This window comes from Pseudoalteromonas prydzensis, assembly GCF_001661495.1.
In the GTDB taxonomy this organism is placed as follows: Bacteria; Pseudomonadota; Gammaproteobacteria; order Enterobacterales; family Alteromonadaceae; genus Pseudoalteromonas; species Pseudoalteromonas prydzensis.
Map to the genome: position 1 here is coordinate 287,767 of NZ_BDDT01000004.1, position 54,062 is coordinate 341,828.

General features: G+C 40.4%; 58 protein-coding genes and 1 tRNA gene (1 of these 59 running past the window's edge). 33 read left to right on the top strand and 26 right to left on the bottom strand.

The window, feature by feature from the left end; translation table 11 throughout:
- Positions 1–1,138, top strand: the 3' portion of a protein-coding gene (putP, locus tag A7968_RS10750) for a sodium/proline symporter PutP (protein ID WP_064666571.1). 377 nt of this gene lie to the left of the window's left edge; the window shows 1,138 of its 1,515 coding nt (coding positions 378–1,515); its start codon lies beyond the left edge, outside the window; its stop codon occupies positions 1,136–1,138.
- A 57-nt stretch (positions 1,139–1,195) separates the two neighbouring features.
- On the opposite strand, the gene A7968_RS10755 is transcribed toward putP, so the two are convergent.
- Entirely contained in the window at positions 1,196–1,519 is a 324-nt protein-coding gene (locus A7968_RS10755; protein WP_064666572.1) for a YebG family protein, read from the bottom strand.
- A gap of 263 nt (positions 1,520–1,782) precedes the next feature.
- Here A7968_RS10755 and A7968_RS10760 point away from each other — a divergent pair, with 263 nt between their 5' ends.
- Positions 1,783–2,082, top strand: a complete 300-nt coding sequence (locus A7968_RS10760) for a ComEA family DNA-binding protein (protein WP_064666573.1) — start codon at positions 1,783–1,785, stop codon at positions 2,080–2,082.
- 28 nt (positions 2,083–2,110) lie between these two features.
- On the opposite strand, the gene A7968_RS10765 is transcribed toward A7968_RS10760, so the two are convergent.
- Together A7968_RS10765 and dsbB are read right to left on the bottom strand one after the other, a co-directional pair.
- Complete coding sequence (locus tag A7968_RS10765; protein WP_064666574.1) at positions 2,111–2,413, bottom strand: DUF6170 family protein; 303 nt, start codon at positions 2,411–2,413, stop codon at positions 2,111–2,113.
- Complete coding sequence (dsbB, locus tag A7968_RS10770; RefSeq protein ID WP_064666575.1) at positions 2,413–2,925, bottom strand: disulfide bond formation protein DsbB; 513 nt, start codon at positions 2,923–2,925, stop codon at positions 2,413–2,415. The genes A7968_RS10765 and dsbB overlap by 1 nt, the downstream gene beginning before the upstream one ends.
- Before the next feature lie 223 nt (positions 2,926–3,148).
- On the opposite strand from dsbB, the gene fadR reads away from it, so the two are divergent.
- Positions 3,149–3,862, top strand: a complete 714-nt coding sequence (gene fadR / locus A7968_RS10775) for a fatty acid metabolism transcriptional regulator FadR (RefSeq protein ID WP_064666576.1) — start codon at positions 3,149–3,151, stop codon at positions 3,860–3,862.
- A gap of 233 nt (positions 3,863–4,095) precedes the next feature.
- Complete coding sequence (locus A7968_RS10780; RefSeq protein ID WP_064666577.1) at positions 4,096–4,701, top strand: peroxiredoxin; 606 nt, start codon at positions 4,096–4,098, stop codon at positions 4,699–4,701.
- A 63-nt stretch (positions 4,702–4,764) separates the two neighbouring features.
- Here A7968_RS10780 and A7968_RS10785 read toward each other — a convergent pair whose 3' ends face one another.
- Positions 4,765–7,362, bottom strand: a complete 2,598-nt coding sequence (locus tag A7968_RS10785; RefSeq protein ID WP_064666578.1) for a TonB-dependent receptor — start codon at positions 7,360–7,362, stop codon at positions 4,765–4,767.
- A gap of 188 nt (positions 7,363–7,550) precedes the next feature.
- Positions 7,551–8,030, bottom strand: coding sequence for an SsrA-binding protein SmpB (smpB, locus tag A7968_RS10790; RefSeq protein ID WP_064666579.1), 480 nt, complete (start codon positions 8,028–8,030; stop codon positions 7,551–7,553).
- Between the two features lie 145 nt (positions 8,031–8,175).
- On the opposite strand from smpB, the gene A7968_RS10795 reads away from it, so the two are divergent.
- Complete coding sequence (locus A7968_RS10795) at positions 8,176–8,616, top strand: type II toxin-antitoxin system RatA family toxin (protein ID WP_064666580.1); 441 nt, start codon at positions 8,176–8,178, stop codon at positions 8,614–8,616.
- The gene (locus tag A7968_RS10800; protein ID WP_064666581.1) at positions 8,613–8,942 is read left to right on the top strand and encodes an RnfH family protein; all 330 of its coding nucleotides are present in this window, start codon (positions 8,613–8,615) and stop codon (positions 8,940–8,942) included. The genes A7968_RS10795 and A7968_RS10800 overlap by 4 nt, the downstream gene beginning before the upstream one ends.
- A 65-nt stretch (positions 8,943–9,007) precedes the next feature.
- Here the strand turns inward: A7968_RS10800 and A7968_RS10805 are convergent, their stop codons facing one another.
- Positions 9,008–9,367, bottom strand: a complete 360-nt coding sequence (locus A7968_RS10805; protein ID WP_064666582.1) for an outer membrane protein assembly factor BamE — start codon at positions 9,365–9,367, stop codon at positions 9,008–9,010.
- A gap of 119 nt (positions 9,368–9,486) precedes the next feature.
- On the opposite strand from A7968_RS10805, the gene A7968_RS10810 reads away from it, so the two are divergent.
- A complete protein-coding gene (locus tag A7968_RS10810; RefSeq protein ID WP_064666583.1) occupies positions 9,487–9,807 on the top strand; it encodes a GIY-YIG nuclease family protein in 321 nt (106 codons plus the stop codon).
- Here the strand turns inward: A7968_RS10810 and A7968_RS10815 are convergent.
- The 4 genes from A7968_RS10815 to ilvC all read right to left on the bottom strand — a co-directional run bounded on the left by A7968_RS10815 (position 9,797) and on the right by ilvC (position 15,550).
- Entirely contained in the window at positions 9,797–10,525 is a 729-nt protein-coding gene (locus A7968_RS10815) for a M28 family peptidase (RefSeq protein ID WP_084448142.1), read from the bottom strand. The two genes, A7968_RS10810 and A7968_RS10815, sit on opposite strands and share 11 nt — an antisense overlap.
- Positions 10,526–10,691: 166 nt before the next feature.
- Positions 10,692–11,891 carry a tetratricopeptide repeat protein gene (locus A7968_RS10820; protein WP_064666584.1) on the bottom strand — a complete coding sequence of 400 codons (1,200 nt, stop codon included), beginning with the start codon at positions 11,889–11,891 and terminating at the stop codon, positions 10,692–10,694.
- A gap of 81 nt (positions 11,892–11,972) precedes the next feature.
- Positions 11,973–13,886 (bottom strand): methyl-accepting chemotaxis protein, encoded by a 1,914-nt coding sequence (locus A7968_RS10825; protein ID WP_064666585.1) that lies wholly within the window; start codon positions 13,884–13,886, stop codon positions 11,973–11,975.
- A gap of 191 nt (positions 13,887–14,077) precedes the next feature.
- Entirely contained in the window at positions 14,078–15,550 is a 1,473-nt protein-coding gene (gene ilvC / locus A7968_RS10830) for a ketol-acid reductoisomerase (RefSeq protein ID WP_064666586.1), read from the bottom strand.
- Positions 15,551–15,713: 163 nt separating this feature from the next.
- On the opposite strand from ilvC, the gene ilvY reads away from it, so the two are divergent.
- The 5 genes from ilvY (at position 15,714) to A7968_RS10855 (ending at position 19,982) form a co-directional block, all read left to right on the top strand.
- The gene (gene ilvY, locus A7968_RS10835) at positions 15,714–16,628 is read left to right on the top strand and encodes an HTH-type transcriptional activator IlvY (protein WP_064666587.1); all 915 of its coding nucleotides are present in this window, start codon (positions 15,714–15,716) and stop codon (positions 16,626–16,628) included.
- 159 nt (positions 16,629–16,787) lie between these two features.
- The gene (locus A7968_RS10840; protein WP_084448144.1) at positions 16,788–17,645 is read left to right on the top strand and encodes a MipA/OmpV family protein; all 858 of its coding nucleotides are present in this window, start codon (positions 16,788–16,790) and stop codon (positions 17,643–17,645) included.
- A gap of 1 nt (position 17,646) precedes the next feature.
- Positions 17,647–18,033, top strand: coding sequence for a DUF3019 domain-containing protein (locus A7968_RS10845; protein WP_064666588.1), 387 nt, complete (start codon positions 17,647–17,649; stop codon positions 18,031–18,033).
- A gap of 14 nt (positions 18,034–18,047) precedes the next feature.
- A complete protein-coding gene (locus A7968_RS10850) occupies positions 18,048–18,740 on the top strand; it encodes a response regulator (protein ID WP_064666589.1) in 693 nt (230 codons plus the stop codon).
- A 6-nt stretch (positions 18,741–18,746) separates the two neighbouring features.
- Positions 18,747–19,982, top strand: a complete 1,236-nt coding sequence (locus A7968_RS10855) for an ATP-binding protein (protein ID WP_064666590.1) — start codon at positions 18,747–18,749, stop codon at positions 19,980–19,982.
- A 125-nt stretch (positions 19,983–20,107) separates the two neighbouring features.
- Here A7968_RS10855 and A7968_RS10860 read toward each other — a convergent pair whose 3' ends face one another.
- The 3 genes from A7968_RS10860 to A7968_RS10870 all read right to left on the bottom strand — a co-directional run bounded on the left by A7968_RS10860 (position 20,108) and on the right by A7968_RS10870 (position 22,592).
- Positions 20,108–20,332: a DUF3820 family protein gene (locus tag A7968_RS10860; protein ID WP_064666591.1), complete on the bottom strand. Its 225-nt coding sequence runs from the start codon at positions 20,330–20,332 to the stop codon at positions 20,108–20,110.
- A 117-nt stretch (positions 20,333–20,449) separates the two neighbouring features.
- Positions 20,450–20,731 carry a hypothetical protein gene (locus A7968_RS10865; RefSeq protein WP_064666592.1) on the bottom strand — a complete coding sequence of 94 codons (282 nt, stop codon included), beginning with the start codon at positions 20,729–20,731 and terminating at the stop codon, positions 20,450–20,452.
- A gap of 289 nt (positions 20,732–21,020) precedes the next feature.
- Positions 21,021–22,592, bottom strand: coding sequence for a cation:proton antiporter domain-containing protein (locus A7968_RS10870; RefSeq protein ID WP_064666641.1), 1,572 nt, complete (start codon positions 22,590–22,592; stop codon positions 21,021–21,023).
- Positions 22,593–22,857: 265 nt separating this feature from the next.
- Here A7968_RS10870 and A7968_RS10875 point away from each other — a divergent pair, with 265 nt between their 5' ends.
- Positions 22,858–23,601: a sporulation protein gene (locus A7968_RS10875; RefSeq protein ID WP_064666593.1), complete on the top strand. Its 744-nt coding sequence runs from the start codon at positions 22,858–22,860 to the stop codon at positions 23,599–23,601.
- 78 nt (positions 23,602–23,679) lie between these two features.
- The gene (locus A7968_RS10880) at positions 23,680–24,132 is read left to right on the top strand and encodes a GNAT family N-acetyltransferase (RefSeq protein WP_064666594.1); all 453 of its coding nucleotides are present in this window, start codon (positions 23,680–23,682) and stop codon (positions 24,130–24,132) included.
- A 29-nt stretch (positions 24,133–24,161) separates the two neighbouring features.
- Here A7968_RS10880 and A7968_RS10885 read toward each other — a convergent pair whose 3' ends face one another.
- The 6 genes from A7968_RS10885 to A7968_RS10910 form a co-directional block, all read right to left on the bottom strand.
- Positions 24,162–25,514, bottom strand: a complete 1,353-nt coding sequence (locus A7968_RS10885) for a sodium-dependent transporter (RefSeq protein ID WP_064666595.1) — start codon at positions 25,512–25,514, stop codon at positions 24,162–24,164.
- A 214-nt stretch (positions 25,515–25,728) separates the two neighbouring features.
- A complete protein-coding gene (locus A7968_RS10890; protein ID WP_064666596.1) occupies positions 25,729–27,021 on the bottom strand; it encodes a sensor histidine kinase in 1,293 nt (430 codons plus the stop codon).
- 31 nt (positions 27,022–27,052) lie between these two features.
- Positions 27,053–27,757: a response regulator gene (locus tag A7968_RS10895; RefSeq protein WP_064666597.1), complete on the bottom strand. Its 705-nt coding sequence runs from the start codon at positions 27,755–27,757 to the stop codon at positions 27,053–27,055.
- Positions 27,758–27,769: 12 nt separating this feature from the next.
- Complete coding sequence (locus A7968_RS10900; RefSeq protein ID WP_084448146.1) at positions 27,770–28,162, bottom strand: DUF3019 domain-containing protein; 393 nt, start codon at positions 28,160–28,162, stop codon at positions 27,770–27,772.
- A complete protein-coding gene (locus tag A7968_RS10905; RefSeq protein ID WP_064666598.1) occupies positions 28,152–29,009 on the bottom strand; it encodes a MipA/OmpV family protein in 858 nt (285 codons plus the stop codon). Before A7968_RS10905 ends, A7968_RS10900 begins: the two co-directional genes overlap by 11 nt.
- A gap of 107 nt (positions 29,010–29,116) precedes the next feature.
- Entirely contained in the window at positions 29,117–29,920 is an 804-nt protein-coding gene (locus A7968_RS10910; protein ID WP_064666643.1) for a hypothetical protein, read from the bottom strand.
- Positions 29,921–30,037: 117 nt separating this feature from the next.
- On the opposite strand from A7968_RS10910, the gene A7968_RS10915 reads away from it, so the two are divergent.
- Together A7968_RS10915 and A7968_RS10920 are read left to right on the top strand one after the other, a co-directional pair.
- Entirely contained in the window at positions 30,038–31,216 is a 1,179-nt protein-coding gene (locus A7968_RS10915; protein ID WP_064666599.1) for a serine hydrolase domain-containing protein, read from the top strand.
- 159 nt (positions 31,217–31,375) lie between these two features.
- Positions 31,376–31,852, top strand: coding sequence for a SixA phosphatase family protein (locus tag A7968_RS10920; RefSeq protein ID WP_064666600.1), 477 nt, complete (start codon positions 31,376–31,378; stop codon positions 31,850–31,852).
- Positions 31,853–31,948: 96 nt separating this feature from the next.
- Here A7968_RS10920 and yhbY read toward each other — a convergent pair whose 3' ends face one another.
- Positions 31,949–32,245, bottom strand: coding sequence for a ribosome assembly RNA-binding protein YhbY (gene yhbY, locus A7968_RS10925; protein ID WP_064666601.1), 297 nt, complete (start codon positions 32,243–32,245; stop codon positions 31,949–31,951).
- Positions 32,246–32,333: 88 nt separating this feature from the next.
- Between yhbY and rlmE the strand changes: the two genes are divergently transcribed.
- The 13 genes from rlmE to A7968_RS10990 all read left to right on the top strand — a co-directional run bounded on the left by rlmE (position 32,334) and on the right by A7968_RS10990 (position 44,716).
- Positions 32,334–32,963, top strand: coding sequence for a 23S rRNA (uridine(2552)-2'-O)-methyltransferase RlmE (gene rlmE / locus A7968_RS10930; protein WP_064666602.1), 630 nt, complete (start codon positions 32,334–32,336; stop codon positions 32,961–32,963).
- A gap of 57 nt (positions 32,964–33,020) precedes the next feature.
- On the top strand, positions 33,021–34,970 hold the full coding sequence (gene ftsH / locus A7968_RS10935; protein ID WP_192543098.1) for an ATP-dependent zinc metalloprotease FtsH: 1,950 nt from the start codon (positions 33,021–33,023) through the stop codon (positions 34,968–34,970).
- Positions 34,971–35,071: 101 nt separating this feature from the next.
- Positions 35,072–35,932, top strand: coding sequence for a dihydropteroate synthase (folP, locus tag A7968_RS10940; RefSeq protein ID WP_064666604.1), 861 nt, complete (start codon positions 35,072–35,074; stop codon positions 35,930–35,932).
- A complete protein-coding gene (gene glmM / locus A7968_RS10945; protein ID WP_064666605.1) occupies positions 35,929–37,278 on the top strand; it encodes a phosphoglucosamine mutase in 1,350 nt (449 codons plus the stop codon). Before folP ends, glmM begins: the two co-directional genes overlap by 4 nt.
- Before the next feature lie 72 nt (positions 37,279–37,350).
- Positions 37,351–38,100: a triose-phosphate isomerase gene (tpiA, locus tag A7968_RS10950; RefSeq protein ID WP_064666606.1), complete on the top strand. Its 750-nt coding sequence runs from the start codon at positions 37,351–37,353 to the stop codon at positions 38,098–38,100.
- A gap of 1 nt (position 38,101) precedes the next feature.
- Positions 38,102–38,452, top strand: coding sequence for a preprotein translocase subunit SecG (gene secG, locus A7968_RS10955; protein WP_064666607.1), 351 nt, complete (start codon positions 38,102–38,104; stop codon positions 38,450–38,452).
- A gap of 83 nt (positions 38,453–38,535) precedes the next feature.
- Positions 38,536–38,620, top strand: a tRNA-Leu gene (locus A7968_RS10960).
- A 382-nt stretch (positions 38,621–39,002) separates the two neighbouring features.
- Complete coding sequence (locus A7968_RS10965) at positions 39,003–39,470, top strand: hypothetical protein (protein WP_064666608.1); 468 nt, start codon at positions 39,003–39,005, stop codon at positions 39,468–39,470.
- Positions 39,471–39,514: 44 nt separating this feature from the next.
- Positions 39,515–39,997, top strand: coding sequence for a hypothetical protein (locus tag A7968_RS10970; protein ID WP_064666609.1), 483 nt, complete (start codon positions 39,515–39,517; stop codon positions 39,995–39,997).
- Positions 39,998–40,053: 56 nt separating this feature from the next.
- Entirely contained in the window at positions 40,054–40,767 is a 714-nt protein-coding gene (locus A7968_RS10975; protein ID WP_064666610.1) for a fimbrial biogenesis chaperone, read from the top strand.
- Complete coding sequence (locus A7968_RS10980) at positions 40,751–41,485, top strand: fimbrial biogenesis chaperone (RefSeq protein ID WP_084448149.1); 735 nt, start codon at positions 40,751–40,753, stop codon at positions 41,483–41,485. Before A7968_RS10975 ends, A7968_RS10980 begins: the two co-directional genes overlap by 17 nt.
- Entirely contained in the window at positions 41,485–43,890 is a 2,406-nt protein-coding gene (locus A7968_RS10985; protein WP_064666611.1) for a fimbria/pilus outer membrane usher protein, read from the top strand. Before A7968_RS10980 ends, A7968_RS10985 begins: the two co-directional genes overlap by 1 nt.
- Complete coding sequence (locus A7968_RS10990; RefSeq protein ID WP_064666612.1) at positions 43,880–44,716, top strand: hypothetical protein; 837 nt, start codon at positions 43,880–43,882, stop codon at positions 44,714–44,716. Before A7968_RS10985 ends, A7968_RS10990 begins: the two co-directional genes overlap by 11 nt.
- Here A7968_RS10990 and A7968_RS10995 read toward each other — a convergent pair.
- The 4 genes from A7968_RS10995 to A7968_RS11005 all read right to left on the bottom strand — a co-directional run bounded on the left by A7968_RS10995 (position 44,697) and on the right by A7968_RS11005 (position 47,108).
- Entirely contained in the window at positions 44,697–45,305 is a 609-nt protein-coding gene (locus tag A7968_RS10995; RefSeq protein WP_064666613.1) for a response regulator transcription factor, read from the bottom strand. The genes A7968_RS10990 and A7968_RS10995 overlap by 20 nt on opposite strands.
- 103 nt (positions 45,306–45,408) lie before the next feature.
- Entirely contained in the window at positions 45,409–45,561 is a 153-nt protein-coding gene (locus A7968_RS23345) for a hypothetical protein (protein WP_167542973.1), read from the bottom strand.
- The gene (locus tag A7968_RS11000; protein WP_064666614.1) at positions 45,558–46,403 is read right to left on the bottom strand and encodes a VOC family protein; all 846 of its coding nucleotides are present in this window, start codon (positions 46,401–46,403) and stop codon (positions 45,558–45,560) included. Before A7968_RS11000 ends, A7968_RS23345 begins: the two co-directional genes overlap by 4 nt.
- A gap of 336 nt (positions 46,404–46,739) precedes the next feature.
- A complete protein-coding gene (locus A7968_RS11005) occupies positions 46,740–47,108 on the bottom strand; it encodes a hypothetical protein (RefSeq protein ID WP_064666615.1) in 369 nt (122 codons plus the stop codon).
- 95 nt (positions 47,109–47,203) lie between these two features.
- On the opposite strand from A7968_RS11005, the gene A7968_RS11010 reads away from it, so the two are divergent.
- Both A7968_RS11010 and ggt read left to right on the top strand, forming a co-directional pair.
- Positions 47,204–47,740: a GNAT family N-acetyltransferase gene (locus A7968_RS11010; protein ID WP_064666616.1), complete on the top strand. Its 537-nt coding sequence runs from the start codon at positions 47,204–47,206 to the stop codon at positions 47,738–47,740.
- A gap of 92 nt (positions 47,741–47,832) precedes the next feature.
- Positions 47,833–49,503: a gamma-glutamyltransferase gene (ggt, locus tag A7968_RS11015; RefSeq protein WP_064666617.1), complete on the top strand. Its 1,671-nt coding sequence runs from the start codon at positions 47,833–47,835 to the stop codon at positions 49,501–49,503.
- Positions 49,504–49,797: 294 nt separating this feature from the next.
- Here ggt and A7968_RS11020 read toward each other — a convergent pair whose 3' ends face one another.
- Positions 49,798–50,586 carry an RES family NAD+ phosphorylase gene (locus A7968_RS11020; RefSeq protein WP_064666618.1) on the bottom strand — a complete coding sequence of 263 codons (789 nt, stop codon included), beginning with the start codon at positions 50,584–50,586 and terminating at the stop codon, positions 49,798–49,800.
- Between the two features lie 309 nt (positions 50,587–50,895).
- Here A7968_RS11020 and A7968_RS11025 point away from each other — a divergent pair, with 309 nt between their 5' ends.
- Both A7968_RS11025 and A7968_RS11030 read left to right on the top strand, forming a co-directional pair.
- Complete coding sequence (locus A7968_RS11025; RefSeq protein WP_064666619.1) at positions 50,896–52,002, top strand: serine hydrolase domain-containing protein; 1,107 nt, start codon at positions 50,896–50,898, stop codon at positions 52,000–52,002.
- Between the two features lie 330 nt (positions 52,003–52,332).
- Positions 52,333–53,070: a hypothetical protein gene (locus A7968_RS11030; protein ID WP_064666620.1), complete on the top strand. Its 738-nt coding sequence runs from the start codon at positions 52,333–52,335 to the stop codon at positions 53,068–53,070.
- A 324-nt stretch (positions 53,071–53,394) separates the two neighbouring features.
- On the opposite strand, the gene A7968_RS11035 is transcribed toward A7968_RS11030, so the two are convergent.
- The coding region (locus tag A7968_RS11035; protein WP_208855838.1) for an IS91 family transposase at positions 53,395–54,062 on the bottom strand (668 nt) is incomplete at its 5' end.

Below are 54,062 nucleotides of genomic sequence, written 5' to 3' on the forward strand. Positions count from 1 at the left end.
TGTAATTATTGTGTTCTTTACACTTTATACCTCATCGGGGGTTGTTGCCGGTGGGAAATTATTCGAAAACTCGTTCCAAATGAGTTATGAAACAGGGTTATACGTTACGACGGGAGTTGTTGTACTTTATACTTTGTTTGGTGGCTTTTTAGCGGTTAGTTTGACGGACTTTGTGCAAGGCTGCATTATGTTTATCTCCTTGCTAGCGGTCCCTATTGTAACATATACGATGTTAGATCAACCTGTTATGGATACATTGGCTAACGCACGTTATGATCTCTTATTGAGTTCGCCCAAAGAGAGTGAGATCCACGCACTTAATATGCTTGATTGGTTTGCCGGCGGCTCTACCATCGCGATTATTTCTGCGATGGCATGGGGCTTAGGTTATTTCGGACAACCGCATATTATCGTTCGTTTTATGTCAGTTCGATCTGTTAAAGATATGCCAACTATGCGTCGTATTGGTATGTCGTGGATGACACTTTCGGCAATTGGTGCAGTGCTAACTGGATTATTTGGTGCCGCATACATGATTGAAAACCAAATGCTGATTGATGATAAAGAAACAATCTTTTTAGTGTTATCTGAATTAGTATTCCATCCGTTAATTGCAGGCTTTTTACTTGCCGCTATTTTAGCTGCGATTATGAGTACTATTTCGTCGCAGCTATTAGTTTGCTCAAGCTCACTAACTGAAGACTTTTACAAAATCTATTTAAATCGCAGTGCCTCACAAACAGAATTGGTTTTAGTCGGTCGAATTAGTGTATTGCTAGTGGCATTATTTGCTATTTACTTAGCGTATGATCGCGATAGTTCGATTTTAGATTTGGTTAGTAATGCATGGGCTGGTTTTGGTGCTGCATTTGGGCCATTAGTATTATTAAGCTTATATTGGAAGCGCATGAATCTACAAGGTGCGATCAGCGGTATGGTTGTTGGTGCTGGTACTGTGTTGGTGTGGATATATGCGCCAATAACCATTAATGGTGAGACTCTTAGCAGTCTTATTTATGAAATTATACCGGGCTTTATTTTATCAAGTATTGCAATTGTAGTGGTGAGTTTATCAACACCACCTCCGAGTAAAGAGATCACGCAGTTATTTGATGAAGTTGAGGGCTCGTTGAGCTAATAGACCAACAAAAAAGGAGCTTTAATAAGCTCCTTTTTATTTGTTAACTTGTTGGTATTAGCTCGCGGCTTTGTCAGTGCTTGCTTTTATATCTGCAACGTTTTCTGCTGTTTTCTTCGTTTTAGCTGGTGCAGCTTTAGCAGGAGCAACATCTTTAGCGCCTTTAAGTACATTGATAAAGTCGTCTTTACTTTTAGCAATCTCAAGCGCAAGCGATTCAATTTGTTGTTCACTTAAAGGGACATCCACTTTCTCTAGCATTATCTCGAGTGACTCTGCTATATCAAGCATTTTGTCATACGCATCTGCTTCTTTTTTAGTAGTAAACGTCATACGCTCGACTCCGTTTCTTTCTACAACATATTTAACAACAACAGCCATGATTTCTCCTGCCAATTTGCTTGGTGAATAATACGTTCACCTTGATTGATTACTGTTTTTATGTACAGTAATAGTTTGTCGGCCTTTTTGCAAGTGAACATTTTTATTTTTTCACTATAGGTACATTGACAAATGGGGACAACTTTACTTTATTTAAATTGTCACACTTTTTCAGTATGGCTTTATTTGGATGTAGTCCAAAAGTGAGGACATTTAATTCAACTATTAACTGAGTCCACGTATGGATATCATGGAGGAGAAACATGAAGTTTTTAACTTTAATAGTATTACTATTTGGTCTTGCTATTTCATTGCCCAGCAATGCAGCTGTAAATAAAGTAGAGGCGACTGAAAGTGCCGGAAAACCTCAGCTAGTCAATGTTAATCAAGCAACCGTTGAGCAGCTGAGCCAGTTACCTGGCATTGGTAAATCAAAAGCACAAGCGATCATTGACTATCGTACTACGCAAGGTAAATTTAAATCCGTTGCTGATCTGGCGCAGGTGAAAGGCATTGGCGATAAGCTCGTCGCAAAACTAGAGGGAAAAGTTAAATTTAAATAAGTTATATTTTAATAAGTAACAGGGCGAATTATTCGCCCTGTGTAAACTCTGCAATTGCTTGCTGCAAATAACCTTTAGCAAACATGATCTCTACTGGCGTCGTCAGTAAGGGGTACGCCATACCGGTGATCAGTAATGCAGGTAACAGTAACCAACCTTCAATATATGCTAGTGATAAAAATACAGGGGTCAATAAAAGTAACTTTAAAATACGCAAACTGATTTTTTGCATTGGTGTTAAGCGACTTAAAGCTAAGGCAATAATTTGCTGACGTTGACGTATTTTAAATGGTTTTAATGACGTTACTTGGCTTGAAAAAAATGTCATCATCACAGTGACTTTTTAATGATTAAACGGCTTGCGACAACGCTTATTAGTACCAGTGTGAATGCGGCAAAAATTACTTCCATCCAAGCGGGCATACTTAATCCTGCAAACTGCCAATCAATATTGCCACAATCACCGGTGGCGGCGAAAAATTGCGGTATCCATTCATGTAACGGCACGGGAAAGTTTGGTTCAAACTCACAGCTAAAAGCAAAAGGATCAGTTGTGGTTTGCATCTCGATATGTTCGCGAGCAATCAAATAACCCCAAATACTAGCAACAGCCCAGCTCAATAAAGCAGTAACGCGGATCACCCTATTAGTGGGATTTATTGCGCCAATAATGCCTGCGAGCAGCAAACCTAGCATCGCAGTTCGTTGATAGATACACATAATGCATGGCTCTAAGCCCATTTGATATTGGAAAAATAAAGCAACCACTTCAAATGTAAATGCAGTTAATGCTAATAAAACCCAAGGTGTGCGTTGCTGCGCTAAATTTGCTAACCAATTCATAGTATTTCCAAATATTAATATCTCAATGAGATTATGACTTAGTCATTAAACTAGGCGCAAGGGTAAATATGCTTTGTGACGATAAAAGCTGCTGGCAGATATTTAACAGCCTGCTTAAATGATTTAATGAAGTGACTTTACTTGTTAGTTTTGCTTCATCTGGTACAATCAGTCGGTTAATGGTTTTTAAATGAAGTAATGTGATAACTCGAGTGGGAATTGAATGAGAATTTTTAAAGCGAAAAGTCCAGCTGGATTTGCAGAAGAGTATATTGTTGAATCAATTTGGAACGGCGATTTCCCTCCAGGTTCTATACTCCCTGCTGAGCGCGAGTTATCAGAATTAATAGGTGTTACACGCACTACACTACGTGAAGTATTACAACGTCTAGCGCGTGATGGCTGGCTGACTATTCAACATGGTAAGCCAACCCGAGTTAATAATTTTTGGGAAACATCAGGCTTAAATATTCTCGAAACATTAGCCCGTCTTGATGAAGACAAAATGCCAGAGCTTACCGACCAACTTCTATCTGCACGAACTAATATCAGTGCCATTTATACCCGTGCGGCAATTAAGTTAGCACCAGATCGTGTGATTGAAATCTTATCGCAAAGTGACGAGTTAGAAGACAGCGCACAGGCTTTTGCTGATTATGATTATAAAGTACACCATGAGTTAGCTGTGGCAGGCAATAACCGAATTTATGTGCTTATTCTGAATGGCTTTAAAGGCTTCTATTCGAAAATTGGTTGCCATTACTTCTCCGATCCGGGCACTCGTCAACTAGCACGTCAGTTTTATAAAGACTTAACTATACTTGCTGAAAAGCGTGAACATGATGGCGCTATTTCAATGATGCGTAAATATGGTCATCAAACCGGTGAAATTTGGCAAAAGATCCGTGGTGATATGCCTGAAAATATTATGGATTAGTCATTATCACTCGTTAATAGCCTGCTCATGCAGGCTTTTTTATTCCTTTTACGTAGTGTTCTGTATTTTCGATGGTAGACATCGGAAAATACGATTGTTCTTTTAAGTCATTACTCTCTAAAATATTTTGACAATTATGCATGCCAGCCCTTGGTATTTTGTTTTTAGATCCCATATTAAAGGCAAGCATTGCGTAAGCAATAAAAAGCAAACTCAAATATTTGGAGAATAAAATGGGTGTATTAGTAGGCCGCCAGGCACCAGACTTTACCGCTGCAGCAGTATTAGGTAACGGCGAGATCGTAGATAGCTACAATCTTCACGAAAAAATCAAAGGTAAAAAAGCAGTAATCTTCTTTTACCCACTAGATTTCACTTTCGTATGTCCTTCTGAACTAATTGCTTTTGACAAGCGTTATGAAGAATTCCAAAAGCGTGGCGTTGAAGTAATTGGTGTTTCAATCGATTCACAATTCTCACACAACGCATGGCGTAACACTGCTGTTGCAGACGGCGGCATCGGTGAAGTTAAATATGCACTAGTTGCAGATGTTAAACACGAAATCTGTAAAGCGTATGACGTTGAGCACCCAGAAGCGGGCGTTGCATTTCGTGGTTCATTCTTAATTGATGAAGAAGGTAATGTACGTCACCAAGTAGTAAATGACTTACCACTTGGTCGTAACATCGATGAAATGCTACGTATGGTTGACGCGCTAGCGTTCCACAGCGAGCACGGTGAAGTGTGTCCTGCTGGTTGGACTGAAGGTAAAAAAGGTATGGATGCAAGCCCAGCAGGCGTTGCTAAGTTCCTTTCTGAAAACGAAGGCGACCTATAATTTAGGCCCTAGTTTTTAAATAAGAAACCCGCCAACTGGCGGGTTTTTTGTTAGCGATAATAGTTAGAAAGAAAACGAAACTTTAGTATAAATATAACGCCCGCGGGGATTATGTACCGCCGATACATAGCCATATAAATCACTATCGCCATCACCGATCGCAAATGGTGGCTCTTCGTCAAATAAGTTATTTACACCAATCGAAATTTTGGTTGACTCGGTAATACGATAAGCGGTTTGCAAATCAACTAAAACTTGTGAATCAACCATTCTCGATGTGTTACTATCAAAATCCAGCGTGCCATCAAAATCAATATCAGGCGTATCTTCAAATTCACCGATATAACTGATATTTACATTAGTATTGAATTCGCCAAGCTCCCAATTGGTTGAAAACATCCAGCGGTGCTCAGGGTAGCCATATTCACCGGTATAATCGCGGCCGTCCTTTTCAAACTTGTCTTGGTATGCCCATTCTAAGTTGAACTTAAGTAAACCTAAATCATCCAATGAGTGGTTATAATTTGCAGAGAAATCAACGCCAGACACTTCTTGTGAAGAGACGTTCTCAAAGGTACTGTGAATTTTTTGGATCACCCCTAAGCTTTGTCCACCTTGTGGCGGCAGACGAACGCAGGCGGTACTATTTTGGTTGTTACATTCTGCATCATAAATTGGGCCAAAGGCTTGTTCATCAATTTTGTTATCTTGGGTAATACTCCATACATCAATGCTAAAGCCAAGTTCAGCCATTGGCGCCCAAATAAAACCAAGGTTCCATGATTCCGATTCTTCAGCTTGCAAATCAGGGTTACCAGCAAATTGGATGTTGTAATCAAGTACATCACAATCCTCTCCCGTTGCTGCACAGCGATAGCTATCGACAAAAAATTGACTTTCTTCTGAAGGGCCTAGGCCTATTTGTGCTAGTGACGGCGCTCTAAAACCTTGTGCCCATGAGCCGCGAACGGTAATTTCATCGCTAGGAGCCCAACGTAGTGCTACTTTAGGGTTGGTTGTGGTGCCAAAGTCACTGTAATCATCATAGCGACCTGCCAGTTGTAGTTCTAAGCTATCTGCAAGGGGAATTGAGAATTCAACGTATGCTGCATATTGGTCGCGTTCAGCGGCCGCAGAAACAGACTCAGTACCAAAAATTAGACCGCGCTGAAATTGATCATCCGGGATGTCACTAACATCTTCTTCACGATACTCAATACCCGCAGCCATCATCACAACACTGTCGCCAAAACTAAATGCTTCACCAGTAATATTGGCATCAAAGGAGGTCATATGAGATTCACCACGGCGAACTAAGCTGGTGGTTATACGGTCAATGACAGCAGGATCGTTATATGTGCCGCCAAATGGGTTGTAGTTGCCGGCATCTATTTCTTGCTGTAAAAAATCAGTTCTTACCCAGCCTTGAGTTCTATCACCAGTTTGCATTGATTTACTACGGCCTTTTTGTACCGCCGCTTCCCAGCTCCAATCGCTAATTTCACCACGTAGGCCTGCAACAAAACGCAGTGTATCAGATTCAATATCCCACTGACGGGCACCCGCATCCACAGTACGATAGCGGCCAATTTCGATGTCTTGACCAAATGGATTGTTAGGATGATTACCTGGAACAGTTAAACCGGCATCTTCATCTAGCGGGGTAGGTGCACCTGCGGCAATCGAGGTATTATGTTGTACGGCCATTTCCATAAAGGCAGTAATACCATTATCAAAGTTATATTCAAACTGGGAAATTGCACCCACTCGTTCAGAAGCAGGAGCAATATAGCCAAATGGCCCATAATCAAATAAACAGCTGCCGCTAGATGTGGCGCTTTCAGCAGGACAATCAGGATCTATAGTTTTTACGCCGTCAACGTAGAAATAACCCGGGAATCCGCGTGATGAACGGAAATCTTGGCCACCATTTGCTGTTTGATCAGCAGTACCTAAACGGCCCATTTCATCTGATGATAAAGAGGTGTTTTTAAAATAATCAACTATCACAGACGCACTGCTTTTTTCGTTTGATGTTCCCCATACAATGCTTGCCGAGGTTTCTTCGTAGTTAGGGCCATCGGTGCCGCCGTAGCCTAAATTAACCTCTAAACCATCGATATCCTTTTTTAAGATAATATTTACCACACCTGCAACGGCATCTGAGCCATAAATTGCCGATGCACCATCTTTAAGAATATCAATACGCTCAATAGCAGAGACTGGAATGCTGTTGATATCAACAAATGAATTAGTGATGCTCTCAGCGAATGCGCTGATAGCCACTCGACGACCATTAATTAACACCAGTGTTGCATCAGCGCCTAAACCGCGTAGCGATACTGCTGCAGAGCCGTTAGCGGTCGAATCCTGATTATTACCGCGAGTAGAAAAAGTACCATTACCGGCAACAGGCATTCTTTCCAGTAATTGTTGTAGGTTGTCATAGCCCATATTATCGATATCGGCACGACTAATTGATTGTACTGGGGAAGGACCTTCAATATCAGTACGTTTTATCCGAGAACCCGTCACTTCAATGCGTTCAACTTTTTTTGCTTCGTCAGCAGCTAATGATTGAGAAGTATAACCTGTCGTTGCAAGTGCCAGTGTTACACAAGCGATTAGCTTAGGTTTAAATGGGAGTATTCTGTTCTTCATCCTTAAATCCTTGTTGTCATGTTAATTTTATCTGGTTAAATCAACCAGTAATATCAATACCATGTAAATATTGTGTTAGCAAATTGTTTGGTTCGGTTGTGTACTAAAATCGATACAGTTACGAGAATTTAGGGAGGAAAATAAAAACGCCTAACTGAGTTAGGCGCTTTTGAGGTTGTTTGGGTATATTAAACTTTATGTTTCATTAACCGTTCTTTTTCGCGAGACCAGTCTTTGTTTTTGCCATCTTCACGTTTGTCATGCATTTTCTTACCTTTGCCTAAGTGAAACTCTAGTTTCACCCAGCATTTTTTCCAATACATGGCAGTGGCGATCAATGAATAGCCGTCGCGCTCAGTTGCACCAACTAAACGATCTAGCTCGCGTCTGCTTAATAATAACTTGCGATAACGTAATGGATCGCAAATAACATGGGTTGAAGCGCTATTGAGTGGCTGTATTTGACTGCCAAGCAAAAACGCTTCGCCATTTTTAAGGTGAATGTACGTTTCAGAGATGTTTACTTTACCAGCTCGGATGCTTTTTACTTCCCAGCCTTGCAGTTCAACACCAGCCTCAAACTTGTCGTGTAAAAAATACTCATGACGCGCCTTTTTATTGAGCGCGATAGTATTACTTGTCGATTTAGATGAATTTTTCTTAGCCATAGTGGCCCATATTATACGTAAAGCTCTGCTTTTTACATCGATTTTTTATTTTTGCCAATAAAAAGTGTCTGTAAATAAAGCGCCAGGAAAGTTTGGGGAAAAACGCAAAGCTTGCTAAAATTCGCCCACACAGTTGGGAGTGAGTATGCCACAAATAGAAAAAAGTGCGCTAGTAATGTATAGCAGCAAAGAAATGTTTGATTTAGTCAATGATGTGGATGCTTATCCTGAATTTTTACCACATTGCTCTGATGCGAAAATTATTGCTCAGCAAGATAATACTATGACCGCGAGTTTAGAAATCTCTAAAGCGGGTATAAAAAAGTGGTTTACCACTGAAAACACATTTGCAGACGAAAATACCGTGACATTACGTTTGGTGGATGGACCATTTAAAGCGTTGCAAGGGCGTTGGCATTTTCAGGTGCTGGATGATAACGCATGTAAAGTGCAGTTACAGCTTGAGTTTGAATTTTCTAGTAAGCTCATTGAGCTGGCGTTTGGCCGGGTGTTTAATGATGTCGCAAAAAACATGGTGAATGCATTTACTCAGCGAGCGAAACAAGTATATGGTCCACGATTATGATAAAAGTTGAAGTAGTATATGCCTTACCGACCACAGCAACCTGTTTACTGGTTGAAGTGCCTACAGGAACAACCGCTGAAGAGGCGGTGATCCAATCGGGTATTCTTGTAAAGTGCCCAGAGATTGATGGTTTAGCGCTTACATTAGGAATTTGGAATCGTACGTGTAAGCTGAGTCAAGTCGTTGAAGATGGTGATAGAATTGAAATTTATCGCCCTTTGATTGCCGATCCTAAAGATGCCAGACGTAAACGCGCAGAAAAAGCTAAAGATGAAGGTCGTGCAAATAAAATTACTGGTGGGAGACCACTGGATAAAGCAAAATAATTAATTTATACGAAAAAGGTTAGCCGCGGCTAACCTTTTCATTTTAATCATGTGTGTTTACGCGATTACTGTTCAAGCGGCGTGTTAAATTCGGCGGGTTGTTCGTAGTCACCACTAATTGACTGCAATTTTTCATTTTCAAAAACAATAGTTAGTGATTTGCGTTGTTCATTTTCACGGCCAAGATTGAAAGAATATAAATAGTGCCAGGTATTTTTATCGAAAGCGTCTTCCGCAACCGGTTTACCTAATACATAAAGCACTTGCTCTCGGCTCATGTTGACACGAAGTTTATCAACATCGCTTTGTTCTAAAAAGTTACCTTGTGGGATATTGATACGATAAACCCAACTAGAACAACCTGCTGTTGCACTTAATGTGAGAGCAACGATAAACCAAAGAGAAAAAGTTTTTAACGACTGCATTGTTTGTTTGGATCCTTATTTTTTATAAACTGCATGATACCGATTAGTCACCTAAGGTAAAACCCTTTTAAGCAAATGTTTGTGACTTAATTTTAACTATTGATGTTTGGAGCGTAATTTTGACCTCGCAGCCCGCTAAAAGTTTAACTAACTCTGAAAATAGTACGCAAATCAATATCTCTACTTGGTCGCTTTATATAGTACAAACACGTTTAGGTCACTGGTATACAGGAATAAGTACGGATGTTGAGAAACGTTTTACTGTGCACCAAGCAGGCAAGGGCGCTAAAAATTTAAAAGGCAAAGGGCCATTAACGCTAATTTATCAATGTGAAGTGGGTTCTCGAAGTGAGGCGACGAAACTTGAAATTAAAATTAAACAGTTAAGTAAAGTGCAAAAACGGGCGTTTGTTGCCACAGGACTGCCGCCTAAAACTTAGTCATATCAAGTTGAGCAATAAATTGTGTAATATAATTGACGGCCTCTATATATAGCTGCTGATCGATATTACTGAGTTGATCGGAGCTTTTATGGTGATGCGGATCTGATCCCATGCCAAAATAGATATACGCAATTCCTGCTTTAGCAAATGCGTAATGGTCGCTGGCACGACGCCAATCTATCTTTTCGCCTGTGTTTAGGCGATTCATAATATTTGACGAGCTGGTTACTTTAACTTTTATTGTATCGCTGGATATTGCAGCGAGTTGATGCTGTAACGCCTGGCGCTGCGCATTTGCAATAAAGGCATACAAGGTTTTTTTTGGGCGACTAACGGCTAACATATCTAAATTAATATTGAGCACGGTTATGGAGTCGTCAAGCTGTAATTGGCTAATAAAAAACTCCGCGCCATGTAAGCCATTTTCTTCAGCATCGGTGGCAACAAAGCTAAGTTGAAAGGGCAGTGGCGCCCCAGCAAATTGAGCGGCGATAAATAGTAGTGCACTGACGCCACTGGCATTGTCGTTAGCGCCGGCATACAAGTTATGGCCTTGCTTACCTAAATGATCGTAATGGGCTGTGAGTATCACATGTGCTTTAACCGGGTGCTTAGGCATTAAGGTCGCTACTACATTTTGTCCTGACATTTCAGTAAAAAAACCAGCGGTGTACTTAAATGGTTGTAACTGACTGTCATAGCCAAGTTGCTGCAAGCGTTGATTAATGAATTGAGCAGTTGCAATAGCATCATCTGTATTGGTTTTACGGCCATTTAAAGCTGCTGAGCTTAGGTAACTTAAATCGCTAATAAGTTGCTGGTTTGCATTGTGCGCATGAGCGGTACCAGAAAATAAGATACTCAGGATTAGAATAATTAACTTAATGGCTATCTACCTTGGCAGTCATCGCACTAAGAGCCTGTAATTTATTTTGATAACGTTGTTTGTCGTGAGCAAAATCAGCGTACTTATTAGCAAAACGTAGTTGTGTATATGCTTGTTTAAAATCACCTAATTGATAATAGGTACGCGCTAAGCCAAAGTAGCTATCATGAATATGTCTATCAATTAGCTTGGCTTTATTAAAGTGTTTAATAGCGTCTTGATAGTTTTTAATAAGGTAAGCATCGTTACCTAAAGCAACATGGTAATATGGGTTACCTTGTCGCTGTAAGTCAAGTTTAGTGAGAATTTCATCTGCAAGCTCACCCCGTTCGGTAAGTTGATACAGCAGTGCTAAATTGCCCAGTGCGGTGTTATTGTCAGGGTTTAGTGCTATTGCAAAGTTATAGGCTAATTCAGCGTTAGCGTATTGTGAATGTAAGCGTAGCAATACCGCCAAATTACCCCAAGCACCAGAATAATGACTATCAGCCTTTGTGGCGGCGAGAAAGTAGCTATAGGCTAAGTTGTGCTGCCCATTTAGCATTGCTGATGCGCCTTTATTATTATAAAACATGGCGGTAATTCGTTGTTTAGTGATTGGTGTTGTTTTAAATTTTTCCCCTCGAGAATTAGGATCAAAATCAATGACAAGTGAATTTTCGCTATTATAAAGGTAAGTGACATTGCTGCTGGTGTTGCTATTGCGGCGCTGTGTAACGACTAAATTTATATGTCCAGTTAATAAACTATAGCCGTTACTGACTGCCCAATATTCAGGAATATGCACCTTTTGAAATTGCCCGTCTAGCCCTAAATATTCTGCCATGCTAAAAGCTAAAATCGATAAAGATAAACAATTGGCATTTAAATCGGTGTAAGCTTGATTAGCGGTAAGGGTCGCTCCTGCTTGATATGATAAAGATGCATCGCCATTTGCTAGTAAAAAATTTAATAATTTTTTGGTGTTATTTAAATTGCGCTTATTAGTTGGAAAAGCTAAGTCAAGTTGCTGGGTTATTTTATCGTTTAAAACAAATATTTCAGCACTATTTTCAACAGGCAATACGGTGAAGGATGGGTTATTTGCAACTTCAGGGGCAAGCAAAAGCGGTTTTTTATGTGTATTAGTGCAAGCCGATAAACTACACAGCAACAATATAGCGACTAACTTAGTAGGCAACGTTAGTGTTGTCATAATCACACCCCAACTAAAGACCAACTTTTTAAGTTTAGTCTATTTTTTTGTTGGGGTGTATGTTAACTGTTACAAACTGTGTCAGTGCTTTTCAAAGGTGGCAACTAAACTTGCTAATGTTTGTGCACTAGTAGCAAGGCCTTTGATTGCTTGCTCTGTATCGATTTGCTCGCGCATTGCCTTATCACTGATCTCACTAATTTGTTCAATATTACGACCAACATCAGCAACTACGCTACTTTGCTCTTCAGTGGCTGTTGCAATCAAGGTTGCCATATCATTTATTTCATTAGCGGTATTAGTAATAGCGTCAAGTAACTGCACAGAGCTTTGCATGTTGGTAACACTGTGTTGAGCTTTGCTTTTTGATAACGCAATTTGCTCAACCACATTGGTCGCTGTGTTTGCCAACTCTTCAATCATTGCCTGAATTTCAGTAGTTGATTGCGAGGTACGGTTAGCCAGTGCCCTAACTTCATCCGCGACGACAGCAAAGCCGCGACCGTGCTCACCAGCACGTGCAGACTCAATTGCGGCATTTAGTGCTAATAAATTGGTTTGCTCTGAAATACCACGAATAGAGTCAACAATACTGGCGATTGTTTGGGTTTTATTAGCAAGTTCAGTCACTTGTCCCGAAATTGTGTCAATATCACCGGCTAATGCCGTAATACTCTGTTGACTTTGCACTACTTGCTGGTGGCTTTGTAATGTATTGGCTTTACTGTCTTCGGTAAGTTTTGCGGCAGTTGCGGCGCTATGGGCAATTTCTTGCACTGTTGCACCCATTTCGTTGATTGCTGCGGCAACAGAAATTGTTTGCTCTTTTTGATTATCCATTGCTTGTGAGTTGCGTTTGGCTTGAGCAAATACCTGATCTGAGCTTTGACGAATTTCTAAACTTTCATGTGAGACTTGTGCAATAGCGGTTTCAATTTTATCAATGAATTGATTAAAGCCATTACTTAATGCTGCAAGTTCTGGTTGCTCACTGTGTGGCAACCTATATGCTAAATTAGCATCCCCTGAGCCTAAGCGAGTAAATAGCTCGGCCATTTTTGACAGTGGTGATGACAGTGAACGAGCTAATAAAAAGCTGATAACACACGCAAGTAGCGCAATAACAAGAGCAAAACTTAAAATTTGCCACTGTAATGTAGTGATCCCAGCAAACACTTCCGCTTTTGGTACTTGTGCAACCACATAAAGTTGGGTGTTTTTAATCGGACTAGCTGCTATGAAAAACGCATCGCCATTGAGTTGGATTTCTTGTAAGTTAAATTCATTACCTGTTAATAAGCGGCGGCTAATTTGCGCACCATATAAGGTATCTAGGTTTGTTTTACCTACGGTGTTGACGTTTTGATGGAGTTTAATTAGGCCATCATTATCAACAATAAATACAAAACCAGTTTGCTCTATTGTAAATCTGTTCAGTAGCGCTTGCATATCATCAATACTTTTTGCAAGTCCTGTTAAACCAATGCCATTTGTTTGCTGATGATTCACAAACATTTTCATATCACCATTTGGCTCTTGGTACAGGCTGATTGAATAGGGGAGCTGCGATTCTTTAAAATCAAAAAACCAGCCATCTTGCTGATGATCTAATACGCGTAAAAAGCCCTCTTGATTCCAATATTGAGCTGTATCGCGGTTAGCCCACGAAGCAGTCGCTAAATCGTATTGTTTTACCACGCGATTTAGCTCACTAACTAATGTTTGATCATTGTTATCGCCACTTTTAGCCCACGCCAATATGAATTCATTACTCGATAGTTGCTCGGCAGCGCTGAGTAATTTATTGATTTCTAGGCTAATGTAATTATCGATCGCTTGTAATTTACTTGGTAGCTCTGATTGGATCATCCGTTGTTCAATAATGGTTTTGGCTGATAGCAGTGCGGTAATACCAATAAAACTGGCAACGGATAACGCAATGACGATCCCTAAAATAGTGATTTTACGGGTGATACTGAGGCTTTGATAAGACATTGTGGGCACTAAAGTTACAAATTATTGGGTACATTTTAGCATGGTTTTTTCGGATAGTTCTATCATCGAGTAGAGTAATAGCTCACAACCTAACTTTTCTAAGTTGTAATTTGGCAACGAAATGAAAAAGCCCACTGCATTGAGCATGTGGGCTTGGTTTCTAACAAGCGAAACTTTTATTGTCCAGGGTATTAAACAATCTTTTTCATCGCTGACATATAGCCGCGTAATTTAGTGCCAATGATCTCAACAGGGTGCTCACGCAGTGACTTGTTGATTGCAATTAGTGTTTGGTTATCCACATGGTTGCTGCGCTCACCTAAACCGCGACCAATAACATCGGTATCGATATTTTGCATAAAGTCTTGTAATAGCGGTAAACAGGCATGGTTATACAAGTAACAGCCATATTCAGCAGTATCAGAAATGGTGCGGTTCATTTCAAATAACTTTTTACGCGCAATGGTGTTAGCAATAAGTGGTGTCTCATGTAATGACTCATAGTAGGCAGATTCAGCGATAATGCCTGCTGCCGTCATGGTTTCAAACGCGAGTTCAACACCGGCCTTAACCATTGCAACCATTAAAATACCGTTATCAAAAAACTCTTGCTCAGTAATTTCAACATCACCTGCTGGGGTTTTCTCAAAATTAGTTTCTGCGGTTTCTGCACGCCATTTTAAAAGGTTTGCATCATCATTGGCCCAATCTTCCATCATTACCCGAGAGAAAGTACCATCGATGATGTCGTCTTGGTGTTTATTGTAAAGCGGGCGCATAATTACTTTTAATTCTTCACTTAACTCAAATGCTTTTACTTTTGCAGGGTTCGATAAACGGTCTAGCATGTTGGTCACACCGCCGTATTTTAGCGCTTCAGTTACAACTTCCCAGCCGTATTGAATTAGCTTTGATGCGTAACCAGCATCAACACCTTTTTCGATCATTTTATCAAAACATAAAATAGAACCGGTTTGTAGCATACCGCAAAGGATGGTTTGCTCACCCATTAAGTCTGACTTAACCTCAGCAATAAATGATGATTTCAATACACCTGCACGGTGGCCACCAGTACCTGCTGCATACGCTTTTGCTTGTGCTAAGCCATGGCCTTGAGGGTCATTTTCAGGATGAACGGCAATCAGTGTTGGTACACCAAAACCGCGCTTATACTCTTCACGTACTTCAGAACCTGGGCATTTAGGCGCAACCATTATTACGGTGATATCGTCACGTACTTGCATGCCTTCTTCAACAATGTTGAAACCATGTGAGTAGGCAAGTGTTGAACCTTGCTTCATCATTGGCATAATCGCGTTAACAACCGCGGTATGTTGTTTATCAGGTGTTAAGTTTAAAACGACATCAGCGGTTGGAATCAATTCTTCGTAAGTACCTACAGTAAAACCGTTTTCAGATGCATTTAAAAAAGATTGACGGCGTTCAATGATGGCAGAATCACGTAATGTGTAAGACACGTCTAAGCCTGAATCGCGTAAGTTTAGACCTTGGTTTAAACCTTGTGCACCACAACCAACAATAACAAGTTTTTTGCCTTTCAGTGCAGCAACGCCATCGGCAAATTCAGCCGGATCCATAAATTCACATTGTGCTAGCTGAGCTAGCTGCTCACGTAAAGGAAGAGTATTAAAATAATTCGCCATTGTTAGTATCCTATCTATTTCATATTTTGTTAGATGCAAAGCATTTTGCCTTGCTTGAAACTACCATAAGGAAAATTTAACCTTGCGTAAAATGATATATTTGAATTAAAGTATTTCATAAAGTGAAACGTGGCAGTTTTAAAAATCAGAATGAGAGACCCGAATGGATCATAAGCGCTTACATTATTTCTTAGCACTTGCTAAAACGTTGCACTTTGCCCGCGCAAGTGAACTGTGCCACATTAGTGCGCCAACGCTCAGCCGCAATATCAAGCAACTAGAAGATGAGGTGGGGGTAACACTGTTTAGCCGTGATAATCGCAGCGTAAAACTAACTCGCGAAGGAGAGTCTTTTATTGATTATGCCAATGCGACACTGACTAATTGGCAGCGTTTTCGCTCGAATGTACAAGATCCAGGGCAAACAATTTATGGCAAAGTAAGTATTTATTGCTCAGTTACGGCGTCCTATAGTTTTTTACATCAAATGTTAGAGCAACTGCGCTTGCAACATCAACATATAGAAATAAAACTGAATACAGGCGACCCAGCAGTTGCCATTAATCGTGTTTTGGATGGTCATGAAGCGATGGCCATTGCAGCCAAACCCGATAAGTTACCGCCACAAATTGCATTTGCCAGTATTGGCTACTCGTCATTGGTGTTTATTGCGCCACGCAATGCATCATTGCTCACAGAAAAGCTCGCTCAGTTTGGCGATAATATTGATTGGTCTGAGCTTGAGTTTATAGTGCCGGAGCAAGGGTTTACTCGTCAGAGGCTAGAGCAGTGGTGGCGAAAGCATGGTATTAATGCCAAGATATACGCGCAAGTGGCTGGGCATGAAGCTATGGTATCTATGGTGAGTTTAGGGCTTGGTATTGCGATGGTGCCAAAGATTGTATTAGACAACAGCCCATTAAAAGATCGTGTTCAGGTGTTAAGCGATCAAAAAGAAGCACCGCCAGGTTTTGAAATAGGCTTAGCTGTGTTACATAAAGCGCTGCCTGATGCGGCATTAAAAGCATTGTGGGAAATTGCGCAATCATTGAAAGATGTCAATAGCTTAGCTAATTAAACTGAGTATAAATAAATACTCTGAATTGCTGTTATTGTTACCTGAAATAGTTCCACATGTATCAAAAGTGTGAATGATTGTAATCAGCTAGGGAATAGTTATTAATAGCTTGCTATTATACAGTCACTAGCTTGGGTTTTCTTGGCATACACAATAATAATGAAGTTAAATATTCACACCCTCACTGCACTTTGCGTGTCTTTATGGCTTGCCGCGCCTTGTTTTGCGCAGCAGTCAGAAATTGATCCAGTGCAAAACATTACAATGGATCAGTGGCACCTGAGTCTTAATCTTGGCTTAGGGGTGATGAGTAATCCATTAAAAGGGGGAGATGACCTACCTTTAGTTGTGATCCCCGAAGTAGCCTATTATGGTGAGCAATTCTTTTTTGATAATGGCCGTTTAGGCTATAGCCTGTCGCAAGAGACACCACATATATTTAATTTAGTCACTGAATTTAATCCTGAGACGCGTTTTTTTGTCGATTGGCATCCAAGTAATATTTTTGCATTATCTTCTGCTAATTCACTCGCGATCAGTAAGAATGAATTACAAAGCCAGCAACCTCGCCTGAATATAGAACAGCTTGATAGACGTAAGTGGGCACTTGATGCCGGCATGAGCTACCATTATGTATTCAAGCAGCATGTTTTCTCAGTGCAAGCATTAGCCGATGTGTCAGGTGTATATGAAGGATGGCGAAGTGCCTTGCAATGGCAAATGCATAACAGCATTGGTGAGCTACTTATTAAGCCAAGTATGGGGATCTGGTATAAATCGGCTGCATTGAATACGTATTTCTATGGTGTTTCAGAAAAAGAGTCTGCAAATGGTGCAATTGAGGTTGGTAGTAGCTGGCAGCCTTATGCTAAAATAGATGCTCGTTGGCCCTTAAATGACGCCAATTCTCTGCGTTTTCATTTGGCTTATTATGATTATTCGGCTTTAGATGACAGTCCGCTGTTTGAGCAAACGTATTCAATGACTGCCTTTATAGGATTCGATCATATTTTTTAATATGAAGTATTTACAACTTGGTGTGTGCGTCGTTTTTTTGTTGGTATGGCCAAAGCAGGCAGTCGCAAAAAAAGATATATTAACAGTATCTCCAAAAGTCTGTGTGGTTTCCGAACAACAAGAATTTTGTGATCTTGATTTGAAATTTGCTTTAAATATGCCCTATAAAATGGATGTATGTTTGTATCATGAAAAGCAACAACTGCAGTGTTGGCAACAAGTTACCAAAGAACGATTCAATCATAAAGCGCGTGTTCAGGTTGAAACCATATACTCCCTAGTCAATCCTCACACGGATGAACTGCTGGCGACAACACGTATTGAAGTACAGAGTACTCGCGCTAAAACCACTCGGCGCCGATTACGTTCACCGTGGAGCTTTTTTTAATCTTGGAGCTGCAAATGGCAAAGATCTTACTTGTAGAAGATGATTTAGGGTTACAGCAATTAACTCGTGATTATCTTGAAAATAATGGCCTTGAAGTGGCGGTGTTAGACCGTGGCGATGAAGTATTTACTTACCTTGAGAATAATCCCGTTGATTTAATGATCCTTGACGTTATGCTGCCAGGTAAAGATGGCTTTAGTGTTTGTCGACAAGTGCGCGATAAATTCAGCTTACCTATTTTAATGTTGACAGCCAAAGGCGAAGATTTTGACCAAGTAATAGGTTTAGAATTAGGCGCCGATGATTATGTTATAAAACCAGCAGAGCCAAGAGTTTTACTTGCCCGTATTAGTGCGCTATTACGCCGTGGTCAAGCATCTGTAAAAGCACCGGAAGAATTACAATTTGGTGATTTAGCGATAGATAAAACCAGCCGTATTGTGCGATTGAGAAATAACGAAATTACCCTGACTTCCCATGAATTTGAATTACTTTGGTTATTAGCTTCAAACGCTGGAGAAGTGCTGAGCCGCGAACATGTACACCAACACATGATAGGTCGTCAGTATGATGGTTTAGACCGTACGGTTGACGTTCGTGTCTCACGCATTCGTAAAAAATTGGGTGATAACAGTGATAAACCTTACCGCATTAAAACGGTTTGGGGGCAAGGTTACCTATTTGTCTCCGATGCATGGGGTATGTAACTGTTAATGGGGAAACTATTCGCAAGTTTGTATTTGTATATTATAGTTTCCTTGTTTTTAGTAAGTGGGGTGATTGAACAACTTTGGCCCTACGAAGATACCCAGCAACAACTTTCTCTCGATGATGAGTTCGGCCAATCTCTTTGGTTGTTAACTCAAAGCCCCGAAGGTATCGACAACATTGGCTCTCGGTTCCAAAGTAAGGTTGTGCAAAAGCAAGACCTTATGCTGCCAAAAGAGCAACGTGAAGCGCTTACAAAGCACCACTATATTTATGTTTTTGATCAGCAACAACGTGCTATTTGGTATATTGCACTTGACGCTGAAAAATTATTGCAAGTAGGTCCAATTACTGTGCTATCACCGGTATTTCCATCGGTTTGGCCTTATCTATTATTGTTGTGTGTGGTGGGAGTTCCGGTTGGTTTATGGAGCTTTTTATTATGGCGGGATTTTGCCAAATTACGCTTGGCGTGTGAAGCCGTCGATGGCTCACAAGACTTTGAACTGAGCGCTACCTCGAAATCATTTTTCTTACCAATCACAGACACTTTAAGCGCGATGCAACAACGGATACAACATTTATTAACCGCGCAGCAAGAGCTTACTTCATCGGTCTCTCATGAATTCAGAACCCCACTGGCGCGTTTAAAATTTGCGTTAGCTATGTTAGAAGATAAAGTGACAGACGAAAAAGCTTTTGATTACATCGATAATATGCAGTTGGATATTGTTGAGCTGGAATCCTTGGTAAAAGAAATGCTCGATTATGCGCGTCTTGATAGCCAACAGCCAAACCTTAAGGTGCAAACATGTAACTTAGTCCAGTTGTTAGAAAGTGTTATAACTAAACTTGATTTTGCAACCCAGATCCAGCTCAATACGCAATTACCACTAAACTGCACTTACATTTGTGATAGCCATTTTATTGCCCGTAGTGTGCAAAACTTAGTGGGTAATGCACTTAAATATGCCCGCCATGAAGTCAGAGTTAGCCTCATCGAAAATGCCCAGCAGGTTATTATAAGTGTAGAAGATGATGGCCCAGGTATTGACCAAGCACAATGGGATACGGTATTTAAACCCTTTGCTCGACTTGATAAAAGCCGCGATAAAAAAACCGGCGGGTTTGGACTCGGCTTAGCCATTGTGGCGAAAATTGTTTCTTGGCATCAAGGCAGTTGTGCGTTATCGCATTCAGAACTCGGCGGTGCTAAATTTACGATTAGCTTACCTAAGTAACGAGCCTATTAATTTCTTATTATGCAAAAAAAAAGCGCCATATAGGCGCTTTTCCACGGTTAAAACCAAAAATCAACAAGTAGCAAATTAATAGACCCACTGAATGTGGTTAAGTTCCATGATTTTTAATTTCTTTTATAATTTTCTAATAACGGTATTAGCATCTGTTCTAAACCATTGAGCTTCACTTCATACATCATCGCTAATTGCGCACCTAAGGCGCCCTTTGGAAAGCCTTGCTGCTTAAACCAAACTAAATAGGGTTCAGGCAGTAACAATAGGGGACGGCCTGCATATTTCCCGAATGGCATTTTAGTATTGATCGCTATTTTTAATAGTTCTGGATCCATGAGAGGACTTTAGCAGTTGAATTTGATAAGCAGTGTATTATAAAAGAAGGGAAGAAAATAGGCTGTGACGGGCATGAAACAGCCTATTTAATGAGGGGAGTAGGCCCTCATTTTTTACTAGTGGATCTGGTGTTGTCGTTTTTTAGAAAATCCGAGTTGTTCAAGTCTGTTTATAATCGAAGGATCATCAATACGATTTGGGGTTTCGCTATCACGCAAGAAATGATCTTCTGGTACTTGGTAAGCATCGAGCATTTTTTGAAATAAAACAGCGCGCATTGTTAACGCTGTCATCCCATTTCTTTGTATTTCATCAAGGCGATTTTGAAGTTCAACCAGTTTTGGGTTGCTTACATCATCCGCCACGGCTTGAAACTTTGTAGCAAACTTATTTTTCATCTAAAGACCTTATTTAAATAACAAAGGGTAAAATGCTGTTGAATACGTATGTTAAAGTACTAAAGAACTACTTATGTTTCTAAAAAGAGATACTTACGGATTAACCAACAAATGAAGTGTACTCTTTTTTTGTGGCTAATTACCAATTTGGATGTAAAGCTTTGTAAATGCGCTTGACTCTTATTCAGGGACTGCTATGAAGTTATTCTAGACGTCTAGATGTAAGGTTATGAAAATTAGATGAAAATAGTTCTCAGTACCTTACACAGTACTGAGAACGATATTTATATTAAGGAAATAATTTTTGTTTTACGTGTTCAGCAAAGCCACTACCGGCCTCTAAATAGAAGTTATAGGTAGAATCTACGCCCATATCTTCTAATTCTTTTTGCTGATCCGGGTAGTTTGCAATAGCCGTTACTTGACCCTGATAACCCGATGCTCTTAGTTGCTCTAAAGCAAAAATGTTTTGCATATGTTTCGGCATTGCCAGCATGATCATTTCTACATGAGAATGGTTCACCCGTTGCCAAAAGTCTGGATCGGTGGCATCGGCTAAGAGTGCCTTACGGCCGCGACTAACATGCTTTTCAACTACTTCGGGTTTGATATCAACACCGGCAACAACGCCAGGATGAGTAATATTGATTGTTTCGTACGCACCTGTGCCAATGCGGCCCATACCAAAAATAACTATTTTGGTATCATTTAAATTCACTGGCAGTTCTTCAGCTAAACGAGTTGGGCTTTCAAAGCGCAGTAACCACGCTTCAACCTTTACATAAATTTCGTTTGAACGTTTATTCAGTGGAGAAGCGACAATAAAGGTGATAGAAACCGCAATCGCCATCACGGCAAGCCATTCAGCCGTAATTAACCCGCTACTGGCTGCGACCATACATACGATCAGACCAAACTCACTGTAATTAGCAAGGCTAAACGAGGTTAATAAAGAAGTACGAGCACGTAACTTAAAGGCATTCGTTAATATATAATATAAGGCCACTTTAACTGGCAATACCAACACGATAATAGTCGCTATCATTAGTGAATTAATAGTAAGCTCAGCACCTAAGCCAATTGTTAAGAAAAACCCAACTAAGAGGATTTCCTTTAGGTTCAGTAATGACTTGGCAAGTTCACCGGCTTTTCTATGGGGCGCAAAAATCATCCCTATGATCAATGCCCCTAAATCGCCTTTTAAGCCTGCAAATTCAAATGCGTGGTAACCAACAACCAGGGCAAAGAAAAAGCCAAACAACGGCAGCAGTTCACCGTGTTTAGAGCGGTTCAATACCCAAAACATCACAGGACGCAACAGAGGCAAGGCAACTAACAGTGCAAAAGCCCAACCATTAGGCGTTTTACCTGTACTAATGGCGAGAAAAATGACCGCGAAAATATCTTGCATGACCAAAATACCAATGGCTATCTTACCATGGAGGCTGGCCATTTCTCCGCGCTCTTCAAGCACTTTAACGGCAAATACAGTACTGGAAAAGCTAAAAGCAAAACCAACAAGTAATGCGCTTTGCCAACTAAGATCTACAAATAGCGGTAACGAAATAGCACCGAGTAGTAGCATTAAACTGCAAAAAATAGCGCTGCTAATAATAATATGCAAAGAAGCTGGAGCCCAGACTTGTGGCTTAACAAGGTGACTCACTTTTAGTTTTAAACCAATACTAAATAGCAGTAATGTGATCCCTAAATTAGCTATCGTATTAAGTAGTTCGGTGGTTTTAAAACCTGATAAATTGAGTACAAAGCCTGCGATCAAAAAACCTATCAGAGGAGGGAGTTTAAGTTGATAAACTGCAAAGCCACACACAAATGCGACAGCAAAATATAATAGTTCCATAATTCTTAATATCACTTCATTTGGGTTAACAGTGTAGCGAAATATCTGCATTTTTGAAAATCATTCGTGCATATTGCTTATATAAATTGTGCATATAAAGGTATACCTATGTATGAAAAATGCGCGTTTAACGAATTATTTCTGTAAAAAGTCAATAAATAGCTATTTTTTCACTGACAGCAGCTTTTAAATATGGTTAAGATGCGGTAACAAAGGAATTTAAGCGTAATTTAGATTTAGGTGAATTAGGCTTAAGGAGAAATAGATGTTTAAAAAAATACTAGCATCAGTCGGTATTGGTGCAGCAAAAGTGGATACTGTGCTTGAAACTGAGCACTTGCAACCTGGGCAACTATTTAATGCCCAAATCGTGATAACCGCAGGAGATGTAAGCCAAGAAATTGCAGGCCTTGATTTAGCATTAATGACGCGAGTGAAAGTTGAAGGTGAAGACGGCGCATATTTCACTAATCATATTATTGATAAATGGCGTATCACCGACATAGGCTGTATTGAGCCGGGTCAGCAGAAACAGATACCATTTGAAGCTCGTTTACATTCTGAAACCCCGATCACCGAAATTAATGCGGGTTACAATCAATCCCATGTCTGGCTTGAAACTGGGCTTGATATTGATTTAGCGCTTGATCCTAAAGATAAAGACCCGTTACATATTTATCCAAATGATGCAGTCACGACATTTATGCAAGCAATGGATAGACTCGGTTTTAGTTTGCTTAAAGCCGATGTGGAGAAAGGCTTTTTACGTGCCAGCACATTTAATTCTGTTTCTGGCTGTTATCAAGAACTTGAATATAAGCCAAATAGCCGCAGCTTATTTGGCATCCAAGAAATTGAATTGTCATTTGTGCCAGAAGCCCATAAAACCCATGTTTTAATTGAGCTTGACCGCGGCTTTCGTGGCGATGGTTATGTCGATTTAACCATTGAGCATGACCACGTAAACTTATCGCATTTATGTGATCAATTAGAACGTTTGCTTGCTTAGCTATGCAGAGCCCGATTACTTAGCTAAGTGTGATAAATAGCCCAGCATCGACTGGGCTTTTTTATGGAAGGAGTTTTTATGCAATTAATTAGTAAAGCATTCTCAGAACTTAGCACACACGAGCTGTTTGCTATTATGCGAACACGGGTTGATGTGTTTGTGGTTGAGCAACAATGCCCGTATCCAGAGTTAGATGATGTCGACTGTATGGCAAGTACTGTGCACCTTTATGGGTTAGACGCGCAGCAATTAGGTGCCTATGCAAGATGCTATGAAAAGAATGAACAGTACAGTGCAATTGGCCGTGTATTAGTAGAGCAATCGCAAAGAGGCAAGGGAGTCGCTCCGCTGTTGGTGAATGAGGCAATCCAGTTGTGTTTTACGCGTTGGCCAGATAAAGACATCTATATCGGAGCGCAAACATATCTACTCGGCTTTTATCAGTCATTGGGCTTTCAATGTACTGGCGAGCCCTATTTAGAAGATGGTATTGAACACCAAGATATGATTTTAAAAAACCGCTCAGTGTAAAAAAGAGCGGTTTTTTAAGTTTAGGGTAGTTAGCCTAAGAGTGAGCTGATAAACACTAAACCAATGGCTATAGGGCAAATAAACTTAATGTACCACGGCCATATTTTCCAAAATAGGCTGTTAGCTACGTCTGGGCAACCTTGCTTAATTTCATTAAGTAATGAATTGCGATACCAGATCCAGCCGACAAATAAACAGCACATCAAGCCTAGGATTGGCTGACCAAACTTAGTGGTTAGCGCAATAACCAAACCAAACAAACTTTCAAAATTCAGTAGTATGGTAAAGCTGACTAAGGCAATCACAGCGCCAATCAACCAAGTTGCAGCAACACGACCCATACCAAAACGCTCTACTGCGTAGGAAACGGGGGCTTCTAGCATTGAAATAGACGAGGTTAACGCGGCAATACTCATCAGCGCAAAAAATGCAAAGCCAACGAATAAACCTATGGTGCCCATACCATCAAAAAGCGCTGGCAATACTTGGAATACTAAGGTGTCTTCAGACAATAATTTTCCACTGGCGGAGAAGATTTCCACTCCTTGGGCTTGTGCAACATACATGGCAGGGATAATAAGTAACCCAGCAACAAAGGCAATAAACACATCAATAAGAGTCACGTATGCACCAAGGGAAACGAGGTTTTCCTTTTTACTGATATACGAGCCGTAGATAATCATTACACTGGTGCCAAGTGACAATGAGAAAAATGCTTGGCCAAGAGCGCTGACCAGCAGGCCAGGATCTAAAATCGACTTGAAATCAGGCACTAAGTAAGCTTTAAGTCCGGTCATAGCGCCTTCTTGCATCATCACATAGACAATCAGAGCAAATAAAATAGACAACAAGGCTGGCATCAAACGCTTCGACCATTTTTCGATACCGTTTTCAACGCCACGACTAATAATTGCTACAGTAAGAATAATAAACCCAGCTGTAAATATAAGGTTTCTTGACAGTGACTGTTCACTCAACCATGTTGCAGCCGTATCGCTGCCAGTTAACGTAGCGATAGGTTCAATGGTCGCACTGATCATCCAGCCGGCCACAATGGCGTAAAAACTTAGGATCAGACCAGCACAAATAATGCCGCCAAAACCGACCACAAATGCGAACCGTTTTTGGCTTGGCGTATTAGATATTTTACGTAATGAACTCACCGCATTTGCTTGGCCATGGCGGCCAATTGTAAGTTCTGCCATCAAGGCCGGATAGGCTAAACAAAATGCTAAAACAAGGTAGGCAATTAAAAAAGCGGCGCCCCCATTGCTAGCGGTTTGGGTTGGAAAACCCCAAATATTACCAAGTCCTACAGCAGAGCCTGCTGCGGCCATAATGAATCCAAAACGGGAGCTAAACTCCCCTCTGACTGCGCTCATAATTATTAATTCTTCTCTATTTTGTGACGGCGCTGACAATCTACTGTAATTGTTAAAAAATAAAAAGCTCTTATTGAGTAGATTTTCAGGGCAAAGCAAGCAATTGCTATATGTAAATATTAGTAGCAATTAAGTAGCGTTCTCAATAATACGCTATCCATTTGTTTTATATCTATATATTCAAAGTTAATCACTGTAAACTGTAACATTAAAGTTACAATTGCTGAGCGTTGTGTATTTTCAGCGTAAAACACGCTCCGACGAGTTTTTTACTGTGCTCTACCGTTACTACGCCATGATGCCAATCTACTACCTTTGCAACAATAGCGAGTCCTAAACCATAGCTTTTATCTGCCCGATTACGGTGAGTTTGTTCTTGGAAGAAAGGGTTAAACACTTTATGCCAGTTTTTTTGCGCAATACCAGGGCCATCATCTTCAACGGTTATAACAAGCGTTTGTTCGGTGCTGTATGCACTTAGGATGATTTTTTGTTTTGCGAAGTCGCAGGCATTAGACAATAAATTTGTAATTGCACGGGCGAGCCAATGTAAATCTGCATGGATCTGGCTGTTATCGCAGATAATTTGCAGATCTAGTTGTCGCTGCAGCAATTTGGGCTCAAGCTGCTGGGCCAGGGTGTTTAAGTAACTGGTCAACTCGGTGTTTGAATAGGTCAACTGGTTGGCTTTTTGTTCTAAAGTAGCAAATGTTAAATAGCTTTTCAGCATTGATTCCATTTGGTCTAAGTCAGCTTCCATACGATGAAGATAGTGCTCTCGTTTTTCTTCGTTAGGACTATCTAGTGCAGCATCAAGGCCAAACCGTAAGCAGGCAATAGGGGTGCGTATATCATGAGATAAGCTTGTCGCCATGAGCTTATTTTCATCAAGTAGTTTTTCAATCTGACTTGCCATGCGGTTAAATGTAAGCTCAACATCTTTTATGTAGGTAAAATGTGACACTCGAATACGGGCATGCAAATCGCCATTGGCAAACTTTTTAGCGGCTTCGTTGACCACGCCTAATCGTTTCGCTAATGGCGCGATAATAAACCCCATAAACACACATAAGCCCGCATAAAATAATAAGGTAAGCAGCATATCATTTTGTTGGTCTTGCTCATGGGGTTTATCTAAACGCAGTTTCAGATGAAAAGGGGCGAGAGATTCATTGCTGTATAGAAGATAAAACCCTTCCTGATCTTGTAACGTTAATCCGCCTTTGGCGTTGATCTGTTCTAGCAGCGAAGGGGGCAGTGCCAACGACTGAGTGGCACGGTAGCTAAGCCCTAATGAAAATTGCTCAGCTAGCAGGGCTGTATAGTCTGCGCGTTGTTGTTCGGCTTGTGCGGCAATTTGCTTGCTAAAACCCATTAACAATTTGCTTTGCAGTGCAAATTCATCTTCGCTGTTGTGGGTGCTTTGGCTGAATGCATCAATTAACCAACCTAAAACTACGATTGACAGTAGCGCGCTGGCTAATAAAGATAAATAAAACTTTTTCATAACATGATGAACCAAGCTTTGTTAATGGTTGTTACCATGCGCTTGCGACCAGTAAGTAGCCTCGTCCCCAGATTGTTTTAATTTTTTCAGGATGTTGCGGATCATCATTAAATTTTTTGCGCAGAGCAGAGATAAGCACATCAACGCTACGATCAAGGCCATCGTATTCTCGGCCTTTGGTGGCTTTAAATACAGCATCGCGGGATACCACTTGACCTACATTGCAGGCTAAGTAATGCAGTAATAAATATTCAGCGCTAGAAACACCTTGGTCAACGTCATTAATAAAGACGTTGCGAGATTGGGTGTCGATTTTTAAAGAGCCAACTTGCACAATTGTTTCATCCACTTTTGGCTCAGAGCTATCGCTTGTTGTCCGAAGTGCGGCTTTAATACGCGCTAGCAATGCGCGTGGTCTTACGGGTTTCATAATGTAGTCACTGGCACCCACTTCAAGGCCGATGACTTCATCCATTTCCTCGTCTCTTGCGGTCAACATGATAATAGGGTTTTGATAAAACTGGCGCAGTTCACGGCATACACTAATACCGTCTTGGCCGGGTAACATAATATCGAGTAAAATTAAGTCAGGCTTAAGCTCTTTAACATGGCTTACCACTTGATCGCCACGTTCACAAATATGTGTTGTGTAACCTTGGCCAGTTAAATACTCTGCCACCCATTGGGCTAATGAACTGTCATCTTCAACAAGTAATATTGTGCCGTAATTATTCATACTATTCTCGTTTTAAAAAAGGCGCCAGCGGCGTTTCTTTTGGCGGTTTTGATAAACCCACTGCAACTGTACTTGTGTTGCAGCAATGGTTTTGCCGGTATCGCTGTTAATTAATTCAAATGAAATACTTTCAACAGAGTCAAAAGCATAGTGAAGCTGGCCACTTTTTTGTCTGAGCCAACATTGCATTATATGTTTAGACGTCGCATCCCGTAGACAGTAATTGCCAATGTTGTCTTGTTGCCAGTTTAGTTCTATATCAGCATAGCAGTTACGCCCTTCACGTAGTGCCACACAGGTGTCGGGCAAAGCAATTAAAGCCGGATCTTGGGCTTGTTCGTCATTGGCAAATAAGGGGCTAGCCCTTAATAGCAAAAAGAGGATGACGGAAGCTTTAAAAAACATAGCGTACGCCTACCATGGCTTTGTGTTGATAGCCTTGTGATACGATAGGGCTGTTAGTAATTTCATCCGAAAACCATGTAGATAATAAGCCACCAAGGAAGACCCAGTGTTGATTTAGCGGATACTCGGCATGGAATTCAAAAATAACACTGACAGAGTTATCTGTTTGATAAACTGGCCGTTGAGCTGTTGCTTCATCTGCGGTAATGCCAAAATAATAGTTGGTAAAGTCAGCAGAGTACGCACTGATACCAACACCGGTACGAAACTCCCAGTTTTGCCAAGGTAAGATATGACTAAAAAAGCTATTGATGACCCAGCCGTTGTGGGCATTGGAAATATCGTGCAGGTACTCAAAAGAAATTTGTGAGTTTTCAAAGCGGCGGGTAAGTCGCAGGCCAGTATCAAAATCATACTTGCGACTGCGTATTCCTGCGAGTTCAGGAACAGTGCCACTGTTATAGAAATCGAGCCCTGTTTCATCAAATCCAGCTTGGATATTAGTACCAAGAATATCGAGATCCCAATCATACTTATTGATAATGCTATAACCAATAATAATCCCACCACTAAGTTGGCTATGGTCAATATCTAAGTAAAAACGTTCGTAGGAAACAGCTAAGTTAATATCCAGTTCTAGGCCGTCACTGTACGAGTCCATGCCAACGAGATAAGAATCTTCGATATAATAACCAGCACCGGCACTCCAATCCCACGCAAAGCCCGAAGTGGGTTCTAAGGTGTTATCAGCATAATAACGGTTACTGGCATAGCTCGAGGTGCTCCATAAACCGACACAGATCAATAATAACAGTAGTTTCTGTAGAGTGTGTTGGTTATATTGCATCCATGATCCAAATAAATTAAGCAGCAGTTATTATGTGTATTATATTGTCAAAGAGTACCCTTGAACTGTAAAAAATTGTAGCCAGTAGTCATTATTTAAACATTAACTCAATGTACTTTAATTTTATCGATTAAAATACTGCTTAAATAATAGTGCATCATAGGCGTTAGGGCGCTTACTTCAGTACGATTACAGGGACCTTGCAACTTTGTTAAACTGGTCATTTTTGAAATAGTTTTATAGCTTGGGATGTTGACATCTTGAGACGCTCTGGCAAGGCGTGCTTGCTCGGTATTTTGTTGATGAACAAATGTCGCAACTTCTAACTCATTACTGATAACTTGCTCTTCACTAAAGCTAAAGATAAGTGGTTCCCGATGGAAGCTTGCACTATCAATAGATGATTTACCAAACCATACCACATCGCCAGATGCTCGATGGATCAGTCGCATGCTAACTTCGCCATTAATTGTTGCGCACTGTTGAATTGGATATAACTTGGCAATTTCATCAAATAAGGCATACGGTTTAACCGGTGGCTGAACTTGATATTTCGTATCTTCAATAAAGTTTAACTCGAGCTGATGGATAGCAAGCGTGTAATCGCTATCGCCTTGCTCTACGACACGCAAACTCATTGTTGTTAATGCATCGGTAATCTGTTTAAACAGGGTATCAGTAACACTTGCTTTGTCTGCAACCACTCTCACCGTTTGGTTACGCGTTATTTTATGCGCAGGTAACTGGACTGATTTTACTTTCGGCGAAGCGTGCTCTGTCTCATAGGAAACTTGAAAGCTTTGACTTTTTAATTGCGGCTTGAGCGGCATTTCTAAAGGCGCAGCAGGTTGCGGTGCAGTGACACAAGCTGTTGTTATGAAAGTGAAAAGCACAATTAATATATAACGAATAAACACTGTAAAACCCTTTAAAAACTCAATAATCGCGATATTGTACGTTAGTCTTAGTAAAACTTCATGGTATTATGAAGCTACGAACGTCTTAATTTAGATTAAAATAATAAAATAATGAAGACCCAAGTACCGTTTATATACTCTTTTTTATTGCTCGCCTGTTTAGCGTTATTTCAGACGCACGTTTATGCGCGTGACCAACAATGGCATGAGCTTATCAGTGACTATAACCAACACCTTGAACATAAATTAAAAAGCAAAGGCATTCCTGGTGCTGCATTGTCGATAGTCAATGGCCCCGACGATAGTTATGTGCAGGGCTTTGGTGTTACAAAAATTAATAAAGGCCAAGCAGTCAATGCGCATACTCGATTTCGCTTAGCCTCTGTTTCAAAAACGTTTGCAGGCTCATTAACGGCAAAGCTTACTAGTGAAGGAAAATTTTCTTTAGATGATCCTGTCAGTAAATTTATACCTGCTTTTGCAAGTACTGGATATAAAAATCATTTAAAAGTTTTTCATTTACTTAGTCACTCCAGTGGTTTGGTCCCTAATGCGTATGACAACTTGATTGAATCAAGAATGAGCTACCCTGATATAGTTGAGAAGTTGCTCAGTGTTAAGCCTATCTGTCAGCCAGGGCAGTGTTATGGTTATCAAAATGTGATGTTTAGCTTGATTGATGAAGTGATCAAAGCCAGTACGAAAATGGATTATTCTCGGTGGCTGAATGAATTTATCTTCTCTCCACTTAATATGAATGATGCTAGCCTCGGTTATGCAGCTATGATCAAAGATAATAATTATGCGTATCCACATGTAAGGGGTCGCAAGCGCTGGCATACAGCAAGATTGAAAAGAAATTACTATAAAGTATTACCAGCCGCTGGGGTTAACGCAAGTGCCAGCGATATGGCTATTTGGTTAAAGGCACAGTTAGGTTATTACCCAACCGTTTTATCAAGCGATGAGTTAGCAACGCAAACCAGGCCTTATACACATACAAAAAAAGAGTTACGTCGCAGAGTATGGAAAAAACACCTAACAGAAGCCTATTATGGTTTAGGTTGGCGGGTATACGATTATGACAATGAAACCCTCTATTATCACAGTGGCTGGGTGCAGGGTTACCGAAGTGACCTTGTTGTTATACCCCATTTAAATATTGGTTTTAGCCTGATCCTGAATGCAGAAACGGGTGTTATTAATGAATTAACCACAGAATTTATCGACCGTGCATTGGCGTATAAACGTGCGCAGCAAGTTGCAGCACATAATACCAAGCCGCAATAATACTAAATCATTTTGAGGGATTAAACCTGACGCTAACGGCGTTAAAAATTTCTGATTTAGAACAACTAAATAACGAAATTTTTGCCTTGTTATCGACGAGGTTTTCTTGCCTCAAAGTTGACTCCTTAATTAAGCGAATTGGTATAAAGAGGAAAATAAATGAAATATGTTTTAGCGAGTTTATTATTGTTATTTGCTGCTAATGTGAGCGCGGCACCAGAGACTATTTTTTTATTTCGCCATAGTGAAAAGTTAACCGGCAGCGATCCTCACCTATCTGAAGCAGGCAATAACAGAGCAAAACAGCTGTTGAATTTGTTCAGTCAGGAAAAGCCAAACGCTGTATATAGTACTGCTTATAATCGCACGATTGAAACAGCAACACCTTTGGCTGAGCATTTCGGCTTACCAATTAAAACCTATGACCCACGTGATTTGGCCGAGTTTAAACAAACTGTGATGGCAGAAAACGGTGTGGTTGTTATTGTCGGGCATAGTAATACCACACCGGAATTAGCGGCATTAATAGCACAAGTCGCGGTTGAAAAAATGCCAGAAACTGAGTTTGACCGTTATTTTATCTTACAAAAAGTAGGGCAAGGCTATCAATTGAGTCGTTTAAAGATGAATTTTTGAGCACCACGATATATTTCTTTACAATTTATTGGCGTCTAGCCGCAGGCATAAAAAAACCAGCAGCAGCTGGTTTTTTTTTGCAAAGCATAGAAATAATTAATTACGTGGTAATTGAATTTTCTTTTCTTCACTTTGACGATAAAGCACAAGGGTGTGACCGATTGTCTGTAATTTCTCTGCACCGGTTTCACGAATAATAGCTTCAAAAATCAGGGCTTTAGTCTCACGATCATCAGTTGGCACTTTTACTTTGATAAGTTCGTGAATTTCTAAAGCGCTTTGAATTTCAACTAATACACCTTCTGTTAAACCGTTAGAACCTAGTAATACTACAGGTTTTAGAGAGTGTGCTTGACCTTTTAAAAACTGCTTTTGTTTGTTCGATAATTTCATGTTGTTACAAATTTTGCTGAATATGGCTTGAATTAAGGGTATTCTAACGCCATCTAGAGAATATTACTAATTAGTTGCGTGATAATTTATGACGAATAAAAAACTTTCGGCCAGTTCACAGCGATGGTTGAAGGAACATTTTGATGATCCTTATGTTCACGAGGCACAAAAGAAAGGTTGGCGTTCTCGTGCGATTTTTAAACTCGACGAGATCCAAAATAAAGATAAATTACTACGCCCAGCCATGACTGTGGTTGATTTGGGAGCTGCCCCGGGAAGCTGGTCACAGTATTTAGCAGAAAAAGTAGGTGATAAAGGGCAAGTTATTGCTTGTGATATATTACCTATGGATTCACTGGCTGGCGTTGATTTTTTACAAGGAGATTTCCGAGAAGAAGCTGTTTTAGATGCGTTATTAAATCGCATTGATGGTAAAAATGTTGATGTGGTGCTTTCAGATATGGCACCCAATATGAGTGGTAATAGCTCAGTTGACCAAGCTGGTAGTATGTATTTAGTGGAATTAGCATTAGATATGTGTAGCCAGGTTTTAAAGAAAAATGGTGCATTTGTGGTAAAAGTATTCCAAGGTGAAGGCTTTGATGAATTCTTAAAAACAGTGCGTGATAGCTTTAAAACTGTAAAAATCCGTAAACCCGACGCCTCACGTCCACGATCACGTGAAGTATATATAGTAGCGACAGGCTACAAACTGTAGTACAGTTGTCAGGCGTTTAGTTGAATTTAAATTAATTGGATACAAGAGGTTAACCCCTTGAGCGATATGGCGAAAAATCTAATACTCTGGCTGGTCATTGCAGTAGTGCTAATGTCAGTGTTTCAGAGCTTTAATGGTGGCGATCAAGTAGATCGTCAAACTAGTTACAGTCAATTTGTAAAAGATGCTCGAAGTGGCGCTATACAAGAAGTGGCAATAGAAAGCACCAGTGGCACAATTACTGGTACTAAAACCAATGGCGAGCGTTTTCAAACGATCATGCCTATTTATGACAAAGACATTCTTAATGACTTATTAAAAAGTGATGTGAATGTCAAAGGTGTTAAGCCTGAAGAGCAATCTTTCTTAGCGAGCATCTTAATTTCATGGTTCCCAATGTTATTACTGATTGGGGTATGGATTTTCTTCATGCGTCAAATGCAAGGCGGCGGTGGCAAAGGTGCTATGTCGTTTGGTAAAAGTAAAGCACGCTTAATGAGCGAAGACCAAATTAAAACCACGTTTGCTGATGTTGCAGGTTGTGACGAAGCAAAAGAAGATGTGACAGAGCTGGTGGATTTCTTACGTGATCCGTCAAAGTTCCAAAAACTCGGTGGTAGTATTCCTAAAGGCGTACTAATGGTAGGCCCTCCAGGTACGGGTAAAACTTTGCTTGCTAAAGCGGTTGCTGGTGAAGCGAAAGTACCGTTTTTTACTATCTCAGGTTCTGATTTTGTAGAAATGTTTGTCGGTGTTGGTGCATCGCGTGTTCGTGATATGTTTGAGCAAGCGAAAAAAGCAGCGCCGTGTATCATCTTTATTGATGAGATTGATGCCGTAGGACGCAAACGTGGCGCTGGTATGGGTGGTGGTCACGATGAGCGTGAGCAAACACTTAACCAAATGCTTGTTGAGATGGATGGTTTTGAAGGTAACGAAGGGATTATCGTCATTGCTGCGACTAACCGTCCAGATGTACTTGATCCTGCGCTACTTCGTCCTGGTCGTTTTGACCGTCAAGTTGTGGTTGGTTTACCAGATATTCGTGGCCGTGAGCAGATCCTAAAAGTACACATGCGTAAAGTACCATTAGGTGACAACGTTGAAGCGTCAGTTATTGCGCGTGGTACACCTGGTTTCTCTGGTGCTGATTTAGCAAACTTAGTCAACGAAGCTGCACTTTATGCCGCACGTGGTAATAAACGTGTTGTTAGCATGGCTGAATTTGATGCCGCTAAAGATAAAATCATGATGGGCGCAGAGCGCAAGACCATGGTGATGAGCGAGAAAGAAAAAGAAATGACTGCGTACCACGAAGCGGGTCACGCAATCGTGGGTCGTATCGTGCCTGAGCATGATCCTGTTTATAAAGTATCTATTATTCCACGCGGCCGTGCCCTTGGTGTGACTATGTACTTACCTGAACAAGACCGTGTTAGCCACTCTAAAGAGCTACTGGAATCAATGATTTCAAGCTTATATGGTGGTCGTATCGCTGAAGCACTTATTTATGGTGAAGATAAAGTGACTACAGGTGCAAGTAACGATATTGAACGCGCAACAGATATTGCCCGTAAAATGGTTACTCAGTGGGGTCTAAGTGAGAAGTTAGGTCCATTAATGTACACTGAAGATCAAAATGAGATGTACATGGGTGGCGGCGGTGGCCGTGCTATGAGCATGTCAGATGAAACAGCCAAAGTAATTGATGCAGAAGTTCGTTCGTTATCAGATCGTAACTATCAACGTGCTGAGCAAATCTTAAAAGATCATATTGATATTTTGCATTCAATGAAAGATGCATTAATGAAATATGAAACAATTGATGCAAAGCAAATTGATGACTTAATGGCACGTCAGCCTGTGCGCGAACCGCGCGATGCGCATGACCGTCGTGATAATACGGATAAACCGGCTTCTGCTGAGACAAAAGCAGAGCCAGTTGCTGAAAAAGACGACAAACCAGCACAAAAAGATGAAACAAATCTTGATGACAAAGCTGAATAACCGTTAAAATAGCACTATCAAAAGCCCCGATTGTCGGGGCTTTTTTGTAGTTTTGAATTAAACTATTAATATCAATGCAATGGATGTATTGAAGGTGATAGATGACCACAGTTGATTTACCTAGAGGTCGCAGTTTACACCTCGACACCCCAGTGATAATGGGGATTTTGAATGTCACTCCAGATTCTTTCTCAGACGGCGGACGCTACTATCAAACAGACAGCGCTGTCATAAAAGCCCAAGCCTTATTAGCCGATGGCGCTACGATACTCGATATTGGTGGTGAATCGACACGTCCAGGTGCGCCTGATGTAAGCCTGGAGGATGAATTAGCCAGAGTTATACCGGCAATTGAGGCTATTCGTGCTCACAGCGATAGTGCCGTGAATGAATGCATTATTTCGATTGATACCAGTAAAAGTGAAGTAATGCGCCAAGCGATTTTAGCTGGGGCTGACATCATCAATGATGTGCGTGCTTTGCAAGAAGCCAATGCGCTAGCCACGGTTGCGCAGTTTCCAGACGTTGCAGTGTGCTTAATGCACATGCAAGGTCAACCGCGCACCATGCAAAGCGATCCTCAGTATGATGATTTATTTGATGATATAAATCTGTTTTTCACGCAGCGGATCAAGGCGTGCGAAACAGCGGGGATTCAGCGTCAGCGACTTATTCTAGACCCCGGATTTGGCTTTGGTAAAACCCTTAGTCACAATTTTCAAATACTGGCGCGGTTTAATGAATTTAACCACTTTGGTTTACCTGTTTTGGCAGGACTCTCGCGCAAGTCAATGCTTGGCAACTTATTAAATAGACAAACAAACGAACGCCTTGCAGGTAGTTTAGCTGGGGCATTAATTGCAGCGCAAAACGGCGCAAAGATTATTCGTGTACATGATGTAAAAGAAACCGCAGATGTGCTTGGCGTATGGCAAGCCTGCGAACAAGGAATTAAAAAATGAATGAAAGAAAATATTTTGGCACCGATGGTGTGCGTGGCATGGTGGGTGAATACCCAATTACTCCTGAATTTGCGCTTAAGTTAGGCTGGGCGGCAGGTAAGGTGTTATCAAAAAATGGCACTAAAAAAGTCATCATTGGTAAAGATACCCGTATTTCAGGTTATATGTTAGAAACCTCGCTTGAGGCAGGCTTAATTGCCGCTGGCATCGATGTGGTGTTACTTGGCCCAATGCCAACCCCCGCCGTTGCGTACCTAACGCAAACGTTTCGCGCCGAAGCGGGTATAGTGATCAGCGCCTCTCATAATCCATATCACGATAACGGCATCAAGTTTTTTTGCGGACGAGGCTTAAAACTGGCTGATGAAGTAGAATTACAAATTGAAGCGATGCTTGATGAACCGATGACCTGTGTTGCGTCAGATAAGCTAGGTAAAGCCCGCCGTTTAGAAAGCGCAGATGGCCGTTATATTGAGTTTTGTAAAAGCCAGTTTCCGCAAGGTTTGTCGTTAGAAGGCTTAAAAATTGTTTTAGATTGTGCCAACGGCGCAACCTATCATATTGCGCCATCAGTGATGCGCGAGCTTGGCGCTGAGATTATTTGCCATGCTTGCGAGCCCAATGGTGTCAATATAAATCTTGAATGTGGTGCAACCCATGTTGATGCATTAAAACGCAAAGTATTAGAGCATAATGCGGATGTAGGTATTGCCTATGACGGTGATGGCGACCGCGTAATGATGGTCGATCATAATGGCCGTGTATTTGATGGCGACGATATTGTTTACATTATTGCCTGCCAAGCAGCTAATGATGACATGCTAGGCGGTGGCGTTGTCGGCACTGTGATGTCAAATATGGGGCTTGAAAATGCACTCAAAACTAAAGGTATTGAGTTTGCCCGCAGTAAAGTGGGTGACCGCTATGTAATGGAATTACTGCAAGAGAAAGGCTGGAAAATCGGTGGTGAAAGTTCAGGCCATGTATTGAATCTTGACTTGATCAGCACCGGCGACGGTATTATCTCAAGCTTGCAAGTACTTGCTGCAATGGTTGCACAAAACCGCACACTCAAAGATTTAGGTGCGGGTTTTGTTAAATACCCAATGAAGATGATTAATGTACGCTACAAAGCGGGCACCGATCCAACGCAAGCGCCAGAAGTGATTGCAGCCGTTGCTAACGTTGAAGAGCAACTTGCTGGTAAAGGCCGTGTATTATTACGTAAATCTGGCACTGAGCCGGTTGTGCGTGTCATGGTCGAAGCCGAAGAAGAGAAAGTAGTGCTTGATAGTGCACAAAAAATTGCCGCAGTTGTTGAATCTATGAGCAAACAAACTGATTAAGAACAATAACCTCTTGTAACTTTGGGCGAGTCGAGTTACTATCTCGCCCGCTTTCTAATGTGGAGTGGAAAAATGGCAATACGCAAGCCAATGGTCGCAGGCAATTGGAAAATGAACGGCTCAAAGGAGTTAGTTCAGCAATTATCTGACGCAATCAACAACGTAAAATCAGCAGAGATAGACGTTGTGGTGTTTCCACCTTACCCATTGTTATCTATGCTAATCGCAACAGGTGTAACAACAGGGGCACAGACGGTTTCTGAAAATGAACCGGGTGCATTTACTGGTGAAGTTGATGCACAATTGATTAAAGATTTAGGTGGCGAATATACCTTAGTTGGCCATTCTGAACGCCGCAGTATTTATGGCGAAAGCAATGACACTGTTGCTGCTAAGTTTGCTCGCGCACAACAAGTAGGTTTAACGCCTATTTTATGTGTTGGTGAAAGTGAACAACAGCGAGAGCAAGGTCAAACTGAATTAGTGGTTGCTGCACAAATTGATGCAGTAATTGATAAATTAGGTCTAGCAGCACTGAAAGATTCTGTGATAGCATACGAGCCCGTTTGGGCCATTGGCACAGGTAAGACTGCATCGCCTGAACAAGCACAACATGTGCACAAATTTATCCGTGATAAAATTGCTGCCATAAGCAGTGATTTAGCACAAGGGCTGACCATTCTTTACGGTGGCAGCGTAAATGAAAAAAATAGCGAATTATTATTTGCACAACCAGATATAGACGGCGGGCTTATTGGTGGCGCTAGTCTAAAAGCAGATTTATTTACTGCAATCTGTGAAAGTGCAAAAGGGACCGTATAAGATGTACGAAATTTTATTAGTAGTTTATTTAGTTGTTGCTTTAGCGCTTGTTGGTATGGTTTTAATTCAACAAGGCAAAGGCGCAGATATGGGTTCATCATTTGGTGCTGGCGCTTCTGGAACTGTTTTTGGTTCATCAGGCGCAGGTAACTTTATGACTAAAACAACCACAATCTTAGCCAGTATTTTCTTTGTGCTAAGTATTGTACTAGGTAACTTAACTGCAGGTCAGATCAAAAAGACTGACGAGTGGGAAAACCTAGAAGCAGCACCAGCAGTTGAAACTGTTGCTCCGGCAGCTGATGATGTTCCAGTAACATCTACGAAAGAGAAATCTGACGTACCAAATTAATACTTGTAACAAGTATTGTTAGACGATTTATTCTCCTCAAATAAATCATTGAGTTTAACACCTAAAGCGAAAGCTTTAACAATGCGGTTGTGGTGGAATTGGTAGACACGCTACCTTGAGGGGGTAGTGCTTTCGGGCGTGGGGGTTCAAGTCCCCCCAACCGCACCATATTAGAAAAGCCAGTAACATTGATGTTACTGGCTTTTTGCTTTTTTATAATGATTATAATTTCAGGATAATCATTATTTAAACGAGTAAAACGCTAATCAATCAACGTATGTTGTTTATATCTCACCTCTATCAAATCCCTTATGTTCAGTATTTAATATATTGATTTAGTTTTTATTTTACTAAGCTGTTTAATCTTGTTAATTCGATAAGAAAAATATCACGTTTAGAATATAAACATTTGTGTAAACTTTAATTAGAGTATTTAGCTTTGTTGGTATATTTGCATATTCCACAATAAACAAAAAGCAACTGCCCAATATGTCGTTTTACTCCTATTATCTACCCAACTTAGCAAGGCAGCGATTAGGGTTTAACAAGGATGATGAAAGCGATGCTATTTTCACTTGCTTGTTACATTCCTATGAGTGGCGCAAGTGATGAAGTCAATATAAGGCTAGAAGGGAAAATAACACCACGGTGTGAGTTTTCAACCGCTGCCGAATCACTTCTATTTGATGCCACCGGTTTTGCTAATACAGAACTAACTATAAATTGTAATGCGCCAATAAAAATTGCTTTACTGTCAAAAAATGGTGGTTTGCGTCATCAACAGAGTAATTTAATTGAAGCCTATTTCTTAACGATGAGATTACCAGGTAGTGATATGGATATCACAGAGCAGGCGAAGGACCTTATGCTGGAAAAGTCATACGTTATAGATGAAATATTTTTCGATACAACAGCGCAATTAGAATTTCAGTTAGAAAAACCACTGCTATTTGCCGGAGAATACAATGATGTACTCCGTATAGAAGTGACTCCATCAGCACTAATAGGTGGCATTTAACCGTTAGGGCAAAGATTATTTAAAAAATTTTAAGGAATAATAAAATGAAAAAATTACTAGTTTTAACTGCAATCGCGACTGCTTTCACTGGTTCTGCAATGGCTGCAAGTGTTAGCCTAAGTGGTGTTGTTGAGCCTGTTTGTCAAATTTCAGGCGTTGACTCTGTTAATACCTTTAGTGCACTAGCAATTGGTCATACAGCGCAACATAACATCACAGTTCAATGTAATGACTCTGATGGTGCTGAAATCACTCTTAAATCAACTGAAGGCTTATTAGAAAGCTCTGATCATGAAGATCAAGGCATTGCATACCAAGCTACATTTAAAGCGGGTGATTTTGATTTTGCTTTAATTCCTACAAACTGGGCTAATGGTGACAATGATCTATCAGTTACAGGCACTAGCCCTGGTTCTGTTGCTTTAGCGCAAGGCGTACCAGGTACTTTAGTACTTGAACTACTTGAAGAAGCTGTATTCGCAGGCACTTACACAGATACATTACAGATTGCTATCACTGCTCGATAACTTTTCTTCTCCTTTGAAGGCAGCTTTTGCTGCCTTTTATATTTAAGGTTCCCCCAATGAGACTGTTACTTGTCACTCTTTTTTTATGCACTTGCTTTAATGTGGCCGCCTTTCAAGTTAAACCTATGGTTGCAGAATTAGAAAGCTTAGGCTCACAATCGCAACGCACAATGCGAATACTTAATACGTCAAAAGAACCGCTTACGGTGGAGATAAGCGCTAATAATTTAACATTAGATGCAGCAGGAAATGAGCTGCTCTCTGAAAATGAAGATGATTTTCTTATTCTGCCAATGACGACCGTTATTCCTGTAGGTAAAAGCCAATCAGTATTAATTCGTTATATTGGTGAACCAATGCTGACAGAGTCTAAGAGCTATCGCATTATTGTTGACCAAGTAGCCGTAGACCTAGCACAAATGAACACATCCGGTGTGGGCATGACATTGAGTTTTCAAACTTTATTTAATGTAGTCCCAAAAGATGCCCAGGCAAAGATTGAAATTATGGGTAAAACGATGGTTTCTAAAGGTGTGTGGGAAATTGAGTTAGAAAATAAAGGCAACCGCTACGTTAGACTTGCGCAAGAGAAATGGTTAATTCAACAAGATAGTGATGTCTATACCTTAGAAGGAAGAGAGCTTAGTGATGCACTTGTAGGAAAGTTTTTAATGCCAAACTCTAAACTCAAAGTAAAACTCAAAGTACCTGAAAAATTTGATATTTCTCGCAGTCAATTAGAGATAAAGCTGGATGCGACAACTAACTAAGTTTGTATATTTAAGCTTCTTATTTATATTCAATACTGCAAATGCAATCGAATTATCACCGATGGTACTCACTATCGATGCTAAAAACGGACCTTTTAGTGCAAGCAGCATTATTACGAATACACTAAATCGTGATTTTGCCTTTGACGTTGAAGTTTATAAAATTAACTTCCTAGCCGATGGGCATTTTTTAGAATTGCTTGAAGAGCCGCCTTTTTTCATTTTTCCCCCTGCTGCTTTTTTAAAAAAAGGCCAAAGCCAAAAAGTGCAAATTCAATGGCTGGATAATAGACCACCTGACAGCGATGAAAGTTATATGGTGACACTTGCAGAGCAAGCTGTTGGTAGTGACTCATCTGCAAATAGCGTAAAAATGCTATTTAATTTTAATTTGATTGTTCATTTAGAAAACCCAGTGTTGGATGCTAATTTGCTCCTACGTAAAAGTTGGATAGAGCAAAATGAGATAGTTGCGCTTATCGAAAATATGGGCAAAGGCAATGCTAGGTTGAGTGATTATGAGATTGCGTTTGAAAATAAAGACGGGTTAACCGAAACCCCTTCTTTTATAACTCTTTACCAAAAACAACAATTAAAACGCTTAGGAATCGAAGTGTTTTTAGCACCAGGGACGATTAATACGATAAGGATACCATTACCGAGTTCTCTTAACGACTCACGACAAGGGTTGCCACTTAATTTACGCTTGGTTCCCTGATGAAAAAATTGTTGTTATTTTGCTCGTTATTTTTAGTCAGTATAAATGGCTATAGTAAGATTAATCCTAGTAATAGAACGATTGAACTTACTGTTGAAAGCTATATAAATAATGCGCCAATTGGTCAAGTAACCTTGAGTATTTCTCCAAGCGATGAGTTTGCATTGCCTTGGCCTGAAGTCGAAGAAAGCTTTGATAAATTTATGTATCCTAATGAAGTGGGGGAGCTGCGCAGTTTAGTTACAAATCAAATAATAACGGGCGAACAACTGCAACAGCTTGGCATTGTGGTTGATTTTGATATGGCCAGTTTCTCTTTATATTTGAGTATTCCCTCTGCATTAGTTAAACCGCAAGCACTTAGTTTAAAGCGCAAGCCTCGTAATTTAAAAGTATCTAAACAAGCTAAAATAAGTGGCTATTTAAACTGGTATGCCAATGCGATCCGCCAGAAAACAGATACCGCTGAAACAGATCAACAATTAAACTCACGCTTTGAATCCGTAGTTAATATTTCGAACGTGGTTTTTGAAAATGAATTTGAATATTTCTCCAGCTCTAACAGTACAGATGCACACGGTAGACGAACATCTTCACGCATTATTTATGATTTACCAGAGTATGGTACCCGGCTGTCACTTGGCGATAATTATGGTATTGGCAGTTACTTTCAATCTTCGGTTCGGTTTTTAGGGCTGGCACTGGCGAGAGATTTTTCGATGATGTCAGATCGGCAAATAAAACCCACTGCATCGCAAAGTTTTACTTTAGAGAGCACTTCTTCAGTGGAGATTATTGTTTCAGGCGTTGTTGTCGACAGGCTTAACCTATCACCGGGTGTTTATTCCTTAAATGATATTCCCATAGAGCAGGGCAGTAATCAGATCCGTTTACGTATAACCGATAGCGCGGGTATAACGCGAGTAGTCGATTTTGATGTCACCACTGGTTTAGATTTATTAGCTGAGGGGGAGCTAGAATACCGATTTAATCTTGGTATTCCCTCAACACTAGCAATTGATGGTTTAGAATATTTAACTGACGAACCATTTGTAAGTAGCTACTTTGATTATGGTGTATCGCCGAGTTGGACCATTGGTGCCAGCCTACAGGCAAATAGCTATACTCAGCAATTAACGGCTAAAAATATTCTAGCCATTGAACTTGGGCAAGTCTCATTTGAAGGAGCTCTCAGTTACGCAGAAGATCTGGGTAGTGCATTTAGGTTTGTATATCAAAACTTCACTAATGGTAGCAGCTCAAATCATAATATTAGTTTGGGTTATGAATATTTATCTGAAGATTTTACGGCTTTAAAAGCTGAACCGAACTCACTGTTAACAGTGCAAACCATAAAGCATACTCTGCAAGGCAACTATAACTACTATTTTGGTGAGTCGATGCAATTTGGATTAAGTGCGCGACTACAGCAAAAATATCAAGAAGACGAATTTACTCAAGCTTATGGCGTATCAACTAGTGGGCCATTTTCTAAAGGCTGGCGATGGGGGTTGCGTGCTAACTGGGATAACTTAAATGAACAAAGCGACTTAAATTTTGCGTTATCAATTAACTACCGATTTGACCAAAATACGCGTTATAACCTAGCTCTTGACACCCGTAATGATAAACAACGGTTAGATTATAGTTACACTGGCAACCAACAATTTGTCGATTCTAAAACCGTGCGTTTGGGCTTAGAACGTAATGACACACAGCAAGCAGCTATTGATTTTAACGCTCAATACAATGCGAATAGGTTTTTAATTGGCGCTGATCATGCCAGTGATTACACGCAGCTTGATGAATCGGGTATTCATCAGTCTAGGGTTAATTTTTCGACCGCTTTAGCATTCGCGGAAACTGATATTGCATTCGGTAAACCAATTAGTGATAGCTTTGCATTGGTACAAGCTCATCAGTCGATTCAAGATAAGAACATAAAGCTTGGTCGCTCCCAGGAGTATTATCGTGCCGCAAATGATCAGTTAGGCCCCATCTTATTTAGTGATATTAATTCTTACGATGAAACAACGTTAGCGATTGACATCGATGACTTAGAGCCAGGCTATGATTTAGGCTCCGGTATATTAGCATTTAAATCAAGCTATAAGTCAGGCTATACAGTTACGATAGGATCGAATGCGAATATAACGGTTGTGGCAAAAGTTATAGCTAAAGATGGCTTACCAATAGCAGCCGCTGTCGGCACTGCTAGGTGTCCTGAACAACCCGAGTTTAAAGAAAAAGTGTTTTTTACAAATAAGAAAGGGCGATTTGCTATTACAGGCTTGATCCCATGTGATTATGTTATTACTTGGACTGACAAAACGCTTAAAGAGTTTAAATTAACGATTGTTGATGGTGAACAATTACAACGTTTAGGAGAGATCCATGTACAGTAAAAGTCTTTTATTTTTAAGCGTGTTAAGTGTAAACAGTTTTGCCCAATGTGATGCGCGTTTTGCGAATATCAGTCAAAACAATGATGACATAGCTGTCTATCGACAATCACAGTCTTATGACTCAAAGATTGAGTTTTCGGTGAAGGCCATTAACAATGACCAATGTCAACTTAAAGTGATGGTTGAAAGTGAAAATCATAGTTTTTTTATCTCCGATAATAATCGTTTCGAATTTTTTATTGAATCGTCCACAACGAATACCGGCAGTGTAAAGCAGCCTATTTTTAATATAGAGCAACTAGAGTTAGCAGTTAATTTAACATTAAAAAGCGGAACATTTGTAAAAGCAGGCGCGTATTCTGACATGCTCACATTTAGGTTACTTGATGACAAGCAGCAAGAGCTGGATGTACAAGAAATATCGGTTAATACTTTAATAGAACCCAATGTGAGTCTGTCATTATTGGGCTTTAATAGTACAGACCATACGGTTCAATTAGGTGAACTGTACTCAGGGCAAGAATATACAAATTTACCCACTTTAAAAGTAGTTACCAACTCAGATGTACAAATGACCATTGATTCTCAAAATGCTGGTTTTTTACAAAATATCTTATATAAACAACAGTACCAGATCGATTATCAACTTAATGTAAATCAAACCTGGTATGAACTGAATAAAGCCCAGTTGTTAACTATTAAGAGTAGTATGTCATCCGCAGACGTATTTTTACCACTCAAAGTTTTGGTAAAAGATATTAGTAAACGACCCGCAGGGAGTTACGAAGATACAATAAGGATCAGTATTAGCCCATTACACTACTGATCTTATCGCTATTATGCTGGCACCACTTAATAGCCTGTTGTTTATTTTTGACGGCGAGTTTGGTATAAATTTTATGTAAGTGAACACGAACAGTACCTTCACTTATAAATAGTTTATCAGCGATTTGAACGCTACTTAAACCATTGTTTAAATGGTTTAATACTTTGAGTTCTTTGGTGGTTAAGTTAACTGACTTTGCGTTACTGAGCTCTTCGTTAGCTAAGTATTCGCGCATCCAATTATCGGTGATCGCTCGAGGAAACCACAATTCACCCTGGTTTATCGCTTGTAGACCTTGATTAATCACAGCCAGGTTCGTATCTTGATAAAAAATTCCTTTAAGATTTGGCCAATCTTTCAAACTTTTAGGAAACTCTTCTTTTGGCACATCAAAAATAGCTAAGGATACGCAATCAGATAATTGCATAAAATTAGCGATTTGTTCTTGGCTAGAGAGTGTAGAAAGTGAGGCGTACTTTACCATGAGTACGTTATATTCTTTTGAGACGATAAATAACGGCGAAAAACTACCATCGTTGTAAAAAGATAGATTGCCCTGATTGTGTTGCGACAGTTTATTGATGTCCATAATGATTCCATTCCCTGAAAACCAATACTATATTACTAAAAAAGCTCAAAATCAACGTGTAACTATTATGTAGTATGGGCACACTAGGGTGTGCCCGCTATTTTTATAATGAACCACCCATACCAATGCTTGGGTTTACATAAACAGGGCCTACTTTAAAAGGGGCGCTAACATTTAGGCTAGCGTAAGGGCTGCACGAAGCTAACAACAGTGTCATAGCGCTTACGCTGGCTATTTTTATCAATCGTTTTTTCATTTTAGAGTCTCCTGAATTACTAAACCAGCGCCCGCTGGATCACGAATTATTGCAACAGTACCGTTACGCACTGCATCATCAGGGGCCATCAGCACTTGCCCTCCTGCAGCGGTTACTTTTAATATAGTTGCATCCACATCGGCTACCTTAATGTAGTTAACCCACGTATTGCCTATTTCAGCATCCGGTTTTTTGACAAACCCAAAAGCAGGGCTATTGTTGATTTTTAAGAACGAATAGTTAGTGCCAAACAGGGTTTTTTGTGCCGTACTATAAGCTGCAAGTTGTTGGTAAAAGGCGCTGCTGGCAGCGGGATCACCGCTCCAGACTTCTTGCCAGATCCAGCTATTATTATTTACTGTTAGGGCTGGATCGCCATTGATTGTATTTATCACTGAGAATAAAGCACCTTGTGGGTCCTCTAATACTGCAACCTCGCCACGTCCTGCAATGGTTGTTTTAGCAATCAATGTTTTACCACCAGCGGAATTTGTGGCTTTGACCACGCCATCAACATCAGCGACAGACACCAGCGCTAACCAATGGCTATTATTTTGACTGTTATCAAGCTCAGCCATACCGGCAATAATTTGGCCATTGCTGCTGACTAACAGATAGTCTTCGTTAACTGCTTGAAATTGCCAATCAAAGACCGCTTTGTAAAAAGCTTGGGATTGTTTTAGATCCGGTGTAACTAAGTCATGCCAAACAACATGTCCTAGCTGTTTAGTACCACTATCGCTGATAGCGGGTAAGCTGATTTGCGTAAGCTGACAGCCAGTTAAAGCAGCAGCTAACGCGCCGCTTAACAGCAAAGGTTTTAAAAAGTGTTTAATAGCCAAGGTGATACTCCTTTCATTTATATTTCCAGCAGAGTAATAATCTCTACACAATCTCAATAGTCATTTATATTTATTGAGGCGGTTTATATTGCCAATCTTTGCAAATAATTCAACGCTTAAAGAATAGTCTATAAATCACAAAGTAAGCGGTAGTTTTAAAAATTTAGTTTGCTTTATTTGGATGCAAAAAGCATATGTTCAATAAACACTGCTTTGGTTTATTCCAGCTGGGTGGAAAGTGTTTGTGTTTTTTAACTTGAAAGGGAAGTGTGTGGGTAACAAATAATGTTTATTTATGATCAAAATAGGCTGCCTACAATAGGCAGCCTAGTGAAATTAGTTATTACTTTCTTTTTCACGTTCTTCACGTGCAGCTTGTAATTCGTCAACGAGCTGTTGCGCTTTTTGCTTGGTTTTCTCTGTTAATTCACCAGCGGCTTCTTTACTTTCAATCCAGGCATCAAGGGCAACTTCTTTGCCATCGTCGTACATATCAAGACCCAATTTTTTACTTTCTTGCAGCAGTTCATCAAGTGACTCACCTTTAAACTCATTGGTGGTTTCTTTCACTTCATCCCATGCCTCACTGATCGCTTGTTGAGCTTCAGCTTTGGCTTCTGCTGTATCTTCTTTTACTTCTTTGGCATCTTCACAACCTGTTAGCGCTACACAGCCTAATAAAACTAAACTTGCTAATTTGTTCATATTTGTTCCCTTGTATAATAATTATGTCCCAAGGAATATTTCCTCTGGTACAGTATTGATGACAATCTCAAAACAAGCAATATACAGGCTGGAAAATGAATATAACTCGAACAGCACGGCTTAATTTTAAATTAATGGATGAAAATGACAGTGCGCTACTGTTTGAACTCGATAGCGATCCACAGGTGATGGAGCACCTTACTCGTGGTAAGACGACAACCATGAACACCATTAAAGATGTATTTATTCCACGCATGCAAGCTTACCGCAATCCACAACAGGGCTGGGGGTTATGGCAAGTTAACCTTAACGAAAGCGATACTTTTATCGGCTGGATCCTCATTCGACCCATGGGCTTTTTTACAGAGCAAGCTGATTATAGCGATATCGAAATAGGCTGGCGCTTTAAGCGTGCAAGTTGGGGAAAAGGCTATGCCAGTGAAGCTGCCGCCGCTGTTGCAGATGCAGTTACACAACACACAGATGTCAAAGCACTTAGCGCCACGGCACTCAAAGCAAATTATGGCTCTATTAAGGTAATGAAAAAACTCGGTATGCAATTTGTTGAACACTATACCCATAGCGACGAGTTTGGCGAGTTACCGGCTGTGTTATATCGTAAATTTGTCTAAACAAGCGCAGAGTCGTTTGACCCATGTTCACAGAGCGTGTATTAATGGGTGTAATAAAATAATTAAAAAATAAAATAAACAAGGAATTAAATATGTTTGCAGGTGTTAAACACTTACTGATTTTTAGTGTCATTGTTATGCAATTACACATAACGGTACTGGCAGCCAGTGACAGAACAGCTCAAGCCGCTGTGGCTATGCCTGATAGTTACAGTAGTGACGTAGCAAGAGCCATTTTGGAGCAGGGTGGTAACGCGGTTGATGCAGCCATTGCTGCGCAATTTGTATTAGCAGTTACCTTGCCTGAAGCGGGGAACATTGGCGGCGGTGGTTTTATGCTGATCCAAAAAGACGGTAAGGGCGATTTTATTGATTACCGCGAAACCGCACCAGCTGCCGCGCATCGCGATATGTACTTGGATGACAAAGGCAATGTGGTTGCTAATAAATCGGTATACGGCATTCACGCCAGTGGTGTACCCGGTAGTGTGGCTGGCATGTGGCTTGCACATAAAAAACACGGCACACTTGATTGGAAAACCCTTGTTGAGCCTGCAATAAATTTAGCCGAGCAGGGTTTTATTGTTCACCCTAAATTAGCCAGCAGTATTGAGCGCTACATTGCCCGCATGGCTAAAAAAGACGTAACAATTAACTTTGCTGATTATTTTGCCAGCGCTAAAGCGAAGCAAAACTTTAAGCAACTTGAGCTTGCAGCTACGTTAAAACGTATTCGCGAGCAAGGTAAGGCAGGCTTTTATGAAGGCGAAACTGCCAAGATCATTGCCGATTTTATGGCTGAACATGGCGGCATCATCACGCAAGCTGATTTAAAAGCCTATCAAGCAAAATCACGTACTCCCACGAAAGCGGCTTGGAACGGTTACCAAGTACTTACATCACCACCACCAAGCTCCGGCGGTATTGCAATAATTCAATGGTTAAAAATGTACGAGCTGACTAAACCCAAAGCAGGGCTTGAGCATAACTCCACAGCATATATTCATTTATTAGCAGAAATTGGCAAACGCGTATTTGCTGATAGAGCAGAGTACTTAGGCGATCCAGACTTTTATGATGTGCCAAAGAGCGAACTAATCGCCATGGATTATCTTAAACAGCGCAGTAGCACCATTACACTCGATAAAATATCGACGACTGAAAACATCAAACCTGGTTTGTATGAAAGTGAGCAAACTACACACTTTTCGATTGTTGATAAATGGGGGAATGCGGTCTCGAACACGACCACTATTAATTTAGGCTACGGCAGTGGTGTAGTGGTGGCAGGCGCAGGCTTTTTGCTAAATGATGAAATGGATGACTTTAGCGCAAAACCAGGGGTGATGAATGTATTTGGCGCTCTCGGTGGTAAAGCTAATGAAATTCAGCCACATAAACGCATGCTCAGCTCAATGACACCCACTATTTTACTCAAAGACAATAAAGTTAAAATGGTCACAGGTTCACCAGGTGGTACCACGATTATTAGCTCAGTGTATGAATCTATCTTAAATGCTGTGGAATTTAATATGAGCGCAGAGCAGGTAGTGAATAGCCCGCGTTTTCACCATCAACTTTGGCCTAAAAACGTAATTCGTCATCATCCAGGGTTAGATGCCAGTGTTGTTAAGGCACTTGAGGAAATGGGCTATACACTTGACGAGCGTCGCTTTGGTGATATGCATGTGATTATCGAACGTGATGGCAAGCTAGATGCCGGCTCAGAAGCATCTGGGCGCGGTAAAGCGATGGTATTTTGATCCGAGCTTTAAGCGGTAAGTCATAAGTTGTAAGTTTGCACGGTGTTAAATTAAGCGGTTGTAGTTGGGTTGAGCATAGCCAAGCCCAGCTACAAAAAGGTTTTAGGGACTAGGTAACTAGGTGCTAGGGTGGCTTGTAGGCGCGAGTTTATCTCGCGCTTTGGTTGGTATAAACCTAAGGCGTTGCTTTTTAGATAAATACATAAAGACAGTTTACAAGAGAGATAGTTATTAATGATCATAATATCTCGTCTGTAAATAGAACACTGGAGCGAAAGTGCTAAGTAAATGCAATCAATTACTTTTATTAGAGCCCTTAGATTTAGAGATAATATTAATACGTTTACTAAGTTGCAGTACTTCTATACTTTCAGGAATACAATCTGCAGTTGTAATATCAAAAAGGCATAGATTAAATTGCTGCTCCGTTTTCAATAATTCGTCCACGGATTTACCTTCACTATGCTCTTTATCAGATGAAATGAATTGAGAAGGGTACTCTATCCCATCGATCCCTTTGCTTTTAAGAAACTCAGAAATAATTTGAGTCGGAATATACTCTCTTGCTTGATGCTCAGGTGCATCAAGGGGCTGTGAAAATCGATGGGCTAAGAAGTAAGTAAACTTAGGGAAGTAAAAGCTATACAAATTATCAACGTCAGAAGTATAGTCAAACCTTGCTATTTTTAGTTCTTTATTAGTTTTGAACTGAGCAACGCTAATGGGCGCATTCGCATTCGCTCTGACTTCAGAAATCGCAGTACCTTTGTCGGAAGCTAAATAAAGAGCATTTATATTGTATGCATTTAGCCTTCCAGTAGATCTTATGTTAGGTACAGGTTTCATATCATCACAGTTAAAAGGTTCATTTTTATACGCATTATCAATACTTGAATAAACATGCGAGCGTGCACGATAGAAGGTAGAACCACTTGGAATATTCTGGACAAACTCCTCCGATTCTGAAGTTAGAGCTTCATAAAAATCATTTAAGAAGTTATTGCTTTCTTGCGAATAAAAAAACCTATTTTCCTCGCATACTTCTTTACAAAAAATGTTGAATCTTTCAGTAAAATTTTCCATTACGGCCCCAAAAAGTAGAATAGTTAAAAAGTACCGAAGAACAGAAGTGAATGCAATCTGTCTAGGTCGCTTTTAGAACAGCGTAAATTATTTAATGCTATAGACCAAGCGCTTTCCTCCCGCAATTTTTACTTTGAATTTCAGAGCTTCTAGGATGGCTTTGAGTTTATCGCGGTCGTATTTCTAATGGGTGACCGTAATGCTATAAAATGTTATATAGAGCTAACAACAGGAAAGTTGTTGAAAAGCGAGTTTACAAAGTAGCGCTTAGCAAGCGCATCAATGGGCGTTGTACGCATAAGGAAAGTCATGATTAAATCTATTTTGATATTGTATACACTTATTTTAGCTAACTTTGTTTTTGCCGAAGAAATTGCTGACGTATCTGAGCTGACTAAGCGTTTAGACGCTGAGATACCGAAGATTTTAGAAAGGCACCAAGCTCCAGGTGTGGCACTGGCATTCGTCAATGGAAGTGGAATCGTTGAATTTCGCTCTTATGGCTTCGCCGATGTAGCGACTAAAGCGGAAATAACCGTAAACACAATGTTTAACGTTGGCTCTATTTCTAAGCTGGTTACTGCTTGGGGGGCAATGCAACTTGTCGCGCAAGGCAAAGTAGATCTAGACGAGCCAATTAATCAATACCTCAAACGCTGGCAGATCCCTGATTCCAAGTTTAATGTAAAAAAAGTAACGTTAAGAAATATCCTATCCCACACTTCAGGTTTGTCGCTGGGGCCTTATGCAGGTTGGGACTCTCGCGAAAAGTTGTCATCTATTGTTGATTCACTTAATGGAAATAATAACGGTGCTGGACTCGTTGAGCTTGTTCATGCGCCCGATACCAAGTGGTCTTACTCTGGTGGTGGGTATTCTGTCGTGCAACTTTTAATAGAAGATGTATCCGGCTTGGCATTTGAAGATTATATGCAGAGAAACGTGTTCGAACCGCTAAATATGACGAACTCTACTTTCAGCATTACTGAAAACGTTTTAAACAGGTCGGCAACCCCTTACGACGAAACTGGCAAAGTAACGGGTATGGTGTACTTTAATGAAAAAGCAGCCGCAGGTTTACAAACAACGGCTTTAGATTTAGCGCGTTTTAATATGGCAGTATTACGCAATAAAGGTGGGCATTATAACGGTGCAACGTTATTGCCAGAACAGCTAATCGATCTAATGATAAAACCAGCTGAGAATACTAACGGGCGCTGGAGTATGAGCTATGTAGTTGACGCAGAAAATAATAGTCTTGGCTTTGCCGGATTTAACCGAGGCTGGGTCTCATTAACACGTTCTATTACAGACCTAAATTTTGGCTATGTGATATTAACCAACAGCAGCATTGGGGCTGTGAATAATGAAATTGATAGCCTGATTCTTTCGGTTGTAAAACAAAAGCGCAATTAAGACGCTTTGTTGTTCAAATACACTAACGCGTTTTGCCCCAAAACCGTTAGTGTAATTATTTCAAAGCTCTGCTTTGAGCGAACCGGACACCGAACAAGTTAAATTTATTGCTACTTCTTTGACCTAGGAGCCTAACTTTGTCCGATAACATTATTAACCGCCGTTTTGGGGCAAAATAACATGCTTAATTCCTAGCTTTTTTAATTACCTGTTTACAAAGGTAATTATTGGTGAAATTATCAGGGTATGTAATATACGCCGTTTTGGTGTGTTATAAACCACCAGAATGGTGTTCAATAAGATATTATGTTTTTCTCAAGGAGAGGTGTTTTGAATAAGATTGTATTAATCGTTTTGGCTATTTTTATGTCAGGTTGTGTTTCTAATGATTTACAGCAGGTTTCTAAAATAGTACCAAACGAAAAAATAGTTGTAGTTGCTCAATTTGGTGGCTCATTCCCAATTAAAACTGTTGGAACAACCGCATTTCAAAATGAATACTTTGAAATTGATTCCTCAGATTGGAAAACGAATGAGTTTATTGAAACTGAGATAAGAAATAAGCTATCACCAAATTACACAATCGTTCCAAATTCATTCATAAGAACAAACCTCAAAACTCCAAAAAATGACTTTGTTTCTGGCTACCCCAGCCCAATAAAAAACAAGTCAGTTTTGGAAGAAGCACAAAAAATTAATGCTAAATATATTCTAGTCATTTCACCAACTGAGTTTTCTGATGTCTACTTTGGTACAAATCAAAGGTTTAAAGGAAATGGGATATATCAACGTCGTGGAAATTCAATCCACTATTCACAAATCAGCTTCAATTTGTTCAATGCTAAAACAGGTCAATTTATTGCAACCAACGGCACAATAGGACATAACGGTGGAGATTCGGTATGGATAACTAATGAATCATTTGGCTATAAGATGTTTAGTTCACCTGAAGATATTACAGCATCGACAAAAGAAAAAATTAAAAATAACAATCAAAAGCTTATTTCAAAATTATTAGATCGCAGTTTAGAGTTTATGAAGTTTGGCGTAAAAAAACATAATAAATAAGGATAGGTTGCGCGAAGCCGCAACTTAATCCTATTGTTGGACAAGCCCGTTGCTGATGTTGACACTTATTTATAGTAAATAAATCGATTGGAACTTTGGTGGTTGGCTTGTTGATGTTTTTTCAGGCCGAGTCTGACTAAGGCTGCACATCGCTTTAAAAAACGTTTATAAAAAGTTAATAAAAACAATGCAGTCTATTTATTTTCCGTGTTATTACTAGCCTGTTTTTTGTGTATTCACCTCTCTTTAATCGGTTTAATATCACGCATTGACTTTAGTTGATGCGACGACTCCTGCTCCTTAGAATAAGATCACATCCGTGTTTTATATCGACAGCCCAGCAAGGTGATTTTGTCCAATAATATGGCGGCCAATTCGCGCCAGATACAACGTCATGTGTGCGTTGCAGTGTGGGCAGCACACGGACGATTTTGCCGTATTTATTAACGGTGGTAACTGCATCTTAAGCAAAAGCTGAATACGCTGAAGAGTCCGTTTTGCATTGCCATGTAAAAAGCCACTGTTACGCGTACGTTGAAAACCTTTTGGCAGGACGTGCTTTAATACCCGCCATAAAAAATCACAGCCTGACTCGGTGATGTATTTATCCTGTTTGGTGGCACTATCACGGTAACGAAAGGTGACATTCCCATGTTGATTTTCAATTATGTTTTGCTCATTAATCACCCCGCGATACAAATAGCGCGCTAAATAGGTGAGGGCTTTATCTCCTTGCCCGACGTATTGCACATCAGCGACCCAAGATGAGGGAGTATTTACAGGAAGGTGGTAACCGCTCTGTTGCAGTGCATTTATGAACTTACCTCGAAACACCTTAGCTAAGTTATCGGCCTTAAACAAGAAGCGTCCCCGCTTTTGTTGAAACAGTGTGCCGTGTTTATTGAGCGCGCCAGCAGGCACGATAAAATGGACATGAGGGTGGTAATCGAGCCGTCGTGAATGGGTATGCAACACAGCCGTCAGCCCGAGTT

Bases quoted from the DNA above. Each gene is read 5' to 3' on its own strand.
- A7968_RS10755 (WP_064666572.1), bottom strand. From the start codon at position 1,519: ATGGCTGTTGTTGTTAAATATGTTGTAGAAAGAAACGGAGTCGAGCGT.
- A7968_RS10760 (WP_064666573.1), top strand. From the start codon at position 1,783: ATGAAGTTTTTAACTTTAATAGTATTACTATTTGGTCTTGCTATTTCA.
- A7968_RS10765 (WP_064666574.1), bottom strand. From the start codon at position 2,413: ATGATGACATTTTTTTCAAGCCAAGTAACGTCATTAAAACCATTTAAA.
- dsbB (WP_064666575.1), bottom strand. From the start codon at position 2,925: ATGAATTGGTTAGCAAATTTAGCGCAGCAACGCACACCTTGGGTTTTA.
- fadR (WP_064666576.1), top strand. From the start codon at position 3,149: ATGAGAATTTTTAAAGCGAAAAGTCCAGCTGGATTTGCAGAAGAGTAT.
- A7968_RS10780 (WP_064666577.1), top strand. From the start codon at position 4,096: ATGGGTGTATTAGTAGGCCGCCAGGCACCAGACTTTACCGCTGCAGCA.
- A7968_RS10785 (WP_064666578.1), bottom strand. From the start codon at position 7,362: ATGAAGAACAGAATACTCCCATTTAAACCTAAGCTAATCGCTTGTGTA.
- smpB (WP_064666579.1), bottom strand. From the start codon at position 8,030: ATGGCTAAGAAAAATTCATCTAAATCGACAAGTAATACTATCGCGCTC.
- A7968_RS10795 (WP_064666580.1), top strand. From the start codon at position 8,176: ATGCCACAAATAGAAAAAAGTGCGCTAGTAATGTATAGCAGCAAAGAA.
- A7968_RS10800 (WP_064666581.1), top strand. From the start codon at position 8,613: ATGATAAAAGTTGAAGTAGTATATGCCTTACCGACCACAGCAACCTGT.
- A7968_RS10805 (WP_064666582.1), bottom strand. From the start codon at position 9,367: ATGCAGTCGTTAAAAACTTTTTCTCTTTGGTTTATCGTTGCTCTCACA.
- A7968_RS10820 (WP_064666584.1), bottom strand. From the start codon at position 11,891: ATGACAACACTAACGTTGCCTACTAAGTTAGTCGCTATATTGTTGCTG.
- A7968_RS10825 (WP_064666585.1), bottom strand. From the start codon at position 13,886: ATGTCTTATCAAAGCCTCAGTATCACCCGTAAAATCACTATTTTAGGG.
- ilvC (WP_064666586.1), bottom strand. From the start codon at position 15,550: ATGGCGAATTATTTTAATACTCTTCCTTTACGTGAGCAGCTAGCTCAG.
- ilvY (WP_064666587.1), top strand. From the start codon at position 15,714: ATGGATCATAAGCGCTTACATTATTTCTTAGCACTTGCTAAAACGTTG.
- A7968_RS10840 (WP_084448144.1), top strand. From the start codon at position 16,788: ATGAAGTTAAATATTCACACCCTCACTGCACTTTGCGTGTCTTTATGG.
- A7968_RS10845 (WP_064666588.1), top strand. From the start codon at position 17,647: ATGAAGTATTTACAACTTGGTGTGTGCGTCGTTTTTTTGTTGGTATGG.
- A7968_RS10850 (WP_064666589.1), top strand. From the start codon at position 18,048: ATGGCAAAGATCTTACTTGTAGAAGATGATTTAGGGTTACAGCAATTA.
- A7968_RS10855 (WP_064666590.1), top strand. From the start codon at position 18,747: ATGGGGAAACTATTCGCAAGTTTGTATTTGTATATTATAGTTTCCTTG.
- A7968_RS10860 (WP_064666591.1), bottom strand. From the start codon at position 20,332: ATGGATCCAGAACTATTAAAAATAGCGATCAATACTAAAATGCCATTC.
- A7968_RS10865 (WP_064666592.1), bottom strand. From the start codon at position 20,731: ATGAAAAATAAGTTTGCTACAAAGTTTCAAGCCGTGGCGGATGATGTA.
- A7968_RS10870 (WP_064666641.1), bottom strand. From the start codon at position 22,592: ATGGAACTATTATATTTTGCTGTCGCATTTGTGTGTGGCTTTGCAGTT.
- A7968_RS10875 (WP_064666593.1), top strand. From the start codon at position 22,858: ATGTTTAAAAAAATACTAGCATCAGTCGGTATTGGTGCAGCAAAAGTG.
- A7968_RS10880 (WP_064666594.1), top strand. From the start codon at position 23,680: ATGCAATTAATTAGTAAAGCATTCTCAGAACTTAGCACACACGAGCTG.
- A7968_RS10885 (WP_064666595.1), bottom strand. From the start codon at position 25,514: ATGAGCGCAGTCAGAGGGGAGTTTAGCTCCCGTTTTGGATTCATTATG.
- A7968_RS10890 (WP_064666596.1), bottom strand. From the start codon at position 27,021: ATGAAAAAGTTTTATTTATCTTTATTAGCCAGCGCGCTACTGTCAATC.
- A7968_RS10895 (WP_064666597.1), bottom strand. From the start codon at position 27,757: ATGAATAATTACGGCACAATATTACTTGTTGAAGATGACAGTTCATTA.
- A7968_RS10900 (WP_084448146.1), bottom strand. From the start codon at position 28,162: ATGTTTTTTAAAGCTTCCGTCATCCTCTTTTTGCTATTAAGGGCTAGC.
- A7968_RS10905 (WP_064666598.1), bottom strand. From the start codon at position 29,009: ATGCAATATAACCAACACACTCTACAGAAACTACTGTTATTATTGATC.
- A7968_RS10915 (WP_064666599.1), top strand. From the start codon at position 30,038: ATGAAGACCCAAGTACCGTTTATATACTCTTTTTTATTGCTCGCCTGT.
- A7968_RS10920 (WP_064666600.1), top strand. From the start codon at position 31,376: ATGAAATATGTTTTAGCGAGTTTATTATTGTTATTTGCTGCTAATGTG.
- yhbY (WP_064666601.1), bottom strand. From the start codon at position 32,245: ATGAAATTATCGAACAAACAAAAGCAGTTTTTAAAAGGTCAAGCACAC.
- rlmE (WP_064666602.1), top strand. From the start codon at position 32,334: ATGACGAATAAAAAACTTTCGGCCAGTTCACAGCGATGGTTGAAGGAA.
- folP (WP_064666604.1), top strand. From the start codon at position 35,072: ATGACCACAGTTGATTTACCTAGAGGTCGCAGTTTACACCTCGACACC.
- glmM (WP_064666605.1), top strand. From the start codon at position 35,929: ATGAATGAAAGAAAATATTTTGGCACCGATGGTGTGCGTGGCATGGTG.
- tpiA (WP_064666606.1), top strand. From the start codon at position 37,351: ATGGCAATACGCAAGCCAATGGTCGCAGGCAATTGGAAAATGAACGGC.
- secG (WP_064666607.1), top strand. From the start codon at position 38,102: ATGTACGAAATTTTATTAGTAGTTTATTTAGTTGTTGCTTTAGCGCTT.
- A7968_RS10965 (WP_064666608.1), top strand. From the start codon at position 39,003: ATGATGAAAGCGATGCTATTTTCACTTGCTTGTTACATTCCTATGAGT.
- A7968_RS10970 (WP_064666609.1), top strand. From the start codon at position 39,515: ATGAAAAAATTACTAGTTTTAACTGCAATCGCGACTGCTTTCACTGGT.
- A7968_RS10975 (WP_064666610.1), top strand. From the start codon at position 40,054: ATGAGACTGTTACTTGTCACTCTTTTTTTATGCACTTGCTTTAATGTG.
- A7968_RS10980 (WP_084448149.1), top strand. From the start codon at position 40,751: ATGCGACAACTAACTAAGTTTGTATATTTAAGCTTCTTATTTATATTC.
- A7968_RS10985 (WP_064666611.1), top strand. From the start codon at position 41,485: ATGAAAAAATTGTTGTTATTTTGCTCGTTATTTTTAGTCAGTATAAAT.
- A7968_RS10990 (WP_064666612.1), top strand. From the start codon at position 43,880: ATGTACAGTAAAAGTCTTTTATTTTTAAGCGTGTTAAGTGTAAACAGT.
- A7968_RS10995 (WP_064666613.1), bottom strand. From the start codon at position 45,305: ATGGACATCAATAAACTGTCGCAACACAATCAGGGCAATCTATCTTTT.
- A7968_RS23345 (WP_167542973.1), bottom strand. From the start codon at position 45,561: ATGAAAAAACGATTGATAAAAATAGCCAGCGTAAGCGCTATGACACTG.
- A7968_RS11005 (WP_064666615.1), bottom strand. From the start codon at position 47,108: ATGAACAAATTAGCAAGTTTAGTTTTATTAGGCTGTGTAGCGCTAACA.
- A7968_RS11010 (WP_064666616.1), top strand. From the start codon at position 47,204: ATGAATATAACTCGAACAGCACGGCTTAATTTTAAATTAATGGATGAA.
- ggt (WP_064666617.1), top strand. From the start codon at position 47,833: ATGTTTGCAGGTGTTAAACACTTACTGATTTTTAGTGTCATTGTTATG.
- A7968_RS11020 (WP_064666618.1), bottom strand. From the start codon at position 50,586: ATGGAAAATTTTACTGAAAGATTCAACATTTTTTGTAAAGAAGTATGC.
- A7968_RS11025 (WP_064666619.1), top strand. From the start codon at position 50,896: ATGATTAAATCTATTTTGATATTGTATACACTTATTTTAGCTAACTTT.